This window comes from Aeromonas sp. A600620 (assembly GCF_029479985.1).
In the GTDB taxonomy this organism is placed as follows: Bacteria; Pseudomonadota; Gammaproteobacteria; order Enterobacterales; family Aeromonadaceae; genus Aeromonas; species Aeromonas veronii_A.
This window is the reverse complement of sequence record NZ_JAAKXB010000012.1, coordinates 1-57,457: the sequence shown is the minus strand read 5'-3', so window position 1 is coordinate 57,457 and position 57,457 is coordinate 1. Positions and strand designations below refer to the sequence as shown.

The window sequence follows — 57,457 nt, the reverse complement described above, 5'->3', positions numbered from 1 at the left end:
ATGGAGCAGAGGGTACAGCTGATGTGTGCATAATGTTCTCTCGGTTAATTTATGGTTGTTTTTGTGTTGCCGAGATTACATCCATTCACTTGTTTGAAACAGACTCACATGTTGAAAATCAGCCTCTACTCACATACTCATTGATAAAAATGAGGAAATGAACACATAAATAAAACATGTGCGAAATATAAATCAAACATCCATGAACGGTTCCAGCCACTGCTTGAACATGTTCTTGGGCAGGGATCCATTTATCTGGTTCACCACTTTACCCTGTTTGAAGACCATCAGGGTGGGGATGCTGCGAATGGCGTAACGGGCGGCAATGGTGCTCTGCTGCTCGGTATCGACTTTGACAAAGCGCATCCGTGGTTCGAGTTCATGGGCAACATCATGAAATACTGGAGCAAACTGCTGGCAAGGGCCGCACCAGCTGGCCCAAAAATCGACAACGACCGGAATATCGGAGTTGATCAGGGTATCGAAGTTATCCGCCTTCCCGAGGCAAGGGGTTTGGCTGAACAGGGACGCCTTGCAGTGCCCACATTTGGCGGAGTGGGTTACATGGGTGGAGGGCAGGCGGTTTCTTGTAAAGCAGTGGCTACAATAAGTAGTGATAAATGACATAATAGTCTCCTTGAAGATCGGTTCTGGTGGCTGTGATGAAAATAGTGCCAGAGTTAAAATAGTGAAATAACGTTAACACAGCGCTCGGCTGGGATGGACACTTCCACTCCGAGCTCTGCTCAAGCCGGACAATTCAGCGGCCATTATAAGTAGAGAGTCAAAACGGGATGAATAAAGGATCACGGAAGAGCCCTGTGGTACTGCTGCTTGTTGCTGCCTTGTTGCTCGGCTTCTCGGTTCTTTGCTGGCAACTGCTTAGTCAACAGCAGCGTGCATACAGCCTGAATCAGGCAGCGGAGGCAGTGCTGAACCGGATCAACACCGACAGTGTTTACCTGCTTGGTCGTGAGAGTGCCAATGATAGCAATGTTCAGCAACGGCTCGTCCAGTTATCCGGTATCCTCGATAGCTTTGTTCACAGGGTTCGTAGTGATGCTGAGGTTGAGCAAACGCCTCTTTCACAGAGGTTGCTGCAGGATTTGGATCTCTACCAGATGGAGCTGGCCAGACTGTACAGCATGGAAAAGGCGGTGGAATATATCGTGCAACCCTTTCAGCATCAGCTTGAGAAGGTACGCGCTATCACGCCGGCAGAGAGCCTCTTGCATCGTGATCTCAATGAGTTGGCCCAACTCAGCCATTTTTTGCAACACAGCGCCGATAACCAGTATCAGCAACAGCTGAGCTTGTTGCAGCGTGCTCTTGCTTCCCATTACGGCTCGCAACCCGAGGTGATCACCTTGGTTAACCTGAGCAAGGATTTGAGTCGTCAGGTGATGGCTTATCATACCCTGCGCCATCGTCTCATCGATATGCAGGTGAGCGATAACCTGGTGCGCTGGAAGATGGATAAGCTGGAGCGGGCTTCATCATTGCTGAACCGCTTCTATTTAATGGTGCTTGGCGGTGCCTTGATCAGTTTTGTGCTGGTGGCCTATACCCTATGGCGTCGTAATCAGAAGTTGAGCGAGTTGTCCCGTCAGACGGCCTTGCTGGCACAGGCCAAAAGCGATTTTCTGGCCAATATGAGCCACGAGATCCGCACCCCCATGAATGCCATCATCGGTTTCAGCTCACTGGCACTGCAGACAGAGCTGGATCAGCAACAACGGGACTATCTGGGCAAGATAAAGTCTTCATCAGATACCTTGCTGCTGCTTATCAACGACATTCTCGATCTGACCAAGGTGGAGTCCGGCAAGCTGACGTTGGAGGAGATCGACTTCGATCTCAGCGAGCAGCTCGACTCGCTGGCGGGCATGTTTGCCGATCTGGCGGAGCGCAAACATGTGGAGGTGATCATTCGCAAATCGCCGGAGGTGCCTGTCTTCTTGCGTGGGGATCCTCTGCGGCTGGGGCAGGTTCTGGTCAATCTGGTGAACAATGCCATCAAATTCACCGAACGTGGTGAGGTCGAAGTCTCCATCGATCTGGCCAACTCCCATCCAATGCGGATCCGCTTCAGTGTGCGCGATACCGGCATCGGCATTGCCGAAGAGAAGCAGACCCAACTGTTTCAGGCGTTTACCCAGCTGGAGGCGGGCAATACCCGCAAATATGGCGGCTCGGGTCTTGGGCTCAATATTTCCCAGCGGCTGGTGGAGCTGATGGGGGGGCGGATCACCGTAGAGAGCAAGCCTGGCGTCGGCTCTCTGTTCAAGTTCGATATCCCGATGGCGCAGGCGGTCTACGGTGTGGCTGGACGGAAAGTTTTCTTCGAAAACCAGCCGCTGGTGATGGTGATGGATGACAACGAACTGGTGCTGGATCTGGCTCGGGACATCCTGACTCGGGCGGGTGTGCGAGTGCTGCCGGTCAACTCCCTTTCCCGTGCCCGTCAATTATTGCGTGAAGAGGGGCCCAATCTGCGGTTGGCAATCCTCGACTGGCGCATGGGGCAGGAGGATGGGCTCGATCTGGCGCTGGAGATGTATCAGCACAGCCAGTGGCGGCGGATACCCATCCTGATGATCAGCGCCTGGGCCAGAGAGGGGCTGCACGCCCGGATGGACAGCATGGGGCTGACCCATTTTCTGCCCAAGCCGATGACCGAGAATGCCCTGCTGGCCAAGGTGGACGAGTTGCTCAATGGCAGCTCTTATGAACTCAATCTGCGCAAGGCAGAGGCTCAGGGGGATCAGCAGCACTTCAAATCCCTGTTGCAGGGTACCCGAGTGCTGTTGGCCGAAGACAACCGGGTCAATCAGCAGCTCATCATCGAATATCTACGTCGGGTCGATGCGGTAGTGTGCGTGGTTAACAATGGTCGCGAGGCGGTGGAGCGGGTTGCCGAGCAGCCTTTTGACGTGATCCTGATGGACCTGCAGATGCCGGTGCTGGACGGACTCGATGCCACCCGCCAGATCCGCAAAATGGTCGACAAGCACGATGTGCCCATCATAGCCCTCACTGCCAGCGCCATGCATGGAGACAAGGAGCGCTGCCTGGGGGTGGGGATGAATGGTTACGTCACCAAGCCGGTGAGCAAGCTGGATCTTTACAACAACCTGCTGCAGTGGGTGAAGCCGCAAGGGGTGGAGCAGGCGGGGATCATGGAGGTGAAACCGCCGGATATGATGGGGATCCTCGATCTGCAGGATGCCCTCAAGCGGCTGGAGCAGGACAAGGAGGCATTGCAGATCCTGTTCAAGCTGTTTATGTCGGAGCACAAGGACGATCTGTGGGAGATCCGTTCCGCCTTGCGCCGTCAGCAGCCCGAGGTGGCCAGCAAGCTACTGCACACCCTCAAGGGGGTGTCTGCCAATATCTCGGCGGCCCGTCTGCAATTGGTGGCTGGCGAGCTGGAGTGGCGCCTGCGGCAAAACGAGGTGCTGAGCGAGGCGGATCTGGAGCAGTTGCAACAGGTCTTCAGCCAGACCCGGGAAGAGGTGTCACACTTCCTGTTGACCGGTGAGCAGCATGAAAATTCGTATAATCCCTATTCATCAGGGGATGATCGCATGTCACAGTGAATTAAATAGTAATTATTCTCAACCATCCCAGTTCGGGATATGATGAGCTTTCGTTCAAATCGCCTCCAGCCGGAGGCGATTGTTTTCATTGTTCTATTTCTGCGTGGCTTCTCTGATGGCCGCTCCTTGGAGCGGTCACGGGCAGAGAGCGCTAAAGGTTGGTGGTGTGAGCGTATTTCTACGATTGAGCTGGTTTTTCAAGGAGCAGTGGCCCCGTTATCTGGCTGCCATCTCCCTGCTGCTGATGGTGGCCCTGTTGACCGTTATTCCGCCCAAAGTGGTGGGCTGGGTGGTTGATGGCATCACCAAGGGCGGTCTCGACAATGGTACCCTGATGCGCTATCTGGCGGGGCTGTTTGGTCTGGGTGTGCTGATTTATCTGCTGCGCTACGTCTGGCGGGTGATGCTGTTCGGTGCCTCTTACCGTCTGGCCTATGTGTTGCGCAATCGCCTTTTCTGCCATTTCACCCGGATGAGCCCCGATTTTTATCAGCGCCACCGTACCGGCGATTTGATGGCCCATGCCACCAATGACATTCAGGCTGTGGAGATGACCGCTGGCGAAGGGGTACTGACTCTGGTGGACTCCATCATGGTCGGGGTATTGGTGCTCTCCATCATGTGCAGCCAGTACTCTTGGCAGTTGACGCTGGTCTCCTTGCTGCCGCTGCCGGTGATGGCCTATTTCATGAACCGCTTCGGCACCCAGATCTACACCCAGTTCAAGGCGGCGCAAGGGGCCTTCTCCAGGCTCAACAACAAGACCCAGGAGGCTCTTTCCGGCGTGCGGGTGTTGAAATCCTATGCGGTTGAATCGCTGGAAGATGAAGGCTTTGCCGAGCTGACCAAACAGGCGGGGGAGCGCAATATGGCGGTGGCCCGCATCGATGCCAAGTTCGATCCGGTCATCTACCTCTGTATCGGTTGCTCCTACTTCCTCGCGGTGGCGGGGGGCAGTGTGCTGGTGCTGCGCGATGAGCTGACTCTGGGTGAGCTCACCAGCTTCACCATGTACCTCGGCCAGCTGATCTGGCCGATGTTTGCCATCGCCTGGCTGTTCAACATCATCGAGCGGGGCAGCGCCGCCTACTCCCGTATCGAAAGCCTGCTGGGGGAGCGCAGCGATATCGAAGAGCCCGCCCAGCCGGCCGCGTTTACCTCTGCCTTTCCTTTGCAGATCAAAGGGGTGAGCTATCAACTTGAGCAGCGCACCCTGCTTGCGGATATCGACGTTACCCTCAAGCAAGGGGGGATGCTCGGGGTGGTGGGGCGCACCGGGGCAGGCAAGAGCTCCCTGCTCAAGCTGTTGATGCGCCTTGCCAATCCGACTCACGGTTCGATTGTCATGGGTGGCGTTCCGATTGACCAGTTGCCGCTCGCCACACTGCGCAGCCAGTTTGCCTATGTACCGCAGGAGCCATTCCTGTTTTCCACCACCATCGCTGCCAATATTGCCCTCGGCAAACCCGATGCGAGCCGCGAGGAGGTCGAACGGGTGGCACGCATTGCCTGTGTCCACGATGATATCGTGCGTTTCCCCAAGGGTTATGAGACCGAGGTCGGGGAGAAAGGGGTGACCCTCTCCGGCGGCCAGAAACAGCGGCTGGCCATTGCCCGCGCCCTGCTGCTGGATGCACCCATTCTGGTGCTCGATGATGCGCTCTCGGCGGTGGATGCCCACACCGAGCAGCAAATTCTGCATTCCCTCAAGGCCCATCGTCGCACCCTGATCCTGGTCAGCCATCGCATGACGGCGGTGGAGCAGGCCGACGAGATCCTGGTGCTGGAGCAGGGGGCCGTCAGCGAGCGGGGTCATCACGGTGCCCTGATGGCGCACAATGGTTGGTATGCAGATATGGTGCGTTATCAGCGACTCGAAGAAGCGGTGGAGGAGAGCCTGTGAATCCGACAATTAAACGACTGCTCGCTTACTGCGCCCAGTATCCTCGCTGGCTGATCCAGGCGGGGATCTGTTTGCTGCTCGCCACCGGCGCCGAAGTGGCCGGGCCGCTGCTGATCAAGCTCTTTATCGATGATTATCTGGCGCCTCGCAATATCGTGCTGCCCACCATTGCCCTGATTGCGGCGGGCTATCTGGGTTTGCAGGTGCTCTCGGCGGCGGGCTTCTATTTGCAATCCCTGCGCTTTAACCGCATCGCCCAGGCGGTGGTGCAAACCCTGCGCGAGCAGGTATTTGCCACCGCGATCCGGTTGCCGGCCCGCTACTTTGACAAGCATCGCTCTGGCTCGCTGATTTCCCGCATCACCAACGACACCGAGGCGATCATGAACCTCTATGTGCAGGTGATCGGCTTGCTGGTGCAAAAGGTGGTGCTGCTGTGCGGCATCCTCATCTCCATGGCGCTGCTGGATCTGCGGCTGATGCTGGTCTGCTCCCTGTTGCTGCCCGCCGTGGGCGGGGTGATGTGGCTCTACCAGAAACTGAGTGTGCCGGTGGTGCGAGCGACTCGCAGCCTGCTCTCCGACATCAACAGCCGCCTCAACGAGTCGCTGCAGGGGATGCCGGTCATTCAGGCGATGGTGCAGGAGCGCCACTTTGCCAACGCCTTTGCCGAGGTGAACCAGCAGCACTGGTCGGCACGGATCAAGAGCCTCAAGATCAACGGCATTTTGCTGCGTCCACTCATCGATCTCTTCTACATGATGGTGCTGATCGGCCTGTTGGCGCTGTTCTCCCATGAGGGGGTGAGCCACGCCGGTGCCATTCAGGTGGGGGTGCTCTACGCCTTTATCAGCTATCTGGGGCGGATGATCGAGCCGCTCATCGAGATGACCAATCAGCTCAACCAGCTGCAGCAGGCGATGGTGGCGGGAGAGCGGGTCTTTGCCCTGCTCGATGAAACCCGCGAGAGTACCGAGGGCGAGCTGCTCCCGCTGGAAGGGCGGGTCAGTTTCGAGCGGGTGAGCTTCTCCTACGATGGTGAGCAGCAGGTGCTGCGGGAGGTCAGCTTTGCCGCAAAACCGGGCCAGATGCTGGCGCTGGTGGGCCATACCGGCAGCGGCAAGTCCACCATTATCAGCCTGCTGATGGGCTTCTATCCGCTGGATCAGGGGCAGATCCGTTTCGATGATCACGCACTGGATACCCTGTCGCTGGCGGCGGTGCGCCGCAGCATCGGGCTGGTGCAGCAGGATCCTTTTATCTTCGTCGGCACCTTGGCGGAGAACCTGCGTCTCGGCCGCGCCGGCATAGATGACGCGCGGCTCTGGCAGGCGCTGAGCGAGGTGCAGTTGGCCGAGTTTGTGCGCAGCTTGCCACAGGGGATCAACACCTTGATGGAGGAGGGGGGCAAGAACCTCTCCGCCGGTCAGCGGCAACTGCTCTCCTTTGCCCGCGCGCTGGTGGGGGATCCGCGTATCCTCATTCTGGATGAAGCAACGGCGAGTGTGGACTCCCAGACCGAGCTGGCGCTGTCGCAGGCGATCTCTGCCGCCCGTCGTGGCCGCACCACCATCGCCATCGCCCACCGCCTCTCGACCATCGTCGATGCGGACGAGATCCTGCTGCTCTCCCGCGGTCAGGTGAGCGAGCGGGGTACCCATGGTGAGTTGATGGCCCTCGGCGGTCACTATGCCCAGCTGTTCGAGATGCAGAGTCAGGGGGCTTGGCTCGAAGAGAAGCGCGCCTGATCGGCACATTTGCTGTAACAGCGACATGAGCGAAAAGAGGGAACCGGTGCGGTTCCCTCTGTTTTTTTGGGTTGGGCAAAAGGTCGTAACCGTGATCCCTGTGCTTGTCGAATGGCGCAGATGCAGGCAACATGTTGTTTACATTAACTCATCGGATCAGTTCGCATATGGATTTGCAACGCTTCAAAGCCAATCTGGCGCTTCGGCTGTTTGCCTGGCGCTATATTCCCGTCATCGGGTTTTGTGCCCCGATCATCGAAGAGATGAACGCCAAGGCGCTGCGCATTCGCATTCCTCTTGGCTGGCGTACCCGCAACCACCTGGGCAGCATGTATTTTGGCGCGCTGGCGACCGGCGCCGATCTGGTAGGCGGTCTGCTGGTGATGGAGAAGGGGCGGCAGCGGCGCAAGAAGGTGCACTTCGCCTTCAAGGATGTGCAGGGGGAGTTTTTGAAACGACCGGAGGGGGATGTGCAGTTCGACTGCGCAGCGGGGGAGGAGATTGACGCCATGATCGACGAATCGCTGGCAAGCGGTCAGCGCATCAATCGCCCCATCCGGGTGGTAGCCACCTGTCCGTCATTGAACGGGGATGAGGCGATAGCGCGTTTTGTGCTGACCCTGTCGATCAAGGCCAGCTAGCGGGTTGCCGGAGAGTGGCTCCCCGAAACGGGTTTAGCCAATCTCCGGGCTGACGCCCTCTTTCACCACGACCTTCATGCCGTTGAAGTTGACCACCTGTTCGGCCACGATCTTGCAGCGCTTGCGGGTCTCGACCTGACCGTCCACCTCGACCAGCCCTTCGGCAACGAGGGCTTTGGCGGCGCCGCCACAATCGGCCCACCCCTGATGTTTGATAAGGTCACACAAGGCAACGAAGGGGTGACCTTCGAGCAGAAACGTCTCCATGGGAAATCCTCTAGATGGATGAATGCCGGATACAGCAGGGCGACTATTTTAGGCAGTTCGCTCAGGCAAAGAAAGGAAGAGGGGCCACTCGCTGCGAAAAAGTGGCCGATTGTCCTTGAGGTGGCGCTTTCGCAAGACCTGATGGAGAGGTGAGAGGGCCACCCGTGACGTATCGTGACGCACCTCGTCCCGGCTGGTGTGCCCACATTAGCCCCTGACTGTTAGGATCGGGCCACTCTCAATGGCCCAAGGAACTTTCCATGACACTCTCCCGCCTGCTGCTGGCATGCAGCGCCCTGACTCTGTGCGGTGTCGCGCAGGCCAGTACTCCGGTGCAGGTCTCGCTGCCCGGGGTCAATTTGCCCGCGTCCCATCAGGTGGAAGGGGCGCGCGCCTCGCTGCTCTACGGTCGGACCGGTCAGGTGAAGGGTATTGATCTGCCGATCTTCGCCCTCTCCGATGTGGATCAGTTCAGCGGCCTGCAGCTCGGGGTATTCCTGGGTGCTGGCCGGGTGCGCCACCAGTTTGGCGGGGTCGCCATCAACGCCATCAACTGGCACGAAGGGCAGGATACCGGCGTCAATCTGGGGTTGGTCAATCTGACCAACAATGTGCAGGGGCTCAACTGGGGGGCGGTCAATATCGCCAAGGGCAATGCGCTGGCCAACGTTGGCTTCGTCAACTATGCCGAGCGTACCACCTTCCAGATTGGCTTTATCAATGCGACCAAGCACCTCGATGGCTTGCAGATCGGGCTGGCCAACTATGCCGCCAACGGCGTGTTCCCCATTCTGCCGCTGGTGAACTTCCAGAAATCGTTCTGACAAGGCAGTTCGCTTTGCGTTAAAGGCATCTGCTGATTACCCTGTGCCTCTTGCAACTTGTGACAGGCGAACAGAGGTAATTGATGACGGCAGGGCAAATGAGTGCAATCGGGATCGGCTGGGATGTGCGTGGCTGGCAGGGCAGTGCCCAGGCGGTGGCCGTGGTGGGCTGGCAGGCCGACTCCAACCGCCTGCACTGGCTCGGGGTGTCGCCGCTGTTTCGTCTGAGCTCGCGGGTGGCGCCGGATCTGGCCGCCCTGCTGCGTCCCGCCCTGCAAAACGAGCTGACCCTGATGCAGGTAGAAGCCTTCCCGCAACTGGCGCTCGGCATCGATGCGCCGCTCGCCTTTCCCCGTGCCTTGCGGGATCTGCTCAACGGCCAGCCACATAGCTGTGCCGTGCCCGAACGGGAGATAGACAACCCCTACGCCTATCGCGACTGCGAGCGCTGGTTGTATCAGCAGTACGGCAAGAAGCCGCTGTCGGCCACCTTCGACCGGCTTGGCAACAACGCCACTCTGGCGCTCTCCATGCTGCCGCAGCTCTCTGATCTGCAACTGGTGCCGACCGTTGCCCCGAAGGCCAGTCGTGCCGTGCTGGAGGTCTATCCGGCATTGGCCAAAGTGGGCGGCAAGGCCTCCCCGGCACGGCCCGAGCTGGCGGCCTTACTGCCTGCGGACGTGCTGGTCGGCACCGATCGCTACGATGCGGCGCTCTGCGCCCTGATGGCGCTGCAATATGCCGCTGGTGGCAAGGTGGCGGTGTTGCCTGAGCTGGTTCAGCCACCCAGCGACATGCTGTGTGATGAGGGATGGCTCTATCACTTTGCCCGTCATGCTGTAGAGCACAACGGCATGTGACAACGGGGACGCGGCACATCATGGCGCCGCTCACCCTGTGGACGCGGGCCAAATGGCGCAAAAAACCTGTCTTTAGTCAGGAAATTGCCTGTTCATCCCGCGCCAAGGTGGCGCATCGTTATCTTCATCCGATATATTGCCCACCTTGCTGATCCTTTGCTGTGGTATTCCCGATGAAATCCGTTCTCTCTATTCAGTCCCACGTGGTCTTTGGTTGTGCCGGCAACAGCGCGGCTGTCTTTCCCATGCGTCGCCTCGGCATGGATGTATGGCCCATCAACACGGTGCAGTTTTCCAACCACACCCAATATGCCCAGGGGTGGCAGGGAATGGCGATGCCGGCGGGCCATATCAGTGCACTGGTGAACGGATTGGGCAATATCGAGGTGTTGAGCCAGTGTGATGCCGTGCTGAGCGGTTACCTTGGCTCCGCCGAACAGGGAGACGAGATCCTGACTGTGGTCAACGCCGTCAAGGCGGCCAACCCCGATGCCATCTACTTCTGCGACCCTGTGATGGGTCACCCGGAGAAGGGGTGTATCGTTGCCCCCGGCGTCACCCGTTTCCTGACCGAGCAGGCGCTGCCTGTGGCCGACATGATGGCCCCCAACCTGCTGGAGCTGGAGACCCTCTGTGATACCCATCTGGCTGATCTGGATCAGACCCGCGCGGCTGCCCATCAGCTGCTGGCCCGCGGCGTCAAGCTGGTGCTGGTCAAGCATCTCGGTCGTGCGGCGCAGGACTCCAGCCGCTTCGAGATGCTGCTGGCCACCCCGCAAGGGGATTACCTGATTGCCCGTCCGCTTTATGACTTTGCCCGCCAGCCGGTGGGGGTTGGCGATCTTATCAGCGCCCTGATGCTGGCGAATTTGCTGGCCGGCCACGATGCGGTCAGCGCGTTCGAGCGCACCAACGCCTCGGTGGATGCGGTGCTGCAAGAGACTTGGCGCCAGCAGGCTTACGAGTTGCAGCTGATCGCCGCGCAAGATGCGTTTGATTCGCCGAAGGTGGAGGTGCGAGCGGTGATACTGCCCTGATTGCTGCCATGTCTGAAGCAAAAGAGGTGAGCCATTGGCTCACCTCTTTTGTTTGTATCGCTCCCGGTTATGGGGTCAGCGGATCAACCCCTGTTCAGCCAGCCAGGCAAACAGCAGACGGGAGACGGGGGAGAGCTCATCGAGGTGAGTGCTGTCTAGCCAGCGCAGCTCGGCAATTTCGGCCGAAGCGATGGGGGTGCCGCTCGCTTCGCCGGTGTAGCAGCGCAGGCGCACCTCGACTCCTGCCGGCTTGCCATCGGCCTGGGCGCTGAACTCGCAGGCAAAGCGTAGGGTGTCGTGCAGCAGGGTGACGGCCAGCTCCTCCTCAATCTCGCGGATCAGGGCCGCCTCATCGCTCTCACCCGGTTCCCGTTTGCCGCCGGGGATGTAATAGATGTCCTTGCCGTGGGAGCGGGCGCAGAGCAGTTGCTGATCTTTAAAGGTGAGCCAGGCGAGTTTGTCGATCATCCGTTTTCTCTCCGATGGGGTTGCCGTGATGAGCCGGGCGCACTCAAGCGCACCGCTGTTTTGCATGCAGGCAGCCTAACAAAGATGAAGTTGAGTCCCAAGAAGAAAGAGGGGAGAGGCCGGAAACGCACTGTTTCCAGCGCGGTGACCGCGTAGCTGGAAGAGTGCGCACTAGCTGGTTCGCCACAGCCTTCTCGTCCCTAAAAAAGTAGACTGGCGCACACCACGACAGGGCCGGACTGGGCGAAGGCGGGGCCCTTGTGGTTTAATCTTGCCACTTTAGCGGTAGTGGGCGACGGGCCTGCTACCTTGCGTGGGCAAGATGCAGGTGAGCAAGATGCAGATAGCAGCAGAGAGCAAGTTTATCGGACTCGGGGTAGCGGGCAATTTCGCCGGTCATCTGGAGCAGGCGGGTGAAGCGTCGGATTTCGTGGCGGTTGTGGTGCGCGACACCACGGCGCCCAAGGCGTTGTTCCCCTTCTTCGTGCCCGGTCATCCGGGTCAGCTCGGGGTATTCCCGTTGAGCGACAAGGCTATCTTCCTGCCGGAGGCGGCGGTCAGTGGTGACGAGAAGGTGCAGATCGAGCCGGAAGTGGCCCTCTGGTGCGAGCTGGAGTATGCGGGCAAGCAGGTGGTGGCGATCCATCCCCGCGCCTTTGGCGCCTATAACGACTGCTCTATCCGTCGTCCCAACGCCAAGAAGATCAGCGAGAAGAAGAACTGGGGCGAAGAGAGCAAGGGGCTGGCGGCCAACCTGCTGCCGCTATCCGGTTTTGCCGCCGGCTGCGAGCTCGATGACTATCGCATCGCCTGCTATCTGGAGCGAGACGGTGAGCTGCACGCCTACGGGGTAGACAGCGCCGCCATCGACTACAGCTACTTCCATTGCAAGCTGCTCGACTGGGCCATCGACAAGTTCAACCATCAGCAGGATGAAGGGCCGGCGGAGCACATTCAGGGACTGCTGGCGCAGGCGGGGCATCCTCCCCACGCGCTCATCAGCATCGGTGCCACCCGTTATACCCCGTTTGGCGAGACCCACTTCCTCAAGCCTGGCGACACCTCCTGTGTGGTGGTCTATCCGGGCAGCCGCTACAGCGAAGCGGATATTCGCGAGGCGATCCGTACCCGCAGTTTTGGTGCCGATGTGTCGGTGCTGCTGCAGGCGGTGCATGCGCGCTAATCAGATTGGCCCGCGGGGAGGCCACAGCCATCCTGCTGGCTGCAACAAAGAGTCATTGATGAAGATTGATACTGCTACGCGGGCCGATTATCCGGCCCTGATCGAGTTGTGGGAGGCCTCGGTTCGGGCGACCCACCACTTCCTGCCCGAGGCCGAGATCCTCGCGCTCAAACCGCTTATTCTGGAGCACTACTTCGATGCAGTGACACTGCACTGTGCCCGAATGGAGGAGGGGCGCATTGCCGGTTTTTGCGGGCTATGTGATGGCAAGATAGAGATGCTGTTTGTGGCGCCGGCGGTGCGCAGCAGTGGCGTGAGTCGCCGGTTGGTGGAACATGCCATCAGCCAGTGTGGCGCGACGCTGGTTGACGTCAACGAGCAGAATGAGCAGGCGGTGGGTTTCTACCACAAGATGGAGTTCGTCGTGACGGGCCGCTCGCCGCTGGATGGCCAGGGCAAGCCCTATCCTTTGCTCCATATGGCGTTGCTGCCGCGATAGTCGTTCAAGTGTGATAATGAACGGGGGATGGCCTGCGCCATCCCCCGTTTTTGATCCTGCCGTTACTTGCTGGCGATCTTGCTGACCACCTTGATCAGCTGGTAGCGCAGGGAGGAGGCATCGGCCGGCACATTGGTAAGCTGCTCCTTGCTCACGGTGAGCTGATACTGGTAGCCCGGCTCGAACTGGAAACCCTCGATCTGCTGATAGAAAAGCGTCCAGGGCTGCTGCTCGTCGCTGCGCACCTGCATGCACTGCATCGGCCCGACCCCGACACAATCGACCAGCTGGCTGTTGATGTAGAGGGTCTCACCCTGTGGGGCCGCGGTGCCCTGACAGGCGGTGAGCAGCAGGGCGGCGCTGGCAAGCAGAGGTTTCATGGGGGACTCCTTCGAATTGAAAGGGGCATTAGAGCGATAAATAAAAAGGCGGTCAATGACCGCCTTTGTAACAAACCATGTTGATTCAGTTCATTAACGCTGATCAAGCGGCGTGAAATCCCGTTGCGGGTGGCCCACGTAGAGCTGGCGCGGGCGGCCAATCTTGCTATCCGGGTCGGAGTGGAACTCGTTCCAGTGAGCAATCCAGCCGATAGTGCGGGAGATGGCGAAGATCACGGTGAACATGTTCATCGGGATACCGATCGCCTTCATGATGATACCGGAGTAGAAGTCCACGTTCGGGTAGAGTTTCTTCTCGATGAAGTAGGGGTCGGAGAGCGCGATGCGCTCCAGCTCCATGGCCACGTCCAGCAGCGGATCCTTGATCTGCAGCTCGGTTAATACCTCGTGACAGGTTTCACGCATCACAGTGGCACGGGGGTCATGGTTCTTGTAGACACGGTGGCCGAAGCCCATCAGACGGAACGGATCGTTCTTGTCCTTGGCCTTGGCGATGTACTCGGGGATGCGATCCACCGAGCCTACCTCCTCCAGCATGCGCAGGCAGGCTTCGTTGGCACCACCATGGGCCGGACCCCACAGGGAGGCGATACCGGCGGCGATACAGGCAAACGGGTTAGCACCGGAGGAGCCAGCCAGACGGACGGTGGAGGTGGAGGCGTTCTGCTCGTGATCAGCGTGCAGGGTGAAGATGCGGTCCATGGCGCGCTCGACCACCGGATTGACCTTGTACTCCTCGGTCGGTACCGCAAACATCATATGCAGGAAGTTGCCTGCATAGGAGAGGGCGTTGCGCGGATGCATGAACGGCTGGCCGATAGAGTACTTGTAACACATGGCCGCCAGGGTCGGCATCTTGGAGATGAGGCGGAAGGCGCAGATCTCGCGGTGCTGTTCGTTGTTGATGTCGAGGGCGTCGTGATAGAAGGCAGAGAGTGCACCCACCACACCACACATGATGGCCATGGGGTGGGAGTCACGACGGAAACCACGGAAGAAGAAGGCAATCTGCTCGTGCACCATGGTATGGCGGGTCACGGTACGCTGGAAATCGGCAAACTGGGCCTTGGTCGGCGCCTCGCCGTAGAGCAGGATATAGCAGACTTCGAGATAGTTGGACTCTTTGGCCAACTGGGCGATGGGGTAACCACGGTGCAGCAAGACACCCTGATCCCCGTCAATGTAGGTGATGGCAGATTTGCAAGAACCGGTCGCCATAAAGCCCGGGTCAAAGGTGAAATACCCTTGCCCACCCAGCTTTCTAACATCGACAACATCAGGTCCAACGGTTCCAGAGAGGATCGGCAGTTCAACCGGATCTTTCCCGGGCAGGTGTAGGGTGGCTATCTTATCAGCCATAGCACGTCTCCTTTGCTCTTTATAATTTGGTTCCAGTCCTACTCTATTACGACTTTTATGACGCTGGCAAAGGTTGTTACCCATACCGAGGTGGCTGGAGCGCCCTATTTGAAACAGAGTTCCCTATCAATGTCAATTTTGCTGGGGCGGCATTAACGGCATTAATGGAATGTTAAATTAAATATGCGATCAAGTTTGCGGTTTTGTGTTTTCTTTGTAGCTGTTTGATTGTCTTCGTTTAAGGGCGTGGATATACTGCGCCACGTGGGTCATGGCTGCTGGTGTTTGAAACGCTTTGGCAAAGCCTGATGTGAAACCAAAAATTCGCGTTTTGGCTTTTTCAGAGTGTTTTGGTAACAAATAGCCAACAATCACCATCCCGTGCCCTCAAGTGTGAGTTAAAACAATAACTAACGTGCTCAATAGAGCTGAGTGGGCAAGCGTGAAAAACAAACAGAGACCGGTCAACCTCGACCTACAAACGATCAGCTTTCCTGTCACTGCCATCGCCTCCATCCTGCACCGTGTTTCAGGGGTCATTACCTTTGTGGCACTGGGCATCTTGCTGTGGATGCTTGGCACTTCACTCGCCTCTCCCGAAGGATTTGAGACAGTGGTGTCCATCATGGACAACTTCCTGGTCAAATTCGTGCTGTGGGGGATCCTGACTGCGCTGGCTTACCACATTGTGGGCGGTTTGCGTCATCTGGTCATGGACATGGGCTATTGGGAAGAGCTGGAATCCGGTAATCAGAGTGCCCGTGTGGCCTTCGTGATCACCGCGATCCTGGCTGTATTAGCGGGAGTGCTTGTATGGTAACCAATTCTGCAACTTTCGGGCGCAGCGGCGTTCACGATTACATCCTGATCCGCGCCACCGCCCTCATCATGACCTGCTATGTCCTCTATCTGGTGAGTTTTGTCGCGTTCAACGACATCACCTACGAGGTGTGGACAGGTTTCTTCGCCAATACCTTCACCAAGGTATTCACCCTGTTGGCCCTGCTCTGCGTACTGATCCATGCCTGGATCGGTCTGTGGCAGGTGTTGACCGACTATATCAAGCCGGTAGGGCTGCGCGGGGCGCTGCAATTTGCCCTGGTCGTGGTGCTGTTTGTCTATCTGATGACGGGTTTCGTCGTGCTGTGGGGTGTGTAAGGTGACTATTCCAACTCGTGAATTTGATGCTGTGGTGATTGGTGCCGGTGGTGCCGGTATGCGCGCCGCGCTGCAGATTGCCCAGTCCGGCAAGAGCTGCGCTCTGTTGTCCAAGGTTTTTCCAACCCGTTCTCACACTGTTTCCGCTCAGGGCGGGATCACGGTTGCGCTGGGCAATGCCCACGACGACAACTGGCAGTGGCACATGTATGACACGGTAAAAGGTTCCGATTACATCGGTGATCAGGAAGCCATTGAATACATGTGCAAAACCGGTCCCGAGGCTATCTATGAGCTGGAGAACATGGGCTTGCCCTTCTCCCGTTTCGATAACGGGTCTGTCTACCAGCGTCCGTTTGGTGGTCAGTCCAAGAATTTCGGTGGCGAGCAGGCTGCTCGTACCGCAGCGGCCGCCGACCGTACCGGTCACGCCCTGCTGCACACCCTCTATCAGCAGAACGTCAAGAACAAGACCACCGTCTTCTCCGAGTGGTATGCGCTGGATCTGGTGAAGAACCAGGATGGCCATGTGGTGGGTTGTACCGCCATCGATATGGAGAGCGGTGAAGTCGTCTACTTCAAGGCCAAGGCCACCGTGCTGGCGACTGGCGGTGCCGGTCGTATCTACCAGTCCACCACCAACGCCCACATCAACACTGGTGACGGCGTCGGCATGGCGCTGCGTGCCGGCGTCGGCGTGCAGGACATGGAGATGTGGCAGTTCCACCCGACCGGCATCGCCGGGGCAGGGGTGCTGGTAACCGAAGGCTGCCGTGGTGAAGGCGGCTATCTGCTCAATAAAGATGGCGAGCGCTTCATGGAGCGTTACGCCCCGAACGCCAAGGACTTGGCCGGCCGCGACGTGGTGGCCCGCTCCATTATGATCGAGATCCGTGAAGGCCGTGGCTGCGACGGTCCCTGGGGCCCGCACATCAAGCTCAAGCTGGATCACCTCGGCAAAGAGGTGCTGGAATCCCGTCTGCCGGGGATCTGCGAGCTCTCTCGCACCTTCGCCCACGTGGATCCGGTCAAAGAGCCGATCCCGATCATCCCGACCTGCCACTACATGATGGGTGGCGTGCCGACCAACGTGAATGGCCAGTGCCTGACCCAGGACAAGAACGGCAACGATGTGCCGGTGGTCGGTCTGTTTGCGGTGGGCGAGATTGCCTGCGTCTCGGTGCACGGCGCTAACCGTCTGGGTGGCAACTCCCTGCTGGATCTGGTGGTGTTCGGCCGCGCGGCCGGCATGCATCTGGTCAACACTCTGGGCGAGATGGAACATGGTCGCGATGCCTCTGAGTCGGATCTGGATGCCGCACTGGCCCGCTTCAACCGCTGGGAAAATTGCCGTGACGGGGAAGACCCGGTGCAGATCCGCAAAGACCTGCAGCGCTGCATGCAGAACAACTTCTCCGTGTTCCGCGAAGGGGCTGCGATGGCAGAGGGGCTGGCCGAGCTCAAGGTTATCCGCGAGCGCCTCAAGTCAGCCCGTCTGGATGACACCTCCAAAGAGTTCAACACCCAGCGCATCGAGTGCCTGGAGCTGGACAACCTGATGGAGACGGCGTTTGCCACGGCGGTTGCCGCCAACTTCCGTACCGAGAGTCGCGGTGCTCACTGCCGCTTCGACTTCCCGGATCGCGACGATGAGAACTGGCTGTGCCACAGCCTCTATCATCCGGACACCGAGTCCATGACCCGTCGTGCTGTCAACATGTCACCCAAGACCCGTGAGGCGTTCCCGCCCAAGGTTCGGACTTACTGATTGCGGAGCCAGCCCTATGAACGTCACATTCTCTGTCTACAGATACAATCCGGATGTTGATAACGTCCCCCATATGAAGGATTATCATCTTGATATTCCTGAAGGTTCCGACATGATGGTGCTCGATGCACTGATCCAGTTGAAAGAGCTGGATCCCACGCTTGCCTTCCGCCGCTCCTGCCGCGAAGGGGTTTGTGGATCTGACGGTCTCAACATGAATGGCAAGAACGGTCTTGCCTGCATCACCCCGCTCTCCGATTTGCTGAAGAAGGGCAACAAGGTCGTTATCCGCCCCTTGCCCGGCCTGCCGGTGATCCGTGATCTGGTGATCGACATGACCCAGTTCTACGCCCAGTGGGAGAAGGTCAAACCCTTCCTCATCAATGAAGACAAGTTGCCGCCGGTGCGTGAGCACCTGCAATCCCCCGAAGAGCGTGCCAAGCTGGATGGCCTGTACGAGTGTATTCTTTGTGCCTGCTGCTCCACCTCTTGCCCCTCCTTCTGGTGGAACCCCGACAAGTTCATCGGTCCGGCCGGGCTGCTTGCCGCCTACCGCTGGCTGGCTGACAGCCGCGACACCGCGACCACCGAACGGCTGGGTAATCTGGACGACGCCTTCAGCGTGTTCCGCTGCCACGGCATCATGAACTGCGTGAACGTCTGTCCGAAAGGCTTGAACCCGACCAAGGCGATTGGCCAGATCAAGTCGATGTTGCTCAATCGGGCTGTTTAGTATTTGGGCCGGCCCTGTGCTGGCCCGACTTCCGGATAGCCATCCCACCCGTGGCAGGATGGCTGTTTGAACCCTACAAGCTGCGTAGCAGTAACAAGAAGTACAAGGGATAGAAATGCATAACGGCGTGATGAAGGCCTGGTTGGAGTCATCTCACCTGGCTGGTGCGAATGCAAGCTATATCGAGGATTTGTACGAATCCTTCCTGGAAAATCCTGACTCCGTGTCCGACGAGTGGCGCAGCCTGTTTAGCGAGCTGCCCCAGGTCAATGGCCATGCGGTTGAACAACCCCACTCCCAGGTCCGCGATTATTTCCGTCGTCTGGCCAAGGATCCCTCTCGCTACAGTGCCCCCGTCTCCGATCCGCAAGTGGATGCCAAGCAGGTGCGGGTATTGCAGCTGATCAACGCCTTCCGTTTCCGTGGTCACCAGAATGCCAATCTGGACCCGCTGGGCCTGTGGCAGCGTGAAACCGTTGCCGAACTGGATCCTGCGTTTCACAACCTGCAGGGCGCAGATATGGAGGCCACCTTCAATGTGGGCTCCTACGCCATCGGTCGCGAGACCATGGTGCTCTCCGACCTCTACGCCTCGCTGAAGAAGACCTATTGCGGCAGCATAGGCGCCGACTACATGCACCTCACCTCCACGGAAGAGAAGCGCTGGCTGCAACAGCGTCTCGAATCCATTGAAGGGAAGGGGAGCTACACCCTCGAAGAGAAGACCCGTTTCCTCGAGAGCCTGACCGCCGCCGAAGGGCTGGAGAAATATCTGGGCGCCAAGTTCCCGGGAGCCAAGCGCTTCTCGCTGGAAGGTGGCGACGCCATGATCCCCATGCTCAAGGAGCTGATCCGTCGCGCCGGTGAGCAGGGCTGCAAAGAGGCCGTTATCGGTATGGCACACCGCGGTCGTCTCAACGTGCTGATCAACGTGCTCGGTAAACGTGCGCAGGATCTGTTCGACGAGTTTGCCGGCAAGCACGGCGAATCCTGGGGTACCGGTGATGTGAAGTACCACATGGGCTTCTCTTCCGACTTCGCCACCCCGGGCGGCAACGTCCACCTGGCGCTCGCCTTCAACCCCTCTCACCTCGAAATCGTCAACCCTGTGGTCATCGGCTCGGTCCGTGCCCGTATGGATCGTCGCGGTGACAAGGATGGCTCCAGCGTGTTGCCCATCACCATTCACGGTGACTCGGCCATGGCCGGTCAGGGCGTGGTGGCCGAGACCTTCAACATGTCCCAGACCCGCGCCTATGGTGTCGGCGGGACGGTGCGCATCGTCATCAACAACCAGGTGGGTTTCACCACCTCCTATATCCGTGACCTGCGCTCCACCGAATATTGCACCGACATCGCCAAGGCGGTGCAGGCGCCGGTGCTGCACGTCAACGGGGATGATCCGGAAGCCGTGGTGCTGGTGACCCAGATTGCACTGGATTACCGCAATACCTTCAAACGCGACGTGGTGATCGAGCTGGTCTGCTACCGTCGTCACGGTCACAACGAAGCGGATGAGCCGAGCGCGACCCAGCCGCTGATGTACCAGAAGATCAAGCAGCACCCGACTCCACGCAAGATCTACGCCGATCAGCTGGTGGCTGAGGGGACCCTCGCTCAGGAGCGGGCGACCGAACTGGTCAACGAGTATCGCGAAGCGCTGGATCGCGGCGAGCGGGTGAGCAAGGAGTGGCGGCCGATGGAACTGCACTCTGTCGACTGGACCCCTTATCTCGGTCACGACTGGAACATGGCCTATGAGAGTGCCGTGCCGATGGATCACCTCAAAGCCCTTGGCGAGCGGGTGAGCCAGTATCCGGCTACCCATGTGCTGCAGCGCCAGGTCGAGAAGATTTACGAAGACCGCCGTCTGATGGCCGCCGGCGAGAAGCTGGTGGATTGGGGCTTTGCCGAGACCCTGGCCTACGCCACTCTGGTGGACAAGGGGTCCCGCATCCGTTTTACCGGTGAAGACTCCGGCCGTGGCACCTTCTTCCATCGCCACGCCGTGCTGCACAACCAGACCGACGCCAGCACCTACACCCCGCTGTGCAACCTGCACGACGAGCAGGGGCCGTTCGAGATTTACGACTCGGTACTGACCGAGAACGCGGTTCTGGCTTTTGAATATGGCTACGCCAGTGCCGAGCCGGCCGGCCTCACCATCTGGGAAGCCCAGTTCGGCGACTTCGCCAACTGCGCCCAGGTCGTGGTGGATCAGTTCCTCTCCTCCGGCGAGCAGAAGTGGGGGCGGATGTGCGGCCTGACCATGTTGCTGCCGCACGGTTACGAAGGGCAGGGGCCGGAGCACTCCTCCGCCCGTCTGGAGCGTTATCTGCAGATGTGTGCCCAGCACAACATGCAGGTGTGCGTGCCCTCTACCCCGGCACAGGTATTCCACATGCTGCGTCGTCAGGTAGTGCGTCCGATGCGCCGTCCGCTCATCGTGATGACGCCCAAATCCCTGCTGCGCCACCCGCTGGCGGTGAGCAAGCTTGAAGAGCTGGCGGAAGGTACTTTCCAGAATGCCATTGGCGAGATCGATGCGCTGGATCCGAAAGCAGTCAAGCGTGTGGTGTTCTGCTCCGGCAAGGTCTACTACGACCTGCTCGATGCCCGTCGCAAGGCGGAGCAGCAAGATGTGGCACTGGTGCGGATCGAGCAGCTCTACCCCTTCCCGGAAGAGGAAGTGCGCGCCATTCTGGCCGATTACAGCCATGTCACCGACTTTGTCTGGTGTCAGGAAGAGCCGCAGAACCAGGGCGCCTGGTACTGCACCCGTCACCACTATGATGGCGTGTTGCCAGCCGGTGCCACCCTGCGTTATGCCGGTCGCCCTGCGTCCGCCTCGCCAGCGGTTGGTTACATGTCCGTCCATGCCAAGCAGCAGAAAGCCTTGGTGGAAGATGCTCTTACTTTGGCCTAAGCCCTGAACAAGAAGTAACAAGGAACTGATTTGATGACTATCGAAATCAAGGTACCGGATCTGCCGGAATCAGTGGCCGATGCCACTATCGCCACCTGGCACAAAAAACCGGGCGATCTGGTCGCCCGTGACGAAGTACTGGTCGACATCGAGACCGACAAGGTGGTGCTGGAAGTGCCGGCCCCGCAAGCGGGTGTGCTGGGGGATATTCTGCAAGGGGAAGGGGCGACCGTGTTGTCCCGTCAACTGATTGCCATCCTCACCGCCGCCCCGGTAGCGGGTGAAGAGACCAAAGAGAAACCGGTTGAAGCTGTTGCTGATGATGGCGCCGATGGCCTGAGCCCCTCGGTGCGTCGCCTGATTGGCGAGCATGACATCGACGTTGCCAAGCTGACCGGTACCGGCAAGGGCGGTCGCATCACCAAGGATGATGTGGAAGCCTACATCAAGGCGCTGAGCAAGCCTGCCGCAGCCGCGCCGGTAGCTGCTGCTCCGGTCGCACCGGTTGCCGCGCTGGCTGGTCGCAGCGAGAAGCGGGTGCCGATGACCCGTCTGCGCAAGCGCATCGCCGAGCGTCTGCTGGAAGCGAAAAACACCACCGCCATGCTGACCACCTTCAACGAGGTCAACATGAAGCCCATCATGGATCTGCGCAAGCAGTACGGCGAGATCTTCGAGAAGAAGCACGGCATCAAGCTCGGCTTCATGTCCTTCTACGTGAAGGCGGTAGTGGAGTCCCTCAAGCGCTATCCGGAAGTGAACGCCGGGCTGGATGGTGACGACATCGTCTACCACAACTACTTCGACGTCAGCATCGCCGTCTCCACCCCCCGTGGTCTGGTGACCCCGGTACTGCGCGATTGCGACAACATGAGCCTGGCCGACATCGAGAAGGCCATCAAGGATCTGGCGGGCAAGGGCCGCGACGGCAAACTGACCGTTGATGAGCTGACTGGCGGCAACTTCACCATCACCAACGGTGGTGTGTTCGGCTCCCTGATGTCCACCCCGATCATCAACCCGCCCCAGAGCGCCATTCTGGGCATGCACAAGATCCAGGATCGCCCGATGGCCGTTGACGGCAAGGTCGAGATCCTGCCGATGATGTACCTGGCCCTCTCCTACGATCACCGTCTCATCGACGGGCGCGAATCGGTAGGCTTCCTGGTCTCCGTCAAGGAGCTGCTGGAAGATCCGACCCGCCTGCTGCTGGACGTCTGAGCAACCAACTGAAAGATAACGAGGGGCCCCCGAGGCCCCCACTCACAGGGGATTGAGAAACACGAGCCCCGGACGGAAATACCTACAACACGGATAGAGCATCTATGAATCTGCATGAATATCAGGCAAAACAGCTGTTTGCCGAGTATGGCCTGCCGGTCTCCGAAGGTTATGCCTGTGCTACCCCGCAGGAAGCGGCCGAAGCGGCCGACAAGATTGGCGGCAATACCTGGGTCGTCAAATGCCAGGTACACGCCGGTGGCCGCGGCAAGGCGGGCGGCGTGAAAGTGGCCAAGAGCAAGGATGAGATCCGTGCCTTTGCCCAGAACTGGCTGGGCAAGAATCTGGTGACCTACCAGACTGACGCCAACGGCCAGCCGGTCACCAAGATCCTGGTTGAATCCTGCACCGACATCGCCAAAGAGCTCTACCTGGGCGCCGTGGTTGACCGTGGCTCCCGTCGCGTGGTCTTCATGGCCTCGACCGAAGGTGGCGTGGACATCGAGAAGATCGCCCACGAAACCCCTCATCTGATCCACAAGGCCACCCTGGACCCGCTGGTTGGCCCGCAGCCCTATCAGGCCCGCGAGCTGGCCTTCAAACTGGGTCTGGTCGGCGATCAGATCAAACAGTTCACCAAGATCTTCATGGGTCTGGGTCAGATGTTCCTCGACTGCGACTTCGCGCTGCTGGAGATCAACCCGCTGGTGATCACCGCGCAGGGCAACCTGCACTGCCTGGATGGCAAGATCAACATCGACGCCAACGCCCTCTATCGCCAGCCCAAGCTGCGCGAGATGCACGACCCGTCGCAGGATGACCCCCGCGAAGCGCACGCCGCCCAGTGGGAGCTCAACTATGTGGCCCTCGATGGCAACATCGGCTGCATGGTCAACGGCGCAGGTCTGGCCATGGGCACCATGGACATCGTCAATCTGCACGGCGGCAAGCCGGCCAACTTCCTTGACGTCGGCGGCGGCGCCACCAAGGAGCGCGTAACCGAGGCGTTCAAGATCATCCTCTCCGACAGCAACGTCAAAGCGGTGCTGGTCAACATCTTCGGCGGCATCGTGCGCTGCGACATGATCGCGGAAGGCATTATCGGTGCGGTCAAGGAAGTGGGGGTCAAGGTGCCCGTCGTGGTCCGTCTGGAAGGCAACAACGCCGAGCTGGGTGGTATCAAGCTGGCCGAGAGCGGCCTCAACATCATTGCGGCCAAGAGTCTGACCGATGCCGCGCAGCAAGTCGTCAAAGCAGCGGAGGCCAACTGATGAGCGTACTGATCAACAAGGACACCCGAGTCATCTGCCAGGGCTTTACCGGCGGTCAGGGTACTTTCCACTCCGAGCAGGCGCTCTCCTACGGCACCCAGCTGGTCGGCGGCGTCTCCCCGGGCAAGGGTGGCACCACCCATCTGGGCCTGCCGGTGTTCAACACCGTCCGTGATGCAGTCGAAGCGACCGGTGCAACCGCCACCGTCATCTATGTTCCGGCACCGTTCTGCAAGGACGCGATCCTGGAAGCGATCGACGCGGGCATCAAGCTCATCGTCACCATCACCGAAGGCATCCCGACGCTGGATATGCTGGACGTCAAAGTGAAGCTGCAAGAGACCGGCGTGCGGATGATCGGCCCCAACTGCCCGGGCGTTATCACTCCGGGTGAGTGCAAGATCGGCATCATGCCGGGCCACATTCACAAGCCGGGCAAGGTGGGCATCGTCTCCCGCTCCGGCACCCTGACCTACGAAGCGGTCAAGCAGACCACTGACGAGGGCTTTGGCCAGTCCACCTGCGTCGGTATCGGTGGCGACCCCATCCCGGGCTCCAACTTTATCGACATTCTGGAGATGTTCCAGAACGACCCGCAGACCGAAGCGATCGTGATGATCGGCGAGATCGGCGGCAACGCCGAGGAAGACGCTGCTGCCTATATCAAGGCCCACGTCACCAAGCCGGTGGTCTCCTATATCGCCGGTGTGACCGCACCTCCCGGCAAGCGGATGGGCCACGCTGGTGCCATCATCTCCGGTGGCAAGGGTACCGCCGCCGAGAAGTTTGCCGCGCTGGAAGATGCTGGCGTGAAAACCGTCCGCTCCCTGGCCGATATCGGCAAGGCCCTGCGCGAAGTGACCGGCTGGTAATTCCTGCTAGCCCGTTATCTCTAATAAAATGCCGCCCAATGGGCGGCTTTTTAATGGGTTCTAAGTGTAGTGTTTCACAAAAATAGAACTGTGAGTTGTATAGCTTCGTGTTTGGTCTATTCATCGCTAAAGACATATGGCATATTGGGGTGAGATACAGATTTACATTAACTATTTTTGTGTGGTATGCCTTGAATCAAGAGTGAGGAATGAAACTCAGAGGTAAGCCACAGAATAAATGCTAAGGCATTCATATGCGAACAAATTACGTTCTAGTCGACTTTGAAAGTGTTCAACCGGAAAGATTAATTGTTCTAAATAAAGAGTGCTTTAAATTATTTGTCTTTGTAGGTGCAAACCAGTCAAAGCTTTCTTTCGAAACGGTATCAGTAATTCAACAGCTGGGTGATAGAGCTCAGTATATCAAGATTGCAGGCACAGGTCCTAATGCACTGGATTTTCATATCGCATACTATATTGGACAGCTTGCATCATCTGATCCTGAAGGCTTTTTTCATATAATATCTAAAGACAAGGGATTTGATCCGTTAATTCAGCACCTCAAAGATAATAAGATTTTTGCTGCTAGAGTGAGTAATGTGCTGGATATTCCAATTATAAAAAACCAAAATGCAAAAACTCCAATGGAGCGTAAGTCGGTCGTCATTAATAAACTTCGACAACTAAAAACATCAAGGCCAAGCACTCTTGCTACTTTAAATAGCACCATTTCATCACTTTTTCAGAAAAAACTAACTGAACAGGAAATCGGAAATATAATTGACAGTTTGGTATCAGAGGGATTTATTGTAGTTAATGGGGTCAAGATTTCATACTTAAAGGAATTGATTATTTAATGATTTATAATGGGTGGCCTAAGGTTTGAGCAACTACCAACTTGTTGATTGGTAGGTTTTGTGAAAGCTTAACCTGTTACTTTTTCACATTCTCTTTACCAAGGCAGCTTACCTGTCTCCAAGCAGATAAAATCCCGTGTATTAAAATCATTGCTTTCTATCATTTCAACCAACTTATTTGCTGACTGCTCTGGTGTCAGTGTTGCATCAGCAGGAGCCATTTTGGTAAGTAATGCTCCTGGGTGAACAGAGATAACTTTTATGCCCATGCTCTCCAGATCATCAGCCATACACAGTGACAGCATGTTTTGAGCTGCCTTTGCTATGCGATAGGAGAAAGAGCATTTTACTCCTTTGGCTGCGCCTGCCGCTTGCATATTTAATGAGCCTCTCCTTGAACTGATATTTACGATCAAGGATGGGGGTAATACATTTTCATTACGCAATACGGCATTAACGGTTGATAGCGCACCGACACAGTGGGTCTTAAATTCATAAACCAGCTGGTCGCCGGTGCTATGCCTTGTATCGATTCCCGGAGTGCCAGCAGAGCCTGCATTATTTATGACGATATCTACAGCTCTGTCTTGGATAAAACCAAATAGCTGTTCTTCATAATTTTCATGGGTGACATCGGTTATCAGCACAGAGACGGCGGGGTAGAGAGTAGTGAGCATGTCACAAGCGCTGGTGGTTCTGACCACGGCGTAAACCTGATATCCGCGCTCGTAAAAAGTCTGAACCAGTGCTAACCCCAATCCTCTGCTCGCTCCGGTTATCAACACTGTTTTCATCACTCAACCCATCCAGCCACATTGTTATTGAACGCCACTCCTCGATTTCGAATAACGAGGCGTATTCAGAAGATCGGGAGGGTTAGTATGCCACAGCCATTGCCTGCGGCCAGAATCGAGCAACCCCAGATTGTTACGCTGTTGCAACCAAGTTGGCTGATGCTGTTTCGCTGGTGAATCAATCTTGCCGCCGTTTGGGGCAACCCGCTGGCCATGCTGGTGGCCAATGCGCCGCCGATTTGAGGCAAAGTGCCAAGCCAAACGCGGGCTAAGTCTCGTTGATTGGCCCTTGCACTGCGTTTCTCGCTATCAGCTCTGGCTATCACGCCGCACCATAAAAATGCCGACCCAAACGTCGGCATTTTGCTTTTAAGAGGTGCGGTGCTTGCTACATATGCTCAGCGTCGCCGCTGGCGAGATACTCACGCTCGCCATATCACCTGAACCCTATTGGCTAAAGACCGTCTGCCCGCGAAAGACGGTGCGGGTGACCTTGGTATCGGCGATCTGCTCCGGTTTGCCGGCTGCGACCAGCTGGTAGAGATCCCGGTCGAGCACGATAAAGTCGGCCGATTTGCCCACTTCGATGGAGCCGCTGATGGCCTGCTGGCGCACCGCGCGGGCGCCATTGATGGTGTAGGCCGCCAGCATTTCGTCCAGGGTAATGCGCTGGCTGGCGCGATAGTCATCGCCGCTTTGGGGAGCCTTGATGATCCCGGTCGCCATATTTTCGAAGGGGCGGGGATCCCGGCTGTCGACCGGGGCATCGCTGCCTGCGACCAGTATGGCCCCCGCCTTGCGTGAACTCTCGACCGGGTAGAGGGCGTCGTGCAGATAACCGAGGGGATCGTAGAGGGCATCGCTCAGGGATTGGCCCACCCGGGTCGGCTGGATAAAGGAGGCGACCAGCATGTCGTAGGCCAGCTGGGGGGAGGTCCAGGCATAGGTAAAGGTGAGGTAGAGCCCCAGCTCGCCGAGCCGTTTTTGATCATCGGGATGGACCACCTGCAGGTGGGCCAGGGTGTGGGGAATGCCGCTATCACCGTTGCTGGCGCGGGCGGCGCTGAGGGCATCCAGCGCCGTGCGGGTGGTGCGATCACCGATACTGTGCATATGGATGCTGAAGCCTGCCTTGTCCAGCGCTCCTATATAGCGGGTGAGATCGGCCTCCCGGTAGTTGACGATCCCGTTGCTGCCGGACTTCTCGCTGTCGGCTGTGATGGTCACTTCATCGGTAGCCGGGTCTCTGGCCAGATGGGGGGTGTGGTAGTTTGCCAGCATGCCGGCATTAGGCAGGAAGGGGGGGGTTGTGAAGGGATCCCCTTCCAGCACACCGTCGAGGAAGATCTTGACCGCATCGGCCTTAATCAGCGGGTTGTTGGCAAAGGATTCTCTCACCTGGCTGGCCTTGGCAAGATGCCCCTCTATATCGAGTTTGCCCTGATAATCATCATCGCTAAAGCAGGTGGCGGCCGTCACACGCATATGCAGCAGATCCCGGGATTGCATGGTGAGTAGTCGCTGGCGAATAAAGTCGGTGGCGCAGGCATCCTGAATGCTGGTGATACCGCGAGAGGCCATCAGCTCGGCAATGGCGGGCAGGATCTGGTCGTATTGGCTGGCTGCCTGCTCATCACTGGCGCTCAGCACGCCGCTATCGGGCACTGGAATGGCGCTGCGGGCCGTGTCACGCACCACTCCGCTGGTCAGGTCGACATAGGGGATAAAGGGCTCGAAGACCCCGCCGGGGGCCAGCGTAGTTCCATTGAAGCCGATTGTGTTGCCGTCGTTATCTTGCGCCATGGCGAGGGCGCGGGAGTTGTAGGCACTGGCATGGCCATCGACCCCGGCCAGCACCACCGGATTGTCGGGGGCGGCGGCATCGAGGGCCGCCAGCAGGGTGGCATGGCTGGCGGTCGCCGTATTGCCCTCATAGGGGGACCACTGATTGACCACCAGCCACTCCCCCGGCTTGGCCGCATAGCGGGGCAGGCATGTGCTGATCTTGGCGGCCAGCTGATCCAGAGTGACGGGTTTGCCATCGAGATCGCACATGTCCAGCGCCACCGTACCGAGCAAGTGGATATGGTTGTCGTGCAGGCCGGGCAGCACCATACGCCCTTGCAGATCCACCACCCGGGTGGTGGGGCGCTTGAGCGCTTCGGCCCCCTCCCGGTTGCCCACATAGATGAACTGGCCGTCGCGGATCATCATGGCCTCGGCCACCTGACGTTGCACATCCTGGGTGTGGATCTTGCCATTGAGATAGAGGGTCGTAGCAACATTGCTATCACTGGTGCCGCTTCGACAGCCACCGAGCAGGCCTGCGGCCAACAGGAGGATGATGCCAAATCGGGTTGAGGTCTGTTTGCTATCCATTGCACTGCTCTCCTTGGGGTAAATGCAGTAATTGCTGCATATATGAGCAGATATGTTTATTGCAGCTATTCTGAAAAAATCCAGTAATTACTGCATTTATTTAACTTTTTGTTTACCTTGTCTCATGGATGACAATGAGCCACCACCGGTCGTACCCCGGGCAAAGAGGGGGCCCCCAGTGGCTCGAAGGAGAGAAGATGTCAGAACAACGAGTGCCTGCCGCCCTGCATATGCGACGTCAGCCACGGCAGCAGCGCAGTCAGGCGGTGGCGAGCCGTATTGAACAGGCAACGCTGATGTTGCTGCAGGAGCGAGGTTTTGCCGCTCTCAACACCAATGCCATTGCTGATCGGGCCGGAGTCGGGATCAAATCGCTCTACCACCTCTATCCCAACAAGGAGGCGATCATTTGCCGTCTCGCTATGGGGTGGCTGGCGGCGGTTTGCGAGGCGCAACAACAGCTCCGTATCGAGGCAACGAGTTGGCCGCAGGCGTTGGCACTGCTGGATCTGGCGCTTGAAGAGCTGGATCGCCGCTTTGTCGGCTATGGTGCCTTGTGGCACGCCATGGATCTTATCCCCGAACTGCACGTGGTCGAGCAGGAGCACGAGCGGCGCCAGATTGACTTCTGGTCATCCCTGCTGCGCGACTTTGGCTGCCGCTGGCCGGAGGCCGAGCTCACGAGTCTGGTGCGCTACTTCTATCGCACCGCCGATGTCACCAAGCAGTGCACCAAGGCTGATGGCGAGATGGGCCAGCGGATGTGGTTGCTGCATCGTCGCTGGAGCGAGCAGCTGATCGCCGCCGCCATTGTCGAGCCCGATCCCGAGCTGGTGTGGCAGGGAATGCCTGCGCTGCGGCTTGGGACCAACGAGTAATACCGCAAGCATCCACCATGCCGCGCAGCCCCGGCATGCATCAGCCGAGCGCGACCCGCATCAGGGGAGAGGGGGCGTTGTCGACAAAGTGGTGCCAGATATGGTCGTAGAGCGCCTTCTGGCCGGGGAAACTCACCAGCGCCTTGGCTTCGGCCAGGGAACACCAGCGATAGTCGGTGTGCTCGTCGTTGAGGCGCACCGCCTGACTGGGCGGGCAATAGACCACAAAGACCGGCACCACCTCGATCGTATTCAAGGCGGCATCGTAGAACTGCTCCAGATACTGGCCGTTGTAGAGTTCGGTGACCCTGATCCCCGTCTCTTCGCCAAACTCCCGAATAATGGTCTGCCAGCCGGTTTCACCCGCCTCCACCGTGCCCGCCACATGACACCAGAAGCCCCCCTTGACCCGTTTCATCACCAGCAATTTTGTTTCGCCATCGACAGTAGTAAGGGCAACGCCGGAGACGGCCTTGCAGCTAATGGGGCTCATGATCTTCTCTCCGGATTTGAGCTATGTAATCGCCACGAACAGTGTGAAGGCGTGTTAATTGAAATACGCTTCGGCGGGTAGGCCCATGACCTCTATTTCATTCAGGCCATTTTTGGCCAGATAGTTGGCCACCAGATTGAACCCCACCCAGTAACCGGCATATTTGGGAAATGGCCGGTTATCACGGCAGTAGAAAAAGTCTAAATAGTTGAACTGCTTGCTGGATAGATGGGGTGTCATCTCTGCCAGGAGCGATTGCCAGTCATGGTGATGAGACTCCTTGAACAGCGAGGGGAGTGTGCCACCATTGAACCTCTGCTCAAAGTAGCAGGCCAGCCCTTCAAAAATCAGGTTTTCGGCCAGTGTTTCTGCTTCCACCTTGTTCTTCTTTTGCACGATATGGTGGACTTCGTGGGCCAGCACGGCAGGCAATTCGGTGATGATCACCTCTTTGATGTCGGGCCGTTCCAGATCAAGCTGGAGTTCTATTCGATACATGTTGATGGCCCAGCCACCGATACCCGAGTCGGGAGCATCCCCCTCGGCAAAAGGGCTGAAGGTGACATCCAGTTGGGAGAGATCGAACAAGGCATTCAATTTGTGCGCCGTCTCGGCAAAAACATGCCTAATGGTGTCATCGAGCCCATCGAATTTGCCCGAGTCGTTTAACAGGGTGAGTTGCATCCAGACATCCTTGTCTATTGAAAGAGAGTGCTGAGCCACTTGCGTGGTCGCGGCGCCATATCACCACGATTACCCTCCTTCAATCAAGGGGTTACCCGCCCATGATGCTTGCCGTCTGGATCGCCTCGATCAGCGCGGCCCGATTGATGCGAGGGCGCTCGCCATCGAGCAGTTGCTGCCACAGGGCAATGGCCTGGCTGTAGCGGCCATGCAGGAAGTGATCGGAGGCGAGCAGCATCAGGGCGCTCACTTCCCCCGCGTCCTGCTTGAGGGCGCTCTCCAGCAGGCGGGTTGCCTCGGGAGTCAGCTGCTGGCCCGCCTGATAGTAGAGCACGGTGGCCTGCGCGGCCTGGGTCGCTGCACTGGCGCCTCCCTCCAGCAGAGCGAGACGTTGGTAGGCGAGCAGGGAGTTGTCATATTCGCTCCGATAGAGATAGAGCTGGCCGAGCGCCGCCCAGCTGTCGAGATCGGCAGGATTGCGCTGAAGCTTCTGATGCAGACTCCCCAGCTCCTTGTCCTGCAGATCCCGCGGGCTCAACCCCGCCAGCGGATCGGGACGGGATGCATAATCCTGCCATGCCTGATAGCGGCCAGTGCTGAAATACACAGTGGCAACAGCCGCGATGGCCATGATGCCAAGCAGCAACAAGGCCCGCCCGTGCCGGTTATTGCGGCCGCGATTGTCACGCAGGCTGGCCAGTTGCGTGCGCAGGGCCAGCTCAGCCGCCGGGATGGCGTTGGCCAAACGGGCGGCGCTCAGCTCCCTGTAGAGTGGTTGGTCGGGGGAGAGGCCTGCCTGCTCCCCGTGCATGATCAGCAAATTCAATTCGCTGCGCGGATCGGCGGCGGGTTGAGGGGGGGCCTCATCGATGGCCTTAACGGCAGGGATGGGTTGCGCCTTTGTGCGTGTCAGGCGGTGAAACAGGATCAACAGTGCCAGCCCCAACAGCAGCAGGGGGCCGCCCCACAGCAGCGCCGTGCTGCTCTTGAAGGGGGGATCGTAGCGGACGAAATCGCCGAAGCGCTCCGTCATGCGGGCGATCACCTGCTCATCAGACAGCCCCTCGTCCACCCAGCGGTAGACCTCTAGCCGCAGATCCCGGGCGATGGGGGAGTTGGACTCCGCCAGGTTCTGGTTCTGGCACTGGGGGCAGCGCAGGGCGCGGGCCAGCTCTTGCGCCCGATTTTGCAGCTCGGGGTGGCGAAACTGATAGGTGTCGACCCCGCTGGAGTATGCAGTGGCACTCAGCAGCATGCCGAGGGCCAGCAGGGCGCAGGCAAGAGAACGGCACATCATGGCTGTGTCTCCCGAGCTGATATTGCAATAGCTGGTGCAGTAGTGGCGGCCTTTATCTGTGCGTCCGTTCGCGCCTGGTCGAGCAGGGGAGCAAACTGCCGTTGCCAGATCCCTTTGGTAAGCTCGCCGGTATGGCGGGCTAGCAGGGTGCCATCGGCATCAAACAGATAGGTTTCCGGCGTGCCGTAGACGCCGAGCTCAAGGGCCAGTTTGCCGTTGGGGTCGGCCAGCACGGCGCGATAGGGGTTGCCCGCCTGGATAAGCCAGGCGCGGGCCGCATCCCCCTTGTCCCGGTAGTTGAGACCGTAGAGGGGCACTGTTGCCGCGAGCTCGCTGAGCAGCGGATGTTCAGCGCGGCAGTTGGCGCACCAGCTGGCCCAGACGTTAAGGACAAAGGGCTCGCCCTTGAGGCTGGCAGTCTGGATCGGACTCCCATCCAGCAGATTGTTGCTTTGCCACGCAGGCAGGGTACGGCCGAGCGTCGCCTCATCCTGGCTGTAGGGATTGTTGCCAAGGCCGAGCCAAAGCAGGGCGCCGAGGCCCAGGGTCAGCAGCAGTGGAAGAAAGAGGCGCAGGCGGGATCTCATAACGCCTCCTGTTCGAGCCGGGGATGGGAGGTGCCAACCTCAACGGGACGGGAGGCAAGCAAGGGGCGACGGGCGAGCAGGCGCAGGGTGCCGCCCGCCATCATCAACAGGCCGCCGAGCCAGATCCAGCGCACCAGCGGCTTGTAGTGCAGCCGCATGGCATAGGCATCTGGTCCCATCTTCTCACCCAGCACCACGTAGAGATCGCCGAGCATTCCCCACGCGATGCCGGGTTCATTCATGTTCATGGTGCGCACGCTGTAGTGACGTCGCTCTGGGGTGAGCCTGGCGATCTCTTTATCTTCTTTATGCACGCTGAGCGTGATGCGCTCGGCGGTGTAGTTGGGGCCGATGATCGGCTCGCGTCCCTCATAGCGAAATTCGAACGCACCGAGCTGGTAGGGCTGGTTGGCACTTAGCACTGTGCCTCCTTCCTGACTGTGGTGGCTCATTTGCGCGATGCCGAGGGCGCACACCGCCACCCCGAGGTGGGCCAGCAGGCTGCCGAACCGATTGAGGGTGAGTTCACGCAGCGACGTCAGTTGCAAGAGCGGGAGCAGCAGGCTGGCCATCAGCCAGAGGCTCACCATATTGGCGAGGATGCCAATCCAGCTACCGGAAAACGCTCCCTGTTCCAGATAGGCAAGGCTAATGAGCCCGCCGCCAAGCAGGCCAAACAGCGGCGGTAACAGAGCGTTGAGTCGGGAATGTGGCGCAAGCGCCTGCCAGCGCAGGCGCGGCAGTTGGGTCATCAGCGCCATCAGGCAGAGGGCCAGCGGCACGAAGATGGTATTGAAATAGGGGGCACCCACCGAGAGCGAACCCAGATGAAGCGACTGGAACACCATGGGGTAGAAGGTGCCGAGCAGCACGCTGGCGCAGGCCACGCAGAGCAGCAGGATGGCGGCACCGAGCTGCCCCTCCTTTGACAGCAAGCCAAAGCGGGCATAGGGGGCGCGAATGTCCGCCCGCAGGGCAAACAGGGTGAGTGCGCAGGTTAACAGCAGCCCGAGCAGCAACAAGAGGGTGAGGCCGCGGCTGGGGTCCACCGCAAAGGCGTGCACCGAGGTGAGCACCCCGGAGCGCACCACAAAGGTGCCGAGCAGGCTCAAGGCAAAGGTAAAGATGGAGAGCAGCAGCACGGCGTGGCCGTAAGCGCCGCGCTTCTCGCAGACAATCAGGGCGTGCAGCAGGGCAGTGCCGAGCAGCCAGGGTAAGAGGGAGGCATTTTCTACCGGATCCCAGAACCACCAGCCGCCCCAGCCGAGCTCGTAATAGGCCCACCAGGAGCCCAGCACGATACCGGCGGTGAGAAAGACCCAGGAGCCGAGCGCCCAGGGGCGACTCCAGTGGGCTACTGCGCCATCGAGCCGGCCCGAGTGCAGCGCCGCCATGGCGAAGGCGAAGTTGACCGCAAAGCCGACGTAGCCGAGATAGAGCAGGGGCGGATGGATGATAAGGCCGATATCCTGCAGCATGGGGTTGAGATCGCGCCCCTCCTGCGGCCCCGGAAACTGGCGGTCAAACGGGCTGGAGAAGATCAGGGTATAGAGGCCGAACAGCCCGACGATCAGCCCCATGATGGCCAATACCCGGGTTGTAATCAGCGGATCGACCCGCTTGGAGCAAAGAGCCACCAGGGCGCCCCACAGAGCCAGCGCAAAGACGAAGAACAGCATGGAGCCCTCGTGGCCGCCCCAGACCGCAGCCAGTTTGAAGCCCAGCGGCAGGGCGCTGTTGGCGTGCTGGGCCACATAGCTGACGGTGAAATCATCCTGGCCAAAGCAGCTGGCGAGCAGCAGCAGGGCGGCCAACAGCAGGATGGCATTGATCAGCGCCAGCTGCGTTGCGCAGCGCAGCAGAGTCGGGGAGGCGAGCCGCAATCCCAGCCAGGGCAGGGAGCCCTGCAGCAAGGAGAGTGCCGCCGCCAGCAACAGTGAGAGATAGCCGAGCTCCGCCAGCACACAACCTCCAGTCAATCTTTGATGTCATTCATGTCATGGCACACACGTAGCGTCGTCTCGCTTTGGCGGGGAATATTGCCAAGCAACGGGTGTGGCATCACCAGAAATTCATTGGGCCAGCAACAAACTAGCGCCAGTCACCCGAGGGTGGCTGGCGCTGGTGATCATACCGTTATACGACTGTCATTTGACCGGCATAGAGCACGAAGTAGCGGAGCAGCAGGATCCCCACCAGGGTCAGGCTGCAGACCAGCACCAGATGGCCGTTTCGCACCCGAAGGGGCGCCGGGGTCAGCAGAGCCAGCAGCTGGGGCAGCAGCATGCCGATGCCCACCACCCCGAGCCAGAACACCTGAGCCCAGAAACCGCTGCCGATGGCCGCCCACATGGCAGCCTCTTTCTGGCCGCCACCGAAGTAGAGGCCGGTAAAGAAGCAGACCAGCAGCAGCACCTCCACCGCCAGCACCGGCCGCTCGAAACGATGCACAAAGCTCACCCCCTGGCTGTGATGGTTCTCCTTGAAGATTGTCACCGCCAGCAAGATGGTGGAGGCGATGCCGGAGCTGATGCCCGAGACCAGAAACAACACCGGCAACACAGGGTTGTTCAAAAGCGGATAAGTCTTGAGCGCCGAGAGCAGAAAGCCGGTGTAGGCCCCCAGCAGCACGGCGAGCAGCAACAACAGCGGGGCCAGCAGCCGCTCGATGCGGGCAAGCCAGCCAATCAGCCCATCCACAAAAGCGAACTTCTCTTGCAGCAGGTGACGACGCAAGGTCTCAATCTCGGCGCGAAACACCACCGCCAGCCAGACGAACAGCACCGCCATATAGAGCTGAAACAGCATGACCCCCATCGACATCACGGAGTCGAACTGGTAGTGGAACATCAGCTTCCAGAAGGTCCAGGGGCGGGCCAGATGGAAGATAAGGATCAGCAGCCCCAATATCACGCTCGCTGGCGCCAGAATGGCGGTCGCCTTGATGATGCCGCTCTCGCTGCCGGCCCCCTTGCGGCGCAGCAGCACCGAAAGGGTGGTGGCCCCGGCGGAGATGCCGAGCAGAAAGAGATAGATGGCGATGGGCCAGTCCCACACCAGTGAAGGGAAGTGAAACGCCTCTTGCATCGTCATGACTTTATCTCCCCTTTGGGCACGCGGTACATCTTGGGCGAGGTGCCGAGCGCCTGCTTGTAGCGATAGGTGGTCTCCTTCACCAGCAGTTGGGCGATGGGGCTGTCCGGATCATCCAGATTGCCGAACACCAGCGCCTTGGTGGGGCAGGATTCCACGCACGCCGGCTCCTTGCCCGCCGCCAGGTTGGTCTTGCGGCAAAAGTCGCATTTGTCCGCCACTCGGGTGACCGGGTTGATAAAGCGCACCTGATAGGGGCAGGCGGCGAGGCAATACATGCAGCCGACGCAGAGATCCGCGTCGACATCGACGATGCCATCCTCCTTGCGAATATGGGAGGCGCCGGTCGGGCAGACGTGCACGCAGGGGGCGTTGTCACAGTGCTGGCAGGACTTGCGAAAGAAGTGGTACTCGGCATCGGGGAAGGTGCCGATGGGGCCGGAGCGGATGATCTCGAGGCGCGAGACCCCTTCCGGCACCTTGTTGACCTCCCGGCAGGCGTCCATGCAGGCGGTGCAGCCGATGCAGGCCGTCTCGTCGTGGATCATGCCATAGCGGATCCCGTCGATGGTCTGGCTGTGGGCGAGGGGGGTAGCAAGGGAACGAGTCGGCCCCGTCATCATGATAAGGGCCCCCGCGCCCATGCCCGCCATAAAGTCACGGCGAGAGCAGCTCATGATGCCTCCTTGCCGGTAGCCGGTTTGGACTGCTCCTGCCGGGCCTTGCTGGCCTCATGTTGCTTGCTGTGGCAGTCGACGCAGAGCTTGATGCGGGATTTTTCCGGGATCGCCACCATGGGCTCCTTGACCGGATGCAGCTGGTGGCAGCTGGTGCAGGTGAGCTTGGTGGCGTGCACGTCGTGGGCCCAGAGCGCCTCGCGCAGTGGTTTGGGCTCGTGGCAGCTCATGCAGACTCCGTTCTGCTCAGCGATGGGGTAGCTCTGGGTGCTCTGCTTGTTATTGAAGCTGTCGCTAAAGCGCATCACATCCTTGACCCCTTCCCGGTGCTGGGGGGAGGGCTGGCCGTGGCAGTTGGTGCAGGTGACAGGCGCCAGGTTGTTGGGATTGGTCGCCTGACCATGCTTGCCGTGCATCCCCTCGCTCTGCTCCTTGTGACAGTCGGTACAGGCCTTGTCGGGATTGCGTAAAAATTCCACCTCATGTGTAGCTGGAACAAGGGCTGCAACCGGATCGGCCGCCTGACCCTGCAGGCTGGTGAACAGCATGGCTGCCATCAGCATCAGTCGTAAAAAATCCATCGTTAAATCACCCATAGGAAGCCTCCATCCGCTGCGGGCCTGGTCTGGCCGGGCCCGCAGGCGCCGTTACTGTGCCAGCCGTCCGGCCGCTTTGGCCTCGGCATCCCAGGCGGGGACCGTGGTCTTGAGGAATTGGGCCTTGTCGCTGTTGAACTGCTTCATATCCATGCCAAGGGCCGCTTGCGCTTTCTCCTTGCTGGAGATGTCGGGGATGGCGATTTCGTGGCTGATCCCCTTGCTGGCCAACAGGCGCGCCAGCTTGGTGCGGGCGTCAGCGGCTTTATCCAGCGCGCTGCCAAGTACCTTGAGGGCCACTTCGGGGGCGTGCATCTGCACCCCGTGGGATGCGATGGCGTAGTCCCAGCGCCACTGGGCGTGACGGATGTCCTGCAGAATATCCTTCATCTCTGCCTCGGTGGCGCCGGCATCCCAGGCCGCCTTGGCTTCAAAGTGGGCGTGTACCAGCTGCTTCTCGACCTTCAGCTTGGTCTCGATCACCGCCTCTTTGCGCTGTTTGACAATCCCTTGCAGTATCTTCTTGCTCTGGGTGTGGCAGTTGCGGCAGGTCTGCTCGAAGCGATCGAAGGGGTTGCCCACCTTGTGATCCGTGTAGACCTTGCCCTGCTCGTTCTGCACCTTGGGCATGTGGCAATCGACGCAGGCGACGTTGTTCTGGCCGTGAATGCCGGCACGCCAAGTTTCGTACTCGGGGTGCTGGGCTTTGAGCATAGGGGTTTTGGAGAGGGCATGAGTCCAGTCTGCAAAGCCGATTTCATCGTAATAGGCCTCCATCTGCTCCACAGTGGTGCCCTTGTCCCAGGGGAATTTGACCGCCTTGGTGGGGCCGCTGAAGTAATACTCCACGTGGCACTGGCCGCACACCTGGGACTGCTGATCGAAGCGCCCCTGCTCCTTGAACGGCTTGCCGATGGCGGTCATGGCCCGATCGGCATAGGGACGGGAGAGGTGCAGGGCCGGTTTACCCTCCTTGAACTCCTTCGAGGCGGTGTCGTGGCAGTCGGCGCAGCCGATGGTGTTGACTACTTCCGGCCCACCCTTGGCCCACATCCCTTTGAAGTAGCCATCTTCACCCTTCTCGTCGATGACGCGGGCCACATCCGGGCCTTTGCAGCTCCAGCAGGCCATGGGTAGGGGGCCATCTTCGGCGGTCTTCGGGGCGCCGGTTCGCAGGGTTTCGCGCACATCGGTCAGGGCATAGAAGTGACCGCGCGGCTTGTTGTAATCCTTGGAAAAGGGGTAGCCGGCCCAGAGCACCACCATCTGCGGATCTTCCGCCAGGGCGTCGGTTCGCTCCTTGCTCTCGCTGGTACCTTTCCAGCTGGTGAACTGATCGGCGTGATCCTTGGCGAACAGCTCGCTGCGCGCCTCGATCTTGCCTTTGGGTTGCGTGTCATCGGCTGCCTGTGCCCAGCCGCTGGTGCCAAGGCTGGTAGTCAGCAGCAGGGCGGCGAGGCCCAGCTTGATCTGTCTGTTGCGTGAACTCACGATCATCACTCCCTAATCGCTCTCATTGCCAGACCTGACAGTTCCATCCTGGATGTGGGCATTGGTTCGCCCCCGCCAAGCAGGAGCAGGCAGGCCGCTTCATTGTTATTAGTGAATAAAACCCATGTTTTTATGCGATTGCTCGAGTTGGATATTACCAAATGGGTAAAAAGAATGATGATTTATCAGAGGGGGGCTTGCGCTAGATCAATTACCGAGAGCACCAACAGACAGAAATGAGATCCCGGTTAAATTATTAAGAAAGTCAGAATATTGGAAGTGTAATGAGTCTCTGTGGCGGGACGGAGCGACACCTGAGGTATGCCTGTGTTATTTGGCAAGGCATGCAGGGTTATCTGTCATATCAATTATCTATTTATGGGTATAAAAATAATAAATGAATAAATATTCTTTTTTGAGAGGGCTGTCGGTTACAGTCTGTACGGGCCGGGCGTTCCGCCGATGGGCGAGATGGTCGGCAACATCAATGAGAGAAGCCGGCAATGCCGGCTCCTCTCAGGTCTTATCGTGATCAGATACTGTTTGGGTTGCAGCCCCAAAGGCATGGTGGTGAACCAACGAATACCCCGGCTTCGGGGTTTACACCAGCGGATATGGTCACGCTCATCTTATGCCAGAGCCTGGGCCAGCAGATGAATGGGATGCTCGCAGCGGAAGCTGGTGCTCATCTCGATCTGCCATTTGCAGGTCTCGCAATCGGTGATCACCAGATCGGGGGAGAGGCGGTTGATCTGATCAAACAGCCCCTCGCCGATGGTCTGGCTGGTCTGGTAGTTCTCCGACTTGAAGCCGTAGGTGCCGGCGATACCGCAGCACTGGGACTCCAGTACCGTCACCTTGACCCCGGGAATGGCGCGCAGCAATTCGAGGGTGTAGATGACGCCCCCCATTTTTTCCATGTGGCAGGGGGTGTGGTAGGCGATGTGCAGATTGAGCGGCTTCATCGCCGGTTTGTTGCCCTTGTAGAACTCGTTCCACAGGAAGCGGGTCACCAGCGAGATGCGATCCCGCACCTTGTGGTTGTCCTGCTCCAGCAGGTGGGGATATTCATCGCGCAGGGTAAAGCCGCAGGTGGAGGAGGTGGCCAGCAGCGGCATCTCGTTGCCCTGCAGGGAGTTCTCCATCTGCTTGATGTTGAAGGCCGCCTGCTGCTTGGCCTTGTCCATGAAGCCGTTGGCAATCAGTGGTACGCCGCAGCACTTCTCCCGCTCCAGCAACTGCACACCGATGTTCATGGCGTTGAGCACCTGTACCAGCTCCTTGCCAAGCTGAGGATGGTTGTAGTTGACGTAGCAGCCGTGGAAGTAGGCGATCTGCCGCCCAAAGCGGGCCTGAGATTCTTTTTGCTTCTTGTACCAGCCGCGGAAGGTGCCCTGGGAGTATTTGGGCAGATCGCGGTGGGATGAGACCCCCAGCGCCTTGTCCAGCACCAACTTCATCGGCTTGAGGCCGGTGGTGAAGTTGACCACCGGGGCCATCAGGGTAGACATGCTGCCCATCAGATCGGTGTGGGAGAGCACGAACTCGCGGATCCCCGGTTTGAAGCCGCTGTATTGGTGCTTGGCCTTGGCGATGATGTCGCCGATGCGCACTCCGCTCGGGCAGGCTACTTCGCAGCGTTTGCAGTTGGTGCAGTGCTTGAGGGCGCTATCGAACAGCTCGGGGCTCTTGATCCGCAGCCGCTCCCCATCCGGACCCGCCTGTTTCGGGCCGGGGTAGGCGGGGTTGGCCTTGGCCACCGGACAGTAGGCGGTACAGACGGTGCATTTGATGCACTGATCGAAAGTTTGGTTGGCGTGATCCAGTAGCATGTCAGTTCTCCTCCCGTAGGGTGTGAAGGCACGGGATATGGGACGTAGTAATCATTGGGCCGCGCCCAGAATATGGCCGGCAGCCTGCCAGCCGGTGGCAACGGCAACGCCGGAGCCGGAACCTTCACGAATTGGGTCGTAATGGGCCAAGACACTGCCCGCGCCATAGAGGTTGGTGAGCGGCTTGCCGCCACGCAGCACTCTGAGCTTGTCGTCGGTCTTGACCCCGAAGCCCATGAAGGGGTGGTGATCGAACAGGCGGCGACCGGCCCAGGCATCGCGCTCCTCCAGACTCAACACATCGGCATCGAAGATGGGTTCGCGAATGCCACGCAGACGGGACTCCAGCCCGCGGCTGAAGAAGCTGCCGGAGGCAAGCACAAAGTTGTCTGCCTCGAACAGCTGATCATCGCCATTCTGGGTATGTACGCCGACCACCCGGTCACCGTTGTAACGAGCGCCCAGCACCCGCTCGCTGGTGAGGAAGGTGCCGCCAAGGGCCATAAAGCGGCGCTTGAGCGCCTCCTGCATCCGCATCCCGATCAGTGATGGCGGCATGGTGGCAACCTCCTTGATGGTGCAGCCGGTACGCTGCTCCAGCTCCGCCAGACGCGGGCCTACCAGCCCCAGAGACAGGCAGGCGGGCAGCACGATATGGCGGCAGCCGGGTACGCCGCTCTCCTGCACCATGCGACTGATCTCGCTGGCCAGATCGGCCACCAGATGGTGCTTGTCACACAGACGCGCGATGTCGGCAGAGCGAAACTCGTGGGGATTGCGGCTGAATTCGGCCAGCTGGGGCAGGCGGATTTCGCCGGTCAGAATGCGGCAGTGGGCAAAGCGCGGATGGGTCGCCAGATTGGCGGCCGCCAGTGCCGGATGAAAGTCGCGAAAGCCCTCGAGGGTGGCCAGCAGCAGCACGTCCGGGATCGGCGCATCTGTGACGCAGGCACAGGTATCGGGGGAGAGCCAGGTGCGCTTGAGGGTACCGATGGGAGTCAGGCGCTGGTGATTGGTGTCGTGGCGAACCAGCGGCAATCCCTGCTCGGCGCAGTGGCGCTGCAGATCGGCCAGACTCGCTTCGATATTTTGCATCCCCACCTTGCTGTAGGGGTGATCCGGATGGGCTGCCATAAAGGCAGGCAGCGCAGCGCGGGGATCCCCCTCGCTTTCGAGCAGATCGACCGAGCCGGAGGAGAAGTGCAGGGCACTCTGGCCGGAGGCCATCAGCAGGGTCTTCTGGCCCGCCTCCACCAGCCGCAGGGCAGCCGAGAGTCCCGCCATGCCACCGCCGATAACGATATTGTCAAACTTCATGACGGCTCTCCTTGTGAGTGGTCTCGCTGGTTGGGCCGCATGGGGTATCGGCAACCAGCTGTGGCGTCGTCCATTCCCCCAGGCCAAACAGCCCTTCGTAGATCCAGTAGGTAAACTCGGCCTCGCGCAAGGCATCGCCCCACAGCACCGGGCGGGTGCCCTTGTAACGCTCTTCCAGGAACTGGCGCAGCATGACGCAGGCCTGACGACCGTCAGCCTTGCCATACTCCTGCATCAGGCCAGCGGCGCGATAGGCGCACAGCTCGCCTTGGCAGGGGCCCATGCCGAGGCGGGTGCGGCGGCGCAGATCGATCAGATTGTCCACATCCAGCTCGCGCAGGGCGTATTCGATTTCGCCTGCAGTGACCATTTCGCACTCGCAGATAAGGGCGTTGGCTTTCGGATTGTCACGGAAGAAGGCGATGACCCGCTCGCCGTGGCGGTATTGGGCCGACCCTTCGGCAGGCACCGAGAGCCCCGGAGCGGAGACCTTCTCCGGATCCCGCGAGCCGGGCAGATTGAGCTCGGCAGTGCGGCATGGCTTGCTGTTGCCGAGCTTCTTGGCCAGCAGATCGGTGGCCCATTCGGCCATCAGGCGGTAGGTCATCAGCTTGCCGCCGGTGATGGTGTTGAAGCCCTTGAGGCCATCGCGCTCGGCGTGATCGAGCAGCACGATACCGCGGCTGATGTTGCGGCCGGTGTCGTCACCGTCCACCGCCACCAGCGGGCGAACGCCTGCGTAGGCGCGCAGCAGACGGGTGCGCGCCATGATGGGGGCAAGCTTGATCCCCTCGCGCAGCAGCACCTCCACCTCTTCGGGCTCGACGGTGAGCTGGTCAATCTTGTTGTAATCGATGCGGCTGGAGGTGGTGCCGATAAGGGAGATGGTATCGCCGGGTACCAGAATGTCCGCATCCGCCGGTTTGCGGGCGCGGTTGAGCACTAGCTGGTTGATGCGGTAATCCATGATGAGCAGGGAGCCCTTGGCCGGGAACATGCGGATGCCGAGATCGGCGTATTCGCAAATTTGCTGGCCCCAGATGCCGGCGGCGTTGATCACCTCCTGACACTCCACCTCGAACGCTTCGCCGGTGCGGGTATTGATCGCCTTGACCCCGTGCACCCGATCTTGCGTGCGCAACAGCCCCAGCACCTTGCAGTGGGTAAAGATGCGCGCGCCGTGCTCTTTGGCGTCCAGCACGTTGGCCGCGGCGAGGCGGAATGGATCGACCGTGCCATCCGGGACGTGGATGGCGCCGATCATTGCCGGGTTGGCGTTGGGCTCCATACACAAGGCTTCGCGGGGATCGAGCTGACGGGTTTCGATCCCGGCCAGGGCGCAGGCATCCATAAAGGTGGTTTGGAAATTGATGTCATCTTCCGGCAGGGTGAGGAAGAGGCCGCCGGTGTCTTCGACACAGTGGCTGGCAATCCGCTTGAGGATGCGGTTTTCCTGGATGCATTCGCGAGCTGACTCCTGATCCGTCACCGCGTAGCGGGCACCGGAGTGGAGCAGGCCGTGGTTGCGGCCGGTGGTGCCGGCGGCGATATCATCGCGCTCGAGCAGGATGCAGTCGATGCCACGCAGTGCGCAATCGCGCATGATGCCGGCCCCTGTGGCACCGCCGCCTATGATGACGACTTGTGTAGTTATTCTTTTCATTGTTGCCCGTCTCATCTCTTCCAGATGAGGCCAGTGTGGCCTACTTCTGAGTGGAAATGTTTGATATGGGCCAAATTTGCGTTCGTAAACGCTCATTTTCCCGCGCGTTAATGAGCATTGTGTGACATTTGTCACGCTTGTTATCGCATCGGTTTATGGGCAGCTGGCGAATAACAGGCACAAAAAAGGGGCATCGGATGCCCCTTGTCACTGTTTGACGAGTCTGGTGGGTGTGTTATGGGTCAGCCGCAGCACTTTTTGTGCTTTTTGCCGCTGCCACAGGGGCAGGGATCGTTGCGGCCGGTTTTGGGCGGAAGGGGATCGATCTCCCCTTCGGTGTAGACCCAGCGCCCCTGATAACGCACGAAGCGGGAGCGCTCATGGAGGCAGTGACGCTCATCCCCCTCCAGAAACCAGGCTTTGAACTCCACCATCCCGGTTTCATCCTCCGGGCCGCCCTGGCTGGCGATGATCTCGAGACCATCCCAGCGGGTGTCGATGCGTGAAAGCTCTTCAGCGGTGAGGCCGCCAAGGTGGGTCGGGTGCCAGCTATGGACCAGATACTCCCCCAGACCGAGCACAAAAGCACTGTAGCGCGAGCGCATCAGCTGCTCCGGGGTGTCAGCCACCGCGCCACTGTGACGTAAGCCACAGCACAATTCGAGAGAAAGGGTTGAGCCGCAAGGACAAAGATTCATGATTTTCACGTTCTGGCCGATTTGTTTAAGGGAATTGTAACGAAAGCTGGGCTCGCCCTGCCAGCACCTATACTGATGGGTAAGCAAGGAATTCCAATAAAAACAGCTGCAAGGATGTGAAAGATGACGCTAAAACAGAAAATCCTGTTATTGGGTGCAGTACCCGTGCTGCTGATGGCCCTGGTGGTCAATCTCAGTAACTATATGGTCTCCAAGAGCGACCTGGAGTCTGAGCTGGTGGTGGCGAGGGAGAATGCCATCAAGGAGCGTAAAGCGCTGCTCAGCAGTTACATCATGATGGCCAAAACCGCCGTCGATGCCGTTTATGCACAGCCGGATTCTCCGGAAAATCGTCAGAAGGTCAAAGAGCTGCTCAGGCCGTTGCGTTACGGCAGCGATGGCTATTTCTTTGTCTATGACTTCGAGGGCAACACTATATTGCTGCCTACCCGTGCCGAGCTGGAGGGAAAAAATCGCTGGAACGACAAGGATGCCAAGGGCAAGTTGCTGATCCAGGACATTATCAAGGTGGCCCGTCAGGGGGATGGCTTTGCCGAGTACTGGACGGCCAAACCTTCCATTGGTCGTGATGCTCCCAAGCTCGCCTACAACATTGCGCTCGACAAATACCAGTGGGTTATCGGTACCGGTTTCTATATCGATGACATCGACAACGAGCTGGCGGCCCTGCGCGCCGAGCGCGAAAGCAATATGCACGAGTCGCTGCAGAGCAGTGTGCTGGTGATCTTGCTGATCCTGGGTGTCACCCTGGCGGCGACCGTGATCGTGGGGAATCGGGTTACCAAGCCGCTGGCTGATGCCGTGCTGGCATTGAACGATATTGCCAATGGTGACGGGGATCTCACCCAGCGCCTCAAGGTGCAGAGCGACGATGAAATTGGCCAGCTGGCCAGCGCCTTCAACCGCTTTGTCGAGCGGATCCAGTCGGTGGTGAGTCAGGTTGGCGAGACCAGTAACCATCTCTTCACCGCTGTTGACAAGCTGCACCATCTGAGCGAGCACTATGACCAGCAGATGCATGGCCATAGCCGGGAAACCGATCAGGTGGTGACTGCGGTGACCGAGATGAGCTCCACTGCCCAGGAGGTGGCGGCCAGTGCTTCCAATGCCGCGACAGCAACCAGTGATGCCGCCCGTGAGTCCGACGCAGCTCGTGGTGTGGTCAGTACGGCTATCAACAGCATCAACCGACTGGTGGGGGAGGTGCATACTGCTGCTGGCGTCATCGCACAGTTGGCCCAAGAGACCGCCAAGATTGGCTCGGTGGTGGAGGTCATTCGCGGCATTGCCGAGCAGACCAACCTGTTGGCGCTGAATGCCGCTATCGAGGCGGCCCGTGCCGGTGAGCAGGGTCGCGGCTTTGCGGTGGTGGCGGATGAAGTGCGTTCGCTGGCCGGTCGTACCCAACAGAGCACCAAAGAGATCAATGAGATGCTCCAGCGCTTGCAAGGGGGGGTGAAGCAGGCGGTGGATGTGATGCAGGCGAGCGAGGATCGCAGTCAGGAGACGGTGCAGGAGGCAAGCCATATTGCCAGCTCCCTCGACAGCATGGTGATGGCGGTCAGTACCATCAACGACATGAATATTCAGATCGCTACCGCTGCCGAAGAGCAGCACGCGGTCTCCGAGGAGATCAACAAGAACCTGGTAGCCATTCAGCAGATAGTCAGCGAGCTGACCGACGCAGCCATGGAGTCCAACAGCACCACCCGCGATCTGGCCAATACCGGTGACAAATTGCGCAAACTGGTCTCCCAGTTCCGTTATTGAGCCCGACCATCTCGGTGATATTGACTCAACAATGCGGTCTGAACCTCGGTTCAGACCGCGCTTTATTTGGGGATCGAGCAATAATGTGTGAAAATCGGTGGCCCCAGTTTCAGCCCTTAATCCATACCCTATGAATGAGATCGTGAAAGGCAGTATCGATTTGATCCGTCAGCTCAACTATGGCCTGGTCTATGCCAGTCTGGAGGAGCACAAGGAGCTGTCGCGCACCGATCTCTCCCGCCTGACCGGCCTCTCGCCTGCCAGCATCACCAAGATCACTCGTGAACTGCTCGATGGTGGTCTGGTGGTGACCTGTGGCGAAAGTTCGGTGGGGCGCGGTCGTCGTCAGACCCTGCTGCGCATCAACGAGCGCCGCTTCCAGTTTCTCTCCATGCGTCTTGGTCGTGGTTACGTGGATATGGCGCTGTTCGACTTTTCAGGCCGCTCCCTGGCCCGCCATCGCCATCTCTTTACCGAGCTTGAGCGTAACGACCTGCTGGGCAGCTTAGTACATGCGATCCAGGGGTTCTTGCCGAGAAAGTCCCTCAATCTGGCCTGTATCGCTCTCTGTCTACCCGGACAGGTAGAGCGTCACTCCGGTATGGTCAAACATTTCCCCTTCTATGATCTGCGCAACTGGCCGCTTGGGCCGACCTTGCAGGAGGTGTTCTCGGTACCTGTGCTGGTGAGTGGTGATGTGCGCACCTGGATCCAGGCAGAGCGGGAGTGGGGGGCCGCCAAAAATTGCGCCGATGCGGTGCTGGTGTTTGTCCACAACGACATCGGGGTTGGCATGGTGGTCAATGGCCAGCTCATCGAGAGCGAAAATGCGCTGCTCGGGGATCTCAGCCACCTGCAGCTCGAGCCCTATGGCCAGCGCTGCTACTGCGGCGGCTTTGGTTGTGCCTGCACCCTGGTGACCAATCAGGCGCTGGAGGCGCAATACCGGGATCTGCGCGAACGGATGCAGGAGCACGACTTGCCCGAGAGCGTCACCATCCGCGAGCTGTGCGAGCTGGCGCTGGCGGGCAACGGCCTCTGTCAGGATATTCTCCATCAGGCGGCGGGCCGCCTCTCCAAGGTACTCTCCAATCTCATCTGCCTGCTCAATCCGGGCAAGCTGCTGCTGGGGGGCGAGATCACTCGTGCCGATCGGCTGCTGTTCCCCATGCTGCACCAGTCGCTGGCCAGCCAGTTACCCGCCGAATATCTGGTGCGGCTGCAGATTGAATCGACCCACTTCTACGAAGATCCCACCAAGCCCACTTCGGTGCAGGTTCACAAGGCACTGCGCGATGGCAGCCTGTTGCTGGAGCTGCTGCGCAGCTGTCAGGAGTCGTAAGGCAATGAAGGCAATAGGAGTTGGCACTGTGTCTGGCGAAAGGGGCAGGGATTGCTGTTCCGCCAGCGCGTAACTCGGTACAATATTGCGCTTTTCCGGCAGACCCCCCTGTTTTCGGGCGCTTATAGCGCCGAGACATGTTGGCACCGTCGCCGTTCCTGTTTTGACTCCAGTTGTGAACCTAGATGAAGCCTGTTCCTGATCACGCCGTCAACCGCCTGCGGGCCTGGCGCAAGAGTATCTCTACCCGACCGTTTCTTGCCCGTGGCGGCACCCTGGTTCGCTGTCCGGCCTGTCAGCTGCGCGAGGATTGGTGTGCCTGCGAGTGGCGCCCCGAGCTCAAAGCAGAGGCCGGTTTCTGCCTGCTGATGTATGACAGCGAGCCGATGAAGCCCTCCAACACCGGTCGCCTGATCGCCGATGTGTTGCCGGATACCACTTGGGCGTTTCTCTGGTCACGTACCCAGCCCCATCCCGAGTTGCTGGCCCTGCTGGCCGATCCTGCCTGGCAGCCCTATGTAGTCTTTCCCGCTTGCGAGAAGGAGCCTGCCCGCCTGACCGGCGAGGTGACGCTGGCACCGGGCAAGAAGCCGCTATTTATCCTGCTCGACGGCACCTGGCCGGAGGCGCGCAAGATGTTCAACAAGAGCCCCTATCTGGACGGTTTTCCGGTGCTGGCCATCAAACCCGATACGCTCTCCACCTACGGTATGCGGGTGGCCAACTGCGATGAGCACCTCTGCACCGCCGAGGTAGCGGCCTGCGTGCTGGAAGTGGCCGGGGAGCTCAGGGCCGGGCAGGCACTGCAGTACTGGTTCAACTTGTTCAGCAGCCGCTACATGGCCGGTCGGGTCAGCCGCTTCCCCGGTGATGACGAGGCGCCGCTGCTGGCGGCCCTGACCGCCATCAAGGGATCGGAAGCGGAGTCACCGGCGCCACAAAGCGCCGCCTGAGCCGAGGGCAGGGGCGCGAGAGCCTAAATTAGTGAAAATCAGGAATCAATTGGCTGCCACTGTTTCGTTAGATTCATGGACTTTGGCCCGTTAGGATAACCGGCAGTCAGTGTAGCCCCTCTGCCCGGCGTGTTTATTCTCCCCCCGGTTGCCCCTGTGTCGGGCAACCCACTCTCGTGAGGTCTATGGATGGAATTGGAACTGGTTACCCTGTTTGCCCTGTTCGGTGTAGCGCTTGTCGCCGGCTTTATCGATGCCATCGCCGGTGGCGGCGGCCTGTTGACGGTGCCGGCGCTGCTGGCGACAGGCATGCCGCCGGCGCTGGTGCTTGGCACCAACAAGCTGCAGAGCAGTTTTGGCTCTTTCTCCGCCACCTGGTTCTATGCCCGCAAGGGGCTGCTGGAGTGGGCCATGATCTGGCCTGCGGTGATCTGCACCTTTATCGGTGCGGCCATCGGCACGCTGGCGGTGCAGACCATAGACGCCGCCATTCTCGAGCGCCTGCTCCCTTTCCTGCTGATGGCCTTTGCCTGCTACTTCTACTTCTCGCCGCGGGTAAGCGATGCCGAGAGCTCCCGCCGTCTGACTCCCATGCTGTTTGCGCTGCTGGTGGGGGGCGGGGTCGGCTTTTATGACGGCTTCTTCGGGCCGGGCACAGGTTCGTTTTTTGCCATCGGTTTTGTGGCGCTGGCGGGCTTTGGCATGGCGCGCGCCACCGCCCATACCAAGCTGCTCAACTTCACCTCGAATATCGCCTCCCTGCTGTTCTTTGCGCTCGGTGGCAAGGTGGTGTGGAGTGTCGGCTTCTGCATGGCGCTGGGGCAGTTCATCGGCGCTCGCTTTGGCTCCAAGATGGTGTTGAAAAAAGGGGTGAAGCTGATCAAGCCGCTGCTGGTGACCGTCTCCTTGCTGATGTCTGCCAAGCTGGTCTGGAGCCAGTATCCGGAGCTGTTTGCCTGGATCTGATGTGCGCCTTGCTTGCCGCATCGCAATTGTTAACGGGGCCCAAGGGCCCCGTTGTCACATCTGGTGTTTTACAGCGCTAGCTCGGCGTGTCGCTGCGGTGGCTAAAGTGTTGGTGCAGGGTGCTCACCAGCTGGGCAATGCGCTCGCGCTTTAGGCTGTTTGGTCGGTAGACCAGATGGAGGGGGCGGCCCAGCCCGGGCAGTGGGCGCGCCATCTCCCCCTGCTCTCCCACCAGCCCCAGCAGGCCAGCGGGGAGCAGCACAGGGCCAATGCCTGCCTTGGCGAGTTCGATGAGCGCCAGATAGGAGTCGAGCTCCATGGTGGGCTCCAATCCCATATCTGCCAGCGGTTCGCGCAGGTAGCGGTTGGAGGGGTTCTCCAGATCCATGGTGAGGATCTTGCGCCTGCTTTCTGCGCTGGCTGGCGGCAGGCTCTGCTGCGCCTCGCCAACCAGATAAAAGGGCTCTTCCAGTAGCAGATCGGCGCCGAGGCCATGGCCGGGTGGGAGCCGACCGGCGCAGATGCCGAGCAGGGCATCACCGCTGCGCACCCGCGCCAGAATGACCGGCGTGTGGTGGGTAGAGAGGGCAAGGTGGGGATCGTGCTCCAGATAGTCGCGCATGAAGTGGGCGAGATAACCCGCCAGCAGGGTTTCGGAGCAGGCGATGGGGAGAGGACTCTGATCCGCCAGATCCTGACTATCGGCGAGCACCCCTTTCATTTCGGCCAGACTCGGGGCCACTCGCTCAAGCAGCTCCTTGGCCTGCGGGGTGAGGCGGATCTGGCGCCCCTCCGGCTCGATCAGCTTCTTGCCGAGGCGCTGCTCCAGCTGGGCAATCCGCTTGCTCACCGCCGACTGGCTGATATAGAGGCGACTGGCCACCTTGGCCATGGTTCCTTCACTTGCCAGTAGGCTCAGCGTCTCCAGCCCTTCCAGTAACATCTCGCCCCCTTGTTTATCGCCATCAGGATCGTCACAGATTGATCAGCGCTACCTTAGGGGCTGACTGGCTCAGGAGCAAGGGTCGTTTGCTGCCTTGGCCGGTCGAATGCGCCATTCGCTCAAGGGCGGCGCGAAGATCACCAGATTGCCGATCAGGCTGATCACCACTCCGGCCACCGAGACCGGCTGCCAGACAAAGCCTTCATAGAAGGTGGAGAGGGTAAGCGCCACCAATGGAAAGAGCACGGTGGCGTAGGAGGCCTTGCTGGCACCGATGCGCCCCACCAGCGTCAGATAGGCGGTAAAGGCGATCACCGAGCCAAACAGGGCGAGGTAGACCATGGCCACCAGATAGTGGCCATCGGTCGGCACCACCAGCTGTTGGCCTAGCAATATGACCCAGCCCAGCAACAGCACCACGCCGTAAACCATGCCCCAGGGCACCAGTTGCAGTACGTGGTAGCCATGGCGTTGGCCCCGTGCCGAGACCAGATTGCCCAGCGAAAAGCAGAGGGTGCCGCCGCAGGCGAGCAGCAGCCCCTTCCAGCCGTTTGCACCCAGTTGCGCATCCGCCAGCACCGGCCAGAACAGCAGCAGGGTGCCAAAGAGCCCCAGCAAGGAGCCTTGCAGCCAGCGCAGGGTGGGGCGCTTGTTCTCGAACAGCCAGAGGTTGAGGCCGTTGAAGATGCTGGCACTGGCAAAGATCACCGCCGACATGCCGCTCGGGATATAGCGGGTGGCGTGGTAGAAACAGAGAAAATTGGTGGAAAAGAGCAGGGCACCGAGCAGCGCCGCATAGCGCTGGCCATGCCACGGCAGGCGCGGAAAGCGGCCGCTGGCGGTGAGCAGGGCAAACAGTGCCACCGCAGCCAGCAGGAAGCGGTAGAGCACCGACACCTCGATGGGGATGGGGCCAAGTTGCCAGGCGATGGCAATCCAGGTGCTGCCCCAGATAAGCACGGTGGCAAGATAGAGCATCAGGTTCATCACTGTTCCGGTGAGTCAGGGAGAGATGACCCACTATGGGGCAAGCCCTGATGGCTGGATTGCACCATCTTGCGGTTTTTCATCGCCCTGCGCTGTCATCTGCGGGCGCGGTCGGTAAGATGGGTGGCAGCGACATAACACTTACACCGGAACAGGCGGCAGGGGCGAATGAAAACAGCAGGGGTATTTGATGCTCTGGTCAGCACCGGCGCCCGGCTGGACGACGCTTGCTGGCTCGAACCCGGGCTTGGCGTCGCCAGTTGGCGCAACTGCTATGACCAGACCCGCTATCACAAGCCGGGCCACCACACCCTGAGCGTCTATCTGCAAGGAGGCGAGCAGACCGAGCGACTCGATGGGCCGGGTGGCCACGGCGGCACCGGCAAGGTGTGCATCATGCCGGATCACCACAGATCCGAGTGGCTGGTGCGCGAAGAGTTTCGCTTCTTTCATCTCTACTTCACCCCGGCTCACCTCACCCGTATCGCCGAGGAGGTGTGTGACAAGGAGGGGCGCCACCTGCAACTGGTGGACAAGACCTTTATCGACGATCCGCAGGCGGCTTCGCTGGTGCAGCGCCAGTTGATGCAGCTTCAGTGGCAGCACGGGGTCGATCGGTTGGCACTCTCCCACGGCGCCTGGATGTTGATCCTCCACGCCTATCGCCACCACACCGAGGAGGCTCCCGGTCTGCCGCCTCTGCGCGGCGGGCTGGCGCCCGTGGTGATCAAGCGGATGCAGGAGTATCTGCAGGCCCATCTGGCCGATTCGGTCACGCTGGCAGAGCTGGCCCAGCAGGCGGGGCTGAGCGAGTATCACTTTGCCCGCATGTTCGGCCAGAGTCTCGGCTGCCCGCCCCACCGTTACCTGCTGGGGCTGCGGCTCAAACGGGCCAAGCAGCTGTTGACTGGCCCCGAGCCGCTGGCCAGCATCGCCAGTCAGTGTGGCTTCTCTTCGCAGGCCCATTTCGGTAATCGTTTTCGCGAGGCGTTTGGTTTGACGCCGGGGCAGTGGCGGGCGCAATTGTCATCTTCCCGTCACAGATAAGCCTGAGACTTTGGGCAAAAGAGGTGTACTCTCTACCACTTATCCATTGAAAGGAATGCCCATTGAATTATCGCAAACGTCAAATCCGTACCCGTCACCTTTGGTTCAGCCACTGGAATGCCCCGCAAGATCGCACCGCTGTCGTCACCCCTCCCGAACCTGCAGTGCCTCACAGTTCACGTTGAAAAAGCCCGGCTGCCGATAGGATTTTCCAGTTAACTTTGCCACTATTGCTCAATCTGAGTGACGTGGACATTGCAGGATGTTTCTGGAACGTATTGAAGTAAAAGGTTTTCGCGGTATAAATCGTCTTTCGCTCGGGTTGGATCACACCACAGTGCTGATTGGCGAGAATACCTGGGGCAAGTCGAGCCTGTTGCGCGCGCTCTGGTGTCTGCTGGGGCAAAATGCCGAGCCCTATCAGTTCACCGCCGATGATTTTCACCAACCGGAAGATCCCGAGCTGGCCCCTTCGCGTCATCTGCAACTGGTGCTCACCTTCAGTGAGCACAGGCCACAAATGTGCCAGCATTCTCGCCGTCTGGCTCGTCTTGGCGCCTCCTGGGTGCTGCACAAGGACAAGTTTCATCGCATCCACTATCGTGCCAGTGCCGAGCTGCAAGCTGATGGCTCTGTGCTCACCATTCACGACTTTCTCGACGGGGTGGGCAAGAGCCTGCCTATTGCCAATACTAACGAACTGGTTAGCCTGCTGATCACCATGAACCCGGTGTTCCGGCTGCGGGACGCTCGCAGTGCCCGCAACGGGGTGGAAACCCTGCAGTGGGGAGATCTCTCGGAGCACAGACTCAGTGAACTGGCCGACAAGCTGATCGATGAGCCCCAGCGCATCGGGGAGCCGGAGTTGAAGGAGGCGCTGCAAGCAGTGCGCCAGCTGATGGATCACTATTTCAACGCTCTGGCCCCCATCAAGAACAAACCGCGCAGCCAGCGTGACATCATCAATCGTCCCATGACGTTGCGCAATCCTGGCAACCTGCACACCCTGCTGCGCCATGCCGATAACCGCACCCTGCAACTGGCGATGGCCGGGATGGCGGCGACCCTGCTGCAGGCGCGAGGCAATCGCGAGCTGGAGGAGGGGGCCCGTCCCATCATGATCCTAGAGGATCCTGAGAGCCGGCTGCACCCGACCATGCTGGCGCTGGCGTGGGGGCTGCTGGAACAACTGCCGGGCCAGAAGCTGCTCACCACCAACTCGGGAGATCTGCTCTCTTCCCTGCCGCTCAATCAGGTGCGACGACTGGTGCGCCGTCAGCAGGATATCCTCTGTCACCAGCTGGGGGGCGAGCGTTACAGCAGCGACGATCTGCGCAAGATCGCCTTCCACGTGCGGATCAACCGCCCCATGTCGCTGTTTGCCCGTTGCTGGCTGCTGGTGGAGGGGGAGACCGAGATCTGGCTGCTCTCCGAGCTGGCCCAGATCTGTGGTTACAGTTTGCGGGCCGAAGGGGTGCGGATTATCGAGTTTGCCCAGTGCGGCCAGTCACCGCTGATCAAGGTGGCGCGGGATTTTGGTATCGAGTGGCACCTGTTGACCGATGGCGACGAGGCGGGGCTCAAGTATGCTGCTTCGGCCCGGGGCCAACTCAAAGGGGAGCGGGAACGGGATCGGTTGACTCAGTTGCCAGCCTCTGACATTGAACATTACCTCTATCACAATGGTTTTGAAGCCGTGTTCCGGCGGGAAGCAGGGGTGGGCGGACGAGCCATGTGGAGTGCCAGTCATATCATCAATAAGGCGATTCATCACCGCAGCAAGCCGGGGATGGCACTGGCGGTGGTGGAAGAAGCCGAGCGGCTTGGTGCCGAGCATATTCCTCCCGTGCTGCGTCAGATGTTTGCGCGGGTAGTGGCACTGGCTCGCGGTCAGGTGTGAAGTCGGTGTGATAATGGGCCTGTCGGCTGCATCATGACCTTCGGGGCATCTGCTCATTTTTTGCCGGTCTGTTTGTCGTGATTGGGGATAGCCGCAGGTTTGGGTATACTCGCCCACTCTTCTCTGGCGCCCCGGTGGCGCTCCCGAATTCTTGCTGCTGGAGGCGTCATGTTCGTCCAACTCCCACTTTGGCTCTTTCCCCTTACCGGCTTGATGGCACTTGGTGCCCTCATTGCCCTCGGTATCGTGTTATGGCGCGGTGATATCTGCCCCGGCCAGCGCTCACGCATCACTCAGCAGCTCTTCTCCATCTGGGTCATTACCGCGCTCTCCTTGATGCTGGCGGTAGAGGCCAAGGCGGCCAGTTGGCTGATCTGGAGTGGTGGTGCCGCACTGGTGCTCGGGGTCGGCTTGTCGCTGGCCCAGTCACGGCTGGAGGGCAAGCGTGCAGTCCCCTCAACGCTGCTCTGGCTACCGGCGTTGCCACTCGCTGTTTATGGCTTCGGGCTGCTGCAGCTGCAGGGCTGGGTGAGCGGTTTATTGCAGATGGTGATGCTGGGAGCGGCCTTTGCTCACCTGATGCTGTTGCGAGCCCGTCACCGCCTCAAGGCGTTTAATACTCTTCTGCCGCTGGCTGCGCTGGCGGGCGCCATGGCCAGCCTTATCTGGCTGGCCGTGCTGGTGGGCTGGCAAGGGGCTGAAGCCAATCTCGATGATCTGATCCCGGCGGTGGTGACACAGGCTGCCTTGTTGGTGGCTTCCCTGCTGCTCTGGTTCAGCCCGCTCTACTTGCAGCGTGATACCGCGCCTGTGGTGGTTTCCACTTCCCTGTGTGGCCTGCTTATCGCCCAGATCGCCGCTACCAGCGTGCTGTACCAGCTGATCTGACACTGGTACTGAAAAGAGCAAGCCCCGAGCCAAGGCCCGGGGCTTTTTCATATCTGACTCTCGAGAATCAATAGAAGTCATCGGCCCCGCAGATAAACAGGCAACTGCTGCGTGGCTGGGCCAGATACTCTCTGGTCAACCCTTCCAGTGGCATGCCGAAAGTGCAGATATCTTGCGGTGAAGGGAGGGCGGTATCGAGGATCCGCCGCCAGTAGCCGCCAACTCCCTTGGGCGGGCTGGGCAGGTTGAAGGTGAGGGGCTCCCAGTAGGCGTTAAACAGTACGTAAAGGGCCAGTCGGGTTTCGCTTGACAGGGCCGACATGGCGATGGCATGGGAGTGGGGACTGAAGTCTGGCTGCATGGCATTGACTCCGTGCCAGCAGATCTCGCTGTGCCGCAGGATTTCGGTGAGCGACAGTGGCATGCTCTCCTGCTCCGGGCGCTGGAACAGATGTTTGCGATATTGGATCAGCTCCTTCATGAAGCGGAACATCTCCTGGCTGCGGGGAGTTGGTTGCCAATCCATCCAGCAGGTCGCGTTGTCCTGACAGTAACCGTTGTTGTTGCCGTGCTGGGTGCGCAGCAGTTCATCCCCCATCAACAGCATCGGGGATCCCACCGATAACAGGGTTGCCACCATCATGTTCTTGGCTTGGCGCGTGCGCAGGGCATTGATCTGGGGATCGTCCGTTACCCCTTCATGGCCGTGGTTCCAGCTGAAGTTGTGATCACAGCCATCACGGTTCTGCTCGCCATTGGCCTCGTTATGCTTGTTGTTGTAGCTGGCCCAGTCCCACAGGGTAAAGCCGTCGTGGCAGGTGACGAAATTGATGCTCTTCTCGGGATCTGCATGGTGATAGTGATAGATATCGGGGCTACCGCACAACCGTTCGACAAAGGCGGTGACGCTGTTGTCATCCCCGCGCAGAAACCGGCGTACGTCGTCCCTGAACTGGCCGTTCCACTCACGCCAGCGGGCGCCGGCCAGTGATCCCACCTGATAGAGCCCCCCTGCATCCCAGGCCTCGGCGATCAGCTTGATATCGGCGATCTTGGGATCGGTATCTATGGTGCGCAGGGTCGGGGCATTGGCCTGTGGCTGGCCCGATTCATCCCGCGACAAAATGGCAGCCAGATCAAACCGGAAGCCATCGACGTGCATCTCCTGGCGCCAGAAGTGCAGGCTGTCCATGATCATCCGCAGTACCACCGGGTGTGCGCCGTTGAAGGTGTTGCCACAGCCCGAGTAGTTAGTGTCCTTCTGGTTGTTGTCGAGGATGTAGTAGGCCTCGTTGTCGATGCCGCGAAACGAGAAGGTGGGGCCATCATCTCCCCCCTCGGCGGTGTGGTTGTAGACCACATCCAGGATCACCTCGATATTGGCCCTGTGCAACGCCTTGACCATATCGCGAAATTCGGTCAGCGGATCATCGCCACAGGCGTACTGGGCATGGGGGGCGAAAAAGGACATGGGGCTGTATCCCCAGTAGTTGGATAGCCCCCTGGGAGCATCCTGAGGGTCGAACTGAAACACCGGCAGCAGTTCAACGGCGGTGACCCCGAGAGATTGCAGATAGGGGATCTTCTCAATCAATCCAAGATAGGTGCCCCGCAATGCAGGATCAACCCCGGAGCTCGGGGAGTTGGTAAACCCCCCCAGATGGAGTTCGTAAATCACCGAGCGGGAGAGAGAGTGAGCAGGCAGTTTGTCTCCTTCCCAGTTGTAGTGGCGGGTATCGACTACCCGATTTTTGGCGCAGCAAGCCATATTGCTGCCGGGGCGTGCAGCCGCCCATCGGTCATAGTTGGGGCCCAGTTCAATACTGCGCCCATAGGGATCGAGCAGAACCTTGTCACCATCAAAGCGGGTGCCACAATAGGGACGCCATGGTCCCTGGATACGGTAGGCGTAGCGTTGCCCGATGGGGAGTCCTTCAATATGGATATGCCAGTAGTAGGCAGTTCGGTTGAAACGGGGGGAGAGGGGAATTACCTCGGGACTATCATCTTCGGCACTGGAGAAAAGCAGCAGCTCTACCCGGCTGGCCAAGCGGGCCCAGATGGCGAAGTTGACGCCGCGGTTGTCGGGTGTCGCCCCCAACTGACGGCAGTGACCGGCGGAGATGCGCATATCATACCTACCCAAAATGAGGAGTGTTCATCTCACTGAGTGTAGTGCCTGGTATGTGGCTTTGACTCTATTGCCTGAAAAAACAGCATGATGCTGCTAATGTCCTCACTCTCTGTCTGATTAATCTACGAATAAACTTTTTTTGAGATATTTACTTGCAATCTGTGCGCTGGCGCCTATTATTGGCGACCTCAGACGCGGGGTGGAGCAGCTCGGTAGCTCGTCGGGCTCATAACCCGAAGGTCGTCGGTTCAAATCCGGCCCCCGCAACCAACTTTTCGTCAGCCTGCGATCGTGTAAACAGTCGAAAGCAAACAAACGCCATCAAGCTACTGCTCGGCTTGAGGGTGACAATTCGGACGCGGGGTGGAGCAGCTCGGTAGCTCGTCGGGCTCATAACCCGAAGGTCGTCGGTTCAAATCCGGCCCCCGCAAC

The 57,457-nt window shown here is 59.4% G+C and carries 51 protein-coding genes and 2 tRNA genes (1 of these 53 cut by a window edge); 28 read left to right on the top strand and 25 right to left on the bottom strand.

The genetic code is table 11. The features are described 5' to 3' along the window. Nucleotides 1–31: the beginning of an SLC13 family permease gene (locus G5533_RS14955; protein ID WP_421249919.1), read on the bottom strand. The gene continues 1,355 nt to the left of window position 1, outside the view; 31 of the gene's 1,386 nt are visible here — the first part of the coding sequence; the start codon lies at nt 29–31; its stop codon lies off the left edge, out of view. 161 nt (nt 32–192) lie between these two features. Beyond that, the gene (trxC, locus tag G5533_RS14950) at nt 193–627 is read right to left on the bottom strand and encodes a thioredoxin TrxC (protein ID WP_421255435.1); all 435 of its coding nucleotides are present in this window, start codon (nt 625–627) and stop codon (nt 193–195) included. Between the two features lie 167 nt (nt 628–794). Here trxC and G5533_RS14945 point away from each other — a divergent pair, with 167 nt between their 5' ends. From G5533_RS14945 to G5533_RS14930, 4 genes are all read left to right on the top strand, one after another. After that, nucleotides 795–3,599 (top strand): response regulator, encoded by a 2,805-nt coding sequence (locus tag G5533_RS14945; RefSeq protein ID WP_421223189.1) that lies wholly within the window; start codon nt 795–797, stop codon nt 3,597–3,599. A gap of 166 nt (nt 3,600–3,765) precedes the next feature. Beyond that, nucleotides 3,766–5,502, top strand: a complete 1,737-nt coding sequence (locus tag G5533_RS14940) for an ABC transporter transmembrane domain-containing protein (protein ID WP_421255434.1) — start codon at nt 3,766–3,768, stop codon at nt 5,500–5,502. Further along, nucleotides 5,499–7,250: an ABC transporter transmembrane domain-containing protein gene (locus tag G5533_RS14935; RefSeq protein WP_441254974.1), complete on the top strand. Its 1,752-nt coding sequence runs from the start codon at nt 5,499–5,501 to the stop codon at nt 7,248–7,250. Before G5533_RS14940 ends, G5533_RS14935 begins: the two co-directional genes overlap by 4 nt. Before the next feature lie 167 nt (nt 7,251–7,417). Further along, the gene (locus G5533_RS14930; RefSeq protein WP_421329982.1) at nt 7,418–7,891 is read left to right on the top strand and encodes a DUF4442 domain-containing protein; all 474 of its coding nucleotides are present in this window, start codon (nt 7,418–7,420) and stop codon (nt 7,889–7,891) included. 33 nt (nt 7,892–7,924) lie between these two features. On the opposite strand, the gene ybcJ is transcribed toward G5533_RS14930, so the two are convergent. Further along, nucleotides 7,925–8,158 carry a ribosome-associated protein YbcJ gene (ybcJ, locus tag G5533_RS14925; RefSeq protein ID WP_005361116.1) on the bottom strand — a complete coding sequence of 78 codons (234 nt, stop codon included), beginning with the start codon at nt 8,156–8,158 and terminating at the stop codon, nt 7,925–7,927. A 260-nt stretch (nt 8,159–8,418) separates the two neighbouring features. On the opposite strand from ybcJ, the gene G5533_RS14920 reads away from it, so the two are divergent. From G5533_RS14920 to pdxY, 3 genes are all read left to right on the top strand, one after another. Continuing rightward, complete coding sequence (locus tag G5533_RS14920) at nt 8,419–8,982, top strand: VC2662 family protein (protein ID WP_005352548.1); 564 nt, start codon at nt 8,419–8,421, stop codon at nt 8,980–8,982. An 83-nt stretch (nt 8,983–9,065) separates the two neighbouring features. Next, nucleotides 9,066–9,842, top strand: a complete 777-nt coding sequence (locus tag G5533_RS14915; protein ID WP_441254972.1) for a DUF429 domain-containing protein — start codon at nt 9,066–9,068, stop codon at nt 9,840–9,842. 173 nt (nt 9,843–10,015) lie between these two features. Next, the gene (gene pdxY / locus G5533_RS14910) at nt 10,016–10,879 is read left to right on the top strand and encodes a pyridoxal kinase PdxY (protein WP_441254970.1); all 864 of its coding nucleotides are present in this window, start codon (nt 10,016–10,018) and stop codon (nt 10,877–10,879) included. Nucleotides 10,880–10,954: 75 nt separating this feature from the next. On the opposite strand, the gene G5533_RS14905 is transcribed toward pdxY, so the two are convergent. Next, on the bottom strand, nt 10,955–11,347 hold the full coding sequence (locus tag G5533_RS14905) for an NUDIX hydrolase (protein WP_216978908.1): 393 nt from the start codon (nt 11,345–11,347) through the stop codon (nt 10,955–10,957). Nucleotides 11,348–11,684: 337 nt separating this feature from the next. Between G5533_RS14905 and G5533_RS14900 the strand changes: the two genes are divergently transcribed. Together G5533_RS14900 and G5533_RS14895 are read left to right on the top strand one after the other, a co-directional pair. Beyond that, nucleotides 11,685–12,530: a DUF5718 family protein gene (locus G5533_RS14900; RefSeq protein WP_216978907.1), complete on the top strand. Its 846-nt coding sequence runs from the start codon at nt 11,685–11,687 to the stop codon at nt 12,528–12,530. A 58-nt stretch (nt 12,531–12,588) separates the two neighbouring features. Next, nucleotides 12,589–13,029 carry a GNAT family N-acetyltransferase gene (locus G5533_RS14895; protein ID WP_441254969.1) on the top strand — a complete coding sequence of 147 codons (441 nt, stop codon included), beginning with the start codon at nt 12,589–12,591 and terminating at the stop codon, nt 13,027–13,029. A gap of 62 nt (nt 13,030–13,091) precedes the next feature. Here the strand turns inward: G5533_RS14895 and G5533_RS14890 are convergent, their stop codons facing one another. From G5533_RS14890 to G5533_RS14880, 3 genes are all read right to left on the bottom strand, one after another. Continuing rightward, nucleotides 13,092–13,409 (bottom strand): DUF4377 domain-containing protein, encoded by a 318-nt coding sequence (locus G5533_RS14890; RefSeq protein ID WP_337072881.1) that lies wholly within the window; start codon nt 13,407–13,409, stop codon nt 13,092–13,094. 93 nt (nt 13,410–13,502) lie between these two features. Next, complete coding sequence (locus G5533_RS14885; protein ID WP_005346116.1) at nt 13,503–14,789, bottom strand: citrate synthase; 1,287 nt, start codon at nt 14,787–14,789, stop codon at nt 13,503–13,505. Between the two features lie 189 nt (nt 14,790–14,978). Continuing rightward, nucleotides 14,979–15,167, bottom strand: coding sequence for a hypothetical protein (locus G5533_RS14880; protein ID WP_005346115.1), 189 nt, complete (start codon nt 15,165–15,167; stop codon nt 14,979–14,981). Between the two features lie 64 nt (nt 15,168–15,231). Between G5533_RS14880 and sdhC the strand changes: the two genes are divergently transcribed. The 9 genes from sdhC to G5533_RS14835 all read left to right on the top strand — a co-directional run bounded on the left by sdhC (nt 15,232) and on the right by G5533_RS14835 (nt 25,595). Continuing rightward, a complete protein-coding gene (gene sdhC, locus G5533_RS14875) occupies nt 15,232–15,609 on the top strand; it encodes a succinate dehydrogenase cytochrome b556 subunit (RefSeq protein WP_005346101.1) in 378 nt (125 codons plus the stop codon). Further along, a complete protein-coding gene (gene sdhD / locus G5533_RS14870) occupies nt 15,603–15,947 on the top strand; it encodes a succinate dehydrogenase, hydrophobic membrane anchor protein (protein ID WP_216953466.1) in 345 nt (114 codons plus the stop codon). Before sdhC ends, sdhD begins: the two co-directional genes overlap by 7 nt. A gap of 1 nt (nt 15,948) precedes the next feature. Then, complete coding sequence (sdhA, locus tag G5533_RS14865; protein WP_013723668.1) at nt 15,949–17,715, top strand: succinate dehydrogenase flavoprotein subunit; 1,767 nt, start codon at nt 15,949–15,951, stop codon at nt 17,713–17,715. 16 nt (nt 17,716–17,731) lie between these two features. Continuing rightward, nucleotides 17,732–18,448 (top strand): succinate dehydrogenase iron-sulfur subunit, encoded by a 717-nt coding sequence (locus G5533_RS14860; RefSeq protein WP_216978904.1) that lies wholly within the window; start codon nt 17,732–17,734, stop codon nt 18,446–18,448. Between the two features lie 115 nt (nt 18,449–18,563). After that, nucleotides 18,564–21,374 carry a 2-oxoglutarate dehydrogenase E1 component gene (gene sucA, locus G5533_RS14855; RefSeq protein WP_441254968.1) on the top strand — a complete coding sequence of 937 codons (2,811 nt, stop codon included), beginning with the start codon at nt 18,564–18,566 and terminating at the stop codon, nt 21,372–21,374. A 33-nt stretch (nt 21,375–21,407) separates the two neighbouring features. After that, complete coding sequence (odhB, locus tag G5533_RS14850) at nt 21,408–22,595, top strand: 2-oxoglutarate dehydrogenase complex dihydrolipoyllysine-residue succinyltransferase (protein ID WP_159163741.1); 1,188 nt, start codon at nt 21,408–21,410, stop codon at nt 22,593–22,595. Between the two features lie 104 nt (nt 22,596–22,699). Then, nucleotides 22,700–23,866 (top strand): ADP-forming succinate--CoA ligase subunit beta, encoded by a 1,167-nt coding sequence (gene sucC / locus G5533_RS14845; protein WP_005346090.1) that lies wholly within the window; start codon nt 22,700–22,702, stop codon nt 23,864–23,866. Then, the gene (sucD, locus tag G5533_RS14840; protein WP_005346088.1) at nt 23,866–24,738 is read left to right on the top strand and encodes a succinate--CoA ligase subunit alpha; all 873 of its coding nucleotides are present in this window, start codon (nt 23,866–23,868) and stop codon (nt 24,736–24,738) included. Before sucC ends, sucD begins: the two co-directional genes overlap by 1 nt. Nucleotides 24,739–24,992: 254 nt before the next feature. Beyond that, nucleotides 24,993–25,595 carry a PIN domain-containing protein gene (locus G5533_RS14835; RefSeq protein WP_215801159.1) on the top strand — a complete coding sequence of 201 codons (603 nt, stop codon included), beginning with the start codon at nt 24,993–24,995 and terminating at the stop codon, nt 25,593–25,595. Between the two features lie 95 nt (nt 25,596–25,690). Here the strand turns inward: G5533_RS14835 and G5533_RS14830 are convergent, their stop codons facing one another. Then, the gene (locus G5533_RS14830) at nt 25,691–26,389 is read right to left on the bottom strand and encodes an SDR family NAD(P)-dependent oxidoreductase (protein WP_215801160.1); all 699 of its coding nucleotides are present in this window, start codon (nt 26,387–26,389) and stop codon (nt 25,691–25,693) included. A 447-nt stretch (nt 26,390–26,836) separates the two neighbouring features. Beyond that, the gene (locus G5533_RS14825; protein ID WP_441254967.1) at nt 26,837–28,768 is read right to left on the bottom strand and encodes an amidohydrolase; all 1,932 of its coding nucleotides are present in this window, start codon (nt 28,766–28,768) and stop codon (nt 26,837–26,839) included. A gap of 197 nt (nt 28,769–28,965) precedes the next feature. Between G5533_RS14825 and G5533_RS14820 the strand changes: the two genes are divergently transcribed. Next, complete coding sequence (locus G5533_RS14820; RefSeq protein WP_216978897.1) at nt 28,966–29,646, top strand: TetR/AcrR family transcriptional regulator; 681 nt, start codon at nt 28,966–28,968, stop codon at nt 29,644–29,646. Nucleotides 29,647–29,686: 40 nt separating this feature from the next. Here the strand turns inward: G5533_RS14820 and G5533_RS14815 are convergent, their stop codons facing one another. From G5533_RS14815 to G5533_RS14755, 13 genes are all read right to left on the bottom strand, one after another. Next, nucleotides 29,687–30,139, bottom strand: coding sequence for an NUDIX hydrolase (locus tag G5533_RS14815; RefSeq protein WP_216978896.1), 453 nt, complete (start codon nt 30,137–30,139; stop codon nt 29,687–29,689). Nucleotides 30,140–30,193: 54 nt separating this feature from the next. Next, a complete protein-coding gene (locus tag G5533_RS14810; protein WP_021231308.1) occupies nt 30,194–30,823 on the bottom strand; it encodes a DUF2268 domain-containing putative Zn-dependent protease in 630 nt (209 codons plus the stop codon). A gap of 91 nt (nt 30,824–30,914) precedes the next feature. Beyond that, nucleotides 30,915–32,120 (bottom strand): heme lyase NrfEFG subunit NrfF, encoded by a 1,206-nt coding sequence (nrfF, locus tag G5533_RS14805; protein ID WP_441254965.1) that lies wholly within the window; start codon nt 32,118–32,120, stop codon nt 30,915–30,917. Further along, the gene (locus G5533_RS14800; RefSeq protein ID WP_441254964.1) at nt 32,117–32,707 is read right to left on the bottom strand and encodes a DsbE family thiol:disulfide interchange protein; all 591 of its coding nucleotides are present in this window, start codon (nt 32,705–32,707) and stop codon (nt 32,117–32,119) included. Before G5533_RS14800 ends, nrfF begins: the two co-directional genes overlap by 4 nt. Further along, nucleotides 32,704–34,671 carry a heme lyase NrfEFG subunit NrfE gene (nrfE, locus tag G5533_RS14795; RefSeq protein ID WP_216978893.1) on the bottom strand — a complete coding sequence of 656 codons (1,968 nt, stop codon included), beginning with the start codon at nt 34,669–34,671 and terminating at the stop codon, nt 32,704–32,706. The genes G5533_RS14800 and nrfE overlap by 4 nt, the downstream gene beginning before the upstream one ends. A 172-nt stretch (nt 34,672–34,843) precedes the next feature. After that, entirely contained in the window at nt 34,844–35,800 is a 957-nt protein-coding gene (gene nrfD, locus G5533_RS14790; RefSeq protein WP_216978892.1) for a cytochrome c nitrite reductase subunit NrfD, read from the bottom strand. Then, on the bottom strand, nt 35,797–36,477 hold the full coding sequence (gene nrfC / locus G5533_RS14785; protein WP_441254962.1) for a cytochrome c nitrite reductase Fe-S protein: 681 nt from the start codon (nt 36,475–36,477) through the stop codon (nt 35,797–35,799). The genes nrfD and nrfC overlap by 4 nt, the downstream gene beginning before the upstream one ends. After that, the gene (nrfB, locus tag G5533_RS14780; protein WP_216978890.1) at nt 36,474–37,073 is read right to left on the bottom strand and encodes a cytochrome c nitrite reductase pentaheme subunit; all 600 of its coding nucleotides are present in this window, start codon (nt 37,071–37,073) and stop codon (nt 36,474–36,476) included. Before nrfB ends, nrfC begins: the two co-directional genes overlap by 4 nt. A 51-nt stretch (nt 37,074–37,124) precedes the next feature. After that, nucleotides 37,125–38,570 carry an ammonia-forming nitrite reductase cytochrome c552 subunit gene (gene nrfA / locus G5533_RS14775; protein ID WP_216978889.1) on the bottom strand — a complete coding sequence of 482 codons (1,446 nt, stop codon included), beginning with the start codon at nt 38,568–38,570 and terminating at the stop codon, nt 37,125–37,127. Nucleotides 38,571–39,193: 623 nt separating this feature from the next. After that, a complete protein-coding gene (gene glpC / locus G5533_RS14770) occupies nt 39,194–40,396 on the bottom strand; it encodes an anaerobic glycerol-3-phosphate dehydrogenase subunit GlpC (RefSeq protein WP_058058476.1) in 1,203 nt (400 codons plus the stop codon). A gap of 51 nt (nt 40,397–40,447) precedes the next feature. Then, nucleotides 40,448–41,713, bottom strand: coding sequence for a glycerol-3-phosphate dehydrogenase subunit GlpB (glpB, locus tag G5533_RS14765; RefSeq protein WP_058058475.1), 1,266 nt, complete (start codon nt 41,711–41,713; stop codon nt 40,448–40,450). Continuing rightward, nucleotides 41,703–43,376: an anaerobic glycerol-3-phosphate dehydrogenase subunit A gene (glpA, locus tag G5533_RS14760; RefSeq protein ID WP_058058474.1), complete on the bottom strand. Its 1,674-nt coding sequence runs from the start codon at nt 43,374–43,376 to the stop codon at nt 41,703–41,705. The genes glpB and glpA overlap by 11 nt, the downstream gene beginning before the upstream one ends. A 242-nt stretch (nt 43,377–43,618) precedes the next feature. Then, entirely contained in the window at nt 43,619–44,074 is a 456-nt protein-coding gene (locus G5533_RS14755; RefSeq protein WP_441254960.1) for a YchJ family protein, read from the bottom strand. Between the two features lie 123 nt (nt 44,075–44,197). Between G5533_RS14755 and G5533_RS14750 the strand changes: the two genes are divergently transcribed. From G5533_RS14750 to G5533_RS14735, 4 genes are all read left to right on the top strand, one after another. Next, nucleotides 44,198–45,865, top strand: coding sequence for a methyl-accepting chemotaxis protein (locus tag G5533_RS14750; protein WP_103251177.1), 1,668 nt, complete (start codon nt 44,198–44,200; stop codon nt 45,863–45,865). 130 nt (nt 45,866–45,995) lie between these two features. Next, nucleotides 45,996–47,207, top strand: a complete 1,212-nt coding sequence (locus tag G5533_RS14745; protein WP_164536668.1) for an ROK family transcriptional regulator — start codon at nt 45,996–45,998, stop codon at nt 47,205–47,207. 185 nt (nt 47,208–47,392) lie between these two features. Next, entirely contained in the window at nt 47,393–48,160 is a 768-nt protein-coding gene (locus tag G5533_RS14740; protein WP_164536669.1) for a tRNA-uridine aminocarboxypropyltransferase, read from the top strand. A 189-nt stretch (nt 48,161–48,349) separates the two neighbouring features. After that, complete coding sequence (locus G5533_RS14735) at nt 48,350–49,126, top strand: TSUP family transporter (RefSeq protein ID WP_005333472.1); 777 nt, start codon at nt 48,350–48,352, stop codon at nt 49,124–49,126. A 76-nt stretch (nt 49,127–49,202) separates the two neighbouring features. Here the strand turns inward: G5533_RS14735 and G5533_RS14730 are convergent, their stop codons facing one another. After that, entirely contained in the window at nt 49,203–50,069 is an 867-nt protein-coding gene (locus G5533_RS14730) for a LysR family transcriptional regulator (protein WP_103251180.1), read from the bottom strand. A gap of 69 nt (nt 50,070–50,138) precedes the next feature. Beyond that, entirely contained in the window at nt 50,139–51,056 is a 918-nt protein-coding gene (locus G5533_RS14725; protein ID WP_167574347.1) for a DMT family transporter, read from the bottom strand. Nucleotides 51,057–51,224: 168 nt separating this feature from the next. Between G5533_RS14725 and G5533_RS14720 the strand changes: the two genes are divergently transcribed. From G5533_RS14720 to G5533_RS14710, 3 genes are all read left to right on the top strand, one after another. Further along, nucleotides 51,225–52,103 carry a helix-turn-helix domain-containing protein gene (locus tag G5533_RS14720; protein ID WP_441254959.1) on the top strand — a complete coding sequence of 293 codons (879 nt, stop codon included), beginning with the start codon at nt 51,225–51,227 and terminating at the stop codon, nt 52,101–52,103. A 262-nt stretch (nt 52,104–52,365) separates the two neighbouring features. After that, nucleotides 52,366–54,003 (top strand): ATP-dependent endonuclease, encoded by a 1,638-nt coding sequence (locus G5533_RS14715; RefSeq protein WP_216953487.1) that lies wholly within the window; start codon nt 52,366–52,368, stop codon nt 54,001–54,003. Between the two features lie 168 nt (nt 54,004–54,171). After that, nucleotides 54,172–54,891, top strand: coding sequence for a hypothetical protein (locus tag G5533_RS14710; protein WP_151285685.1), 720 nt, complete (start codon nt 54,172–54,174; stop codon nt 54,889–54,891). 67 nt (nt 54,892–54,958) lie between these two features. Here the strand turns inward: G5533_RS14710 and glgX are convergent, their stop codons facing one another. Continuing rightward, a complete protein-coding gene (gene glgX, locus G5533_RS14705) occupies nt 54,959–57,022 on the bottom strand; it encodes a glycogen debranching protein GlgX (protein ID WP_151285686.1) in 2,064 nt (687 codons plus the stop codon). Between the two features lie 196 nt (nt 57,023–57,218). Between glgX and G5533_RS14700 the strand changes: the two genes are divergently transcribed. Continuing rightward, nucleotides 57,219–57,295: transfer RNA gene (locus G5533_RS14700), tRNA-Met, on the top strand. A gap of 87 nt (nt 57,296–57,382) precedes the next feature. Continuing rightward, a tRNA-Met gene (locus G5533_RS14695) sits at nt 57,383–57,456 on the top strand. Nucleotide 57,457 lies beyond the last annotated feature (1 nt).

Coding starts and splice junctions, on each gene's coding strand:
- trxC (WP_421255435.1), bottom strand. CDS start 627: ATGTCATTTATCACTACTTATTGTAGCCACTGCTTTACAAGAAACCGC.
- G5533_RS14945 (WP_421223189.1), top strand. CDS start 795: ATGAATAAAGGATCACGGAAGAGCCCTGTGGTACTGCTGCTTGTTGCT.
- G5533_RS14930 (WP_421329982.1), top strand. CDS start 7,418: ATGGATTTGCAACGCTTCAAAGCCAATCTGGCGCTTCGGCTGTTTGCC.
- ybcJ (WP_005361116.1), bottom strand. CDS start 8,158: ATGGAGACGTTTCTGCTCGAAGGTCACCCCTTCGTTGCCTTGTGTGAC.
- G5533_RS14920 (WP_005352548.1), top strand. CDS start 8,419: ATGACACTCTCCCGCCTGCTGCTGGCATGCAGCGCCCTGACTCTGTGC.
- G5533_RS14915 (WP_441254972.1), top strand. CDS start 9,066: ATGACGGCAGGGCAAATGAGTGCAATCGGGATCGGCTGGGATGTGCGT.
- pdxY (WP_441254970.1), top strand. CDS start 10,016: ATGAAATCCGTTCTCTCTATTCAGTCCCACGTGGTCTTTGGTTGTGCC.
- G5533_RS14905 (WP_216978908.1), bottom strand. CDS start 11,347: ATGATCGACAAACTCGCCTGGCTCACCTTTAAAGATCAGCAACTGCTC.
- G5533_RS14900 (WP_216978907.1), top strand. CDS start 11,685: ATGCAGATAGCAGCAGAGAGCAAGTTTATCGGACTCGGGGTAGCGGGC.
- G5533_RS14895 (WP_441254969.1), top strand. CDS start 12,589: ATGAAGATTGATACTGCTACGCGGGCCGATTATCCGGCCCTGATCGAG.
- G5533_RS14890 (WP_337072881.1), bottom strand. CDS start 13,409: ATGAAACCTCTGCTTGCCAGCGCCGCCCTGCTGCTCACCGCCTGTCAG.
- G5533_RS14885 (WP_005346116.1), bottom strand. CDS start 14,789: ATGGCTGATAAGATAGCCACCCTACACCTGCCCGGGAAAGATCCGGTT.
- G5533_RS14880 (WP_005346115.1), bottom strand. CDS start 15,167: ATGGTGATTGTTGGCTATTTGTTACCAAAACACTCTGAAAAAGCCAAA.
- sdhD (WP_216953466.1), top strand. CDS start 15,603: ATGGTAACCAATTCTGCAACTTTCGGGCGCAGCGGCGTTCACGATTAC.
- G5533_RS14860 (WP_216978904.1), top strand. CDS start 17,732: ATGAACGTCACATTCTCTGTCTACAGATACAATCCGGATGTTGATAAC.
- sucA (WP_441254968.1), top strand. CDS start 18,564: ATGCATAACGGCGTGATGAAGGCCTGGTTGGAGTCATCTCACCTGGCT.
- odhB (WP_159163741.1), top strand. CDS start 21,408: ATGACTATCGAAATCAAGGTACCGGATCTGCCGGAATCAGTGGCCGAT.
- sucC (WP_005346090.1), top strand. CDS start 22,700: ATGAATCTGCATGAATATCAGGCAAAACAGCTGTTTGCCGAGTATGGC.
- sucD (WP_005346088.1), top strand. CDS start 23,866: ATGAGCGTACTGATCAACAAGGACACCCGAGTCATCTGCCAGGGCTTT.
- G5533_RS14835 (WP_215801159.1), top strand. CDS start 24,993: ATGCGAACAAATTACGTTCTAGTCGACTTTGAAAGTGTTCAACCGGAA.
- G5533_RS14830 (WP_215801160.1), bottom strand. CDS start 26,389: ATGAAAACAGTGTTGATAACCGGAGCGAGCAGAGGATTGGGGTTAGCA.
- G5533_RS14825 (WP_441254967.1), bottom strand. CDS start 28,768: ATGGATAGCAAACAGACCTCAACCCGATTTGGCATCATCCTCCTGTTG.
- G5533_RS14820 (WP_216978897.1), top strand. CDS start 28,966: ATGTCAGAACAACGAGTGCCTGCCGCCCTGCATATGCGACGTCAGCCA.
- G5533_RS14815 (WP_216978896.1), bottom strand. CDS start 30,139: ATGAGCCCCATTAGCTGCAAGGCCGTCTCCGGCGTTGCCCTTACTACT.
- G5533_RS14810 (WP_021231308.1), bottom strand. CDS start 30,823: ATGCAACTCACCCTGTTAAACGACTCGGGCAAATTCGATGGGCTCGAT.
- nrfF (WP_441254965.1), bottom strand. CDS start 32,120: ATGATGTGCCGTTCTCTTGCCTGCGCCCTGCTGGCCCTCGGCATGCTG.
- G5533_RS14800 (WP_441254964.1), bottom strand. CDS start 32,707: ATGAGATCCCGCCTGCGCCTCTTTCTTCCACTGCTGCTGACCCTGGGC.
- nrfD (WP_216978892.1), bottom strand. CDS start 35,800: ATGACGATGCAAGAGGCGTTTCACTTCCCTTCACTGGTGTGGGACTGG.
- nrfC (WP_441254962.1), bottom strand. CDS start 36,477: ATGAGCTGCTCTCGCCGTGACTTTATGGCGGGCATGGGCGCGGGGGCC.
- nrfB (WP_216978890.1), bottom strand. CDS start 37,073: ATGGGTGATTTAACGATGGATTTTTTACGACTGATGCTGATGGCAGCC.
- nrfA (WP_216978889.1), bottom strand. CDS start 38,570: ATGATCGTGAGTTCACGCAACAGACAGATCAAGCTGGGCCTCGCCGCC.
- glpC (WP_058058476.1), bottom strand. CDS start 40,396: ATGCTACTGGATCACGCCAACCAAACTTTCGATCAGTGCATCAAATGC.
- glpB (WP_058058475.1), bottom strand. CDS start 41,713: ATGAAGTTTGACAATATCGTTATCGGCGGTGGCATGGCGGGACTCTCG.
- glpA (WP_058058474.1), bottom strand. CDS start 43,376: ATGAAAAGAATAACTACACAAGTCGTCATCATAGGCGGCGGTGCCACA.
- G5533_RS14755 (WP_441254960.1), bottom strand. CDS start 44,074: ATGAATCTTTGTCCTTGCGGCTCAACCCTTTCTCTCGAATTGTGCTGT.
- G5533_RS14750 (WP_103251177.1), top strand. CDS start 44,198: ATGACGCTAAAACAGAAAATCCTGTTATTGGGTGCAGTACCCGTGCTG.
- G5533_RS14745 (WP_164536668.1), top strand. CDS start 45,996: ATGAATGAGATCGTGAAAGGCAGTATCGATTTGATCCGTCAGCTCAAC.
- G5533_RS14740 (WP_164536669.1), top strand. CDS start 47,393: ATGAAGCCTGTTCCTGATCACGCCGTCAACCGCCTGCGGGCCTGGCGC.
- G5533_RS14735 (WP_005333472.1), top strand. CDS start 48,350: ATGGAATTGGAACTGGTTACCCTGTTTGCCCTGTTCGGTGTAGCGCTT.
- G5533_RS14730 (WP_103251180.1), bottom strand. CDS start 50,069: ATGTTACTGGAAGGGCTGGAGACGCTGAGCCTACTGGCAAGTGAAGGA.
- G5533_RS14725 (WP_167574347.1), bottom strand. CDS start 51,056: ATGAACCTGATGCTCTATCTTGCCACCGTGCTTATCTGGGGCAGCACC.
- G5533_RS14720 (WP_441254959.1), top strand. CDS start 51,225: ATGAAAACAGCAGGGGTATTTGATGCTCTGGTCAGCACCGGCGCCCGG.
- G5533_RS14715 (WP_216953487.1), top strand. CDS start 52,366: ATGTTTCTGGAACGTATTGAAGTAAAAGGTTTTCGCGGTATAAATCGT.
- G5533_RS14710 (WP_151285685.1), top strand. CDS start 54,172: ATGTTCGTCCAACTCCCACTTTGGCTCTTTCCCCTTACCGGCTTGATG.
- glgX (WP_151285686.1), bottom strand. CDS start 57,022: ATGCGCATCTCCGCCGGTCACTGCCGTCAGTTGGGGGCGACACCCGAC.